The sequence below is a fragment of the Streptomyces sp. NPDC020422 genome, assembly GCF_044386705.1.
Classification (GTDB): domain Bacteria; phylum Actinomycetota; class Actinomycetes; order Streptomycetales; family Streptomycetaceae; genus Streptomyces.
In genome coordinates, this window is sequence record NZ_JBIRVJ010000012.1 from 115,344 (window position 1) to 173,014 (window position 57,671).

The 57,671-nt window shown below is 73.0% G+C and carries 45 protein-coding genes and 1 riboswitch (2 of these 46 cut by a window edge); of the genes, 12 read left to right on the forward strand and 33 right to left on the reverse strand.

Features of this window, described 5'->3' with window-relative positions:
* Window positions 1-713: the 3' portion of a VOC family protein gene (locus ACH414_RS29395; protein WP_382547280.1), read on the forward strand. Its footprint begins 67 nt before the window's first position; the window shows 713 of its 780 coding nt (coding positions 68-780); its start codon lies off the left edge, out of view; it ends in the stop codon at window positions 711-713.
* A 96-nt stretch (window positions 714-809) separates the two neighbouring features.
* On the opposite strand, the gene ACH414_RS29400 is transcribed toward ACH414_RS29395, so the two are convergent.
* Genes ACH414_RS29400 through ACH414_RS29410 form a run of 3 tightly spaced genes read right to left on the reverse strand, consistent with a single transcriptional unit; the run spans window position 810 to window position 5,888 of the window.
* Entirely contained in the window at window positions 810-2,096 is a 1,287-nt protein-coding gene (locus ACH414_RS29400; protein ID WP_398944072.1) for a polysialyltransferase family glycosyltransferase, read from the reverse strand.
* Window positions 2,097-2,098: 2 nt separating this feature from the next.
* On the reverse strand, window positions 2,099-3,064 hold the full coding sequence (locus tag ACH414_RS29405) for a glycosyltransferase family 2 protein (protein WP_386568716.1): 966 nt from the start codon (window positions 3,062-3,064) through the stop codon (window positions 2,099-2,101).
* A 40-nt stretch (window positions 3,065-3,104) separates the two neighbouring features.
* Window positions 3,105-5,888, reverse strand: a complete 2,784-nt coding sequence (locus tag ACH414_RS29410; RefSeq protein WP_398944075.1) for a YfhO family protein — start codon at window positions 5,886-5,888, stop codon at window positions 3,105-3,107.
* Window positions 5,889-6,150: 262 nt separating this feature from the next.
* Between ACH414_RS29410 and ACH414_RS29415 the strand changes: the two genes are divergently transcribed.
* A complete protein-coding gene (locus ACH414_RS29415) occupies window positions 6,151-7,146 on the forward strand; it encodes a GlxA family transcriptional regulator (protein WP_398944077.1) in 996 nt (331 codons plus the stop codon).
* Between the two features lie 16 nt (window positions 7,147-7,162).
* Here ACH414_RS29415 and ACH414_RS29420 read toward each other — a convergent pair whose 3' ends face one another.
* From ACH414_RS29420 to ACH414_RS29435, 4 genes are all read right to left on the reverse strand, one after another.
* Window positions 7,163-7,810: a thymidine kinase gene (locus ACH414_RS29420; protein WP_382547294.1), complete on the reverse strand. Its 648-nt coding sequence runs from the start codon at window positions 7,808-7,810 to the stop codon at window positions 7,163-7,165.
* Window positions 7,811-7,917: 107 nt separating this feature from the next.
* Window positions 7,918-9,123, reverse strand: a complete 1,206-nt coding sequence (locus ACH414_RS29425) for an alkaline phosphatase family protein (RefSeq protein WP_398944079.1) — start codon at window positions 9,121-9,123, stop codon at window positions 7,918-7,920.
* Window positions 9,123-9,716, reverse strand: a complete 594-nt coding sequence (locus ACH414_RS29430; protein ID WP_382547299.1) for a DUF5998 family protein — start codon at window positions 9,714-9,716, stop codon at window positions 9,123-9,125. Before ACH414_RS29430 ends, ACH414_RS29425 begins: the two co-directional genes overlap by 1 nt.
* Window positions 9,717-9,791: 75 nt before the next feature.
* Entirely contained in the window at window positions 9,792-12,806 is a 3,015-nt protein-coding gene (locus ACH414_RS29435) for a GNAT family N-acetyltransferase (protein ID WP_398944081.1), read from the reverse strand.
* A 186-nt stretch (window positions 12,807-12,992) separates the two neighbouring features.
* Here ACH414_RS29435 and ACH414_RS29440 point away from each other — a divergent pair, with 186 nt between their 5' ends.
* Window positions 12,993-13,274, forward strand: coding sequence for an HPr family phosphocarrier protein (locus tag ACH414_RS29440; RefSeq protein ID WP_128976898.1), 282 nt, complete (start codon window positions 12,993-12,995; stop codon window positions 13,272-13,274).
* 193 nt (window positions 13,275-13,467) lie between these two features.
* Here ACH414_RS29440 and ACH414_RS29445 read toward each other — a convergent pair whose 3' ends face one another.
* From ACH414_RS29445 to ACH414_RS29460, 4 genes are all read right to left on the reverse strand, one after another.
* Complete coding sequence (locus ACH414_RS29445) at window positions 13,468-14,151, reverse strand: GntR family transcriptional regulator (RefSeq protein WP_382547304.1); 684 nt, start codon at window positions 14,149-14,151, stop codon at window positions 13,468-13,470.
* 159 nt (window positions 14,152-14,310) lie between these two features.
* A complete protein-coding gene (locus ACH414_RS29450; RefSeq protein ID WP_382547306.1) occupies window positions 14,311-15,081 on the reverse strand; it encodes a M23 family metallopeptidase in 771 nt (256 codons plus the stop codon).
* 12 nt (window positions 15,082-15,093) lie between these two features.
* A riboswitch (cyclic di-AMP (ydaO/yuaA leader) is annotated at window positions 15,094-15,257 on the reverse strand.
* A 201-nt stretch (window positions 15,258-15,458) separates the two neighbouring features.
* Window positions 15,459-16,826 (reverse strand): M16 family metallopeptidase, encoded by a 1,368-nt coding sequence (locus ACH414_RS29455; protein ID WP_382547539.1) that lies wholly within the window; start codon window positions 16,824-16,826, stop codon window positions 15,459-15,461.
* A gap of 26 nt (window positions 16,827-16,852) precedes the next feature.
* Window positions 16,853-18,190, reverse strand: coding sequence for a M16 family metallopeptidase (locus ACH414_RS29460; protein ID WP_398944083.1), 1,338 nt, complete (start codon window positions 18,188-18,190; stop codon window positions 16,853-16,855).
* A gap of 227 nt (window positions 18,191-18,417) precedes the next feature.
* Between ACH414_RS29460 and ACH414_RS29465 the strand changes: the two genes are divergently transcribed.
* Window positions 18,418-20,877: a DNA topoisomerase (ATP-hydrolyzing) subunit A gene (locus tag ACH414_RS29465; protein WP_382547312.1), complete on the forward strand. Its 2,460-nt coding sequence runs from the start codon at window positions 18,418-18,420 to the stop codon at window positions 20,875-20,877.
* 76 nt (window positions 20,878-20,953) lie between these two features.
* Here ACH414_RS29465 and ACH414_RS29470 read toward each other — a convergent pair whose 3' ends face one another.
* Window positions 20,954-21,625, reverse strand: coding sequence for a TetR/AcrR family transcriptional regulator C-terminal domain-containing protein (locus tag ACH414_RS29470; protein ID WP_382547314.1), 672 nt, complete (start codon window positions 21,623-21,625; stop codon window positions 20,954-20,956).
* A 117-nt stretch (window positions 21,626-21,742) separates the two neighbouring features.
* Here ACH414_RS29470 and ACH414_RS29475 point away from each other — a divergent pair, with 117 nt between their 5' ends.
* Window positions 21,743-23,209, forward strand: a complete 1,467-nt coding sequence (locus tag ACH414_RS29475) for an FAD-dependent monooxygenase (protein ID WP_398944085.1) — start codon at window positions 21,743-21,745, stop codon at window positions 23,207-23,209.
* A 34-nt stretch (window positions 23,210-23,243) separates the two neighbouring features.
* On the opposite strand, the gene ACH414_RS29480 is transcribed toward ACH414_RS29475, so the two are convergent.
* Complete coding sequence (locus tag ACH414_RS29480; RefSeq protein WP_382547319.1) at window positions 23,244-24,308, reverse strand: CobW family GTP-binding protein; 1,065 nt, start codon at window positions 24,306-24,308, stop codon at window positions 23,244-23,246.
* Between the two features lie 139 nt (window positions 24,309-24,447).
* On the opposite strand from ACH414_RS29480, the gene ACH414_RS29485 reads away from it, so the two are divergent.
* On the forward strand, window positions 24,448-26,112 hold the full coding sequence (locus tag ACH414_RS29485) for an ATP-binding protein (protein WP_382547322.1): 1,665 nt from the start codon (window positions 24,448-24,450) through the stop codon (window positions 26,110-26,112).
* Entirely contained in the window at window positions 26,109-26,801 is a 693-nt protein-coding gene (locus ACH414_RS29490) for a response regulator (RefSeq protein ID WP_382547325.1), read from the forward strand. Before ACH414_RS29485 ends, ACH414_RS29490 begins: the two co-directional genes overlap by 4 nt.
* A gap of 16 nt (window positions 26,802-26,817) precedes the next feature.
* Here ACH414_RS29490 and ACH414_RS29495 read toward each other — a convergent pair whose 3' ends face one another.
* The 3 genes from ACH414_RS29495 to ACH414_RS29505 all read right to left on the reverse strand — a co-directional run bounded on the left by ACH414_RS29495 (window position 26,818) and on the right by ACH414_RS29505 (window position 31,192).
* On the reverse strand, window positions 26,818-28,410 hold the full coding sequence (locus tag ACH414_RS29495; RefSeq protein ID WP_382547328.1) for a cation acetate symporter: 1,593 nt from the start codon (window positions 28,408-28,410) through the stop codon (window positions 26,818-26,820).
* Window positions 28,407-28,841, reverse strand: a complete 435-nt coding sequence (locus tag ACH414_RS29500; RefSeq protein WP_382547541.1) for a DUF485 domain-containing protein — start codon at window positions 28,839-28,841, stop codon at window positions 28,407-28,409. Before ACH414_RS29500 ends, ACH414_RS29495 begins: the two co-directional genes overlap by 4 nt.
* 233 nt (window positions 28,842-29,074) lie before the next feature.
* A complete protein-coding gene (locus ACH414_RS29505) occupies window positions 29,075-31,192 on the reverse strand; it encodes a type IIA DNA topoisomerase subunit B (RefSeq protein WP_382547330.1) in 2,118 nt (705 codons plus the stop codon).
* 433 nt (window positions 31,193-31,625) lie between these two features.
* On the opposite strand from ACH414_RS29505, the gene ACH414_RS29510 reads away from it, so the two are divergent.
* Window positions 31,626-31,856 (forward strand): hypothetical protein, encoded by a 231-nt coding sequence (locus tag ACH414_RS29510; protein WP_189512043.1) that lies wholly within the window; start codon window positions 31,626-31,628, stop codon window positions 31,854-31,856.
* Between the two features lie 123 nt (window positions 31,857-31,979).
* On the opposite strand, the gene ACH414_RS29515 is transcribed toward ACH414_RS29510, so the two are convergent.
* The 7 genes from ACH414_RS29515 to ACH414_RS29545 all read right to left on the reverse strand — a co-directional run bounded on the left by ACH414_RS29515 (window position 31,980) and on the right by ACH414_RS29545 (window position 42,516).
* Window positions 31,980-32,798, reverse strand: a complete 819-nt coding sequence (locus ACH414_RS29515) for a serine protease (RefSeq protein ID WP_386568739.1) — start codon at window positions 32,796-32,798, stop codon at window positions 31,980-31,982.
* A 130-nt stretch (window positions 32,799-32,928) separates the two neighbouring features.
* Window positions 32,929-34,470, reverse strand: a complete 1,542-nt coding sequence (locus ACH414_RS29520; protein WP_382547336.1) for an RNA polymerase sigma factor — start codon at window positions 34,468-34,470, stop codon at window positions 32,929-32,931.
* A gap of 453 nt (window positions 34,471-34,923) precedes the next feature.
* On the reverse strand, window positions 34,924-35,811 hold the full coding sequence (locus tag ACH414_RS29525; protein WP_382547339.1) for a FadR/GntR family transcriptional regulator: 888 nt from the start codon (window positions 35,809-35,811) through the stop codon (window positions 34,924-34,926).
* A gap of 160 nt (window positions 35,812-35,971) precedes the next feature.
* A complete protein-coding gene (locus ACH414_RS29530) occupies window positions 35,972-37,753 on the reverse strand; it encodes an ATP-binding cassette domain-containing protein (protein WP_386568743.1) in 1,782 nt (593 codons plus the stop codon).
* Window positions 37,754-37,873: 120 nt separating this feature from the next.
* Window positions 37,874-38,644: an NUDIX domain-containing protein gene (locus ACH414_RS29535; protein ID WP_382547344.1), complete on the reverse strand. Its 771-nt coding sequence runs from the start codon at window positions 38,642-38,644 to the stop codon at window positions 37,874-37,876.
* Between the two features lie 172 nt (window positions 38,645-38,816).
* Window positions 38,817-40,853 carry a glycogen debranching N-terminal domain-containing protein gene (locus tag ACH414_RS29540; RefSeq protein WP_398944091.1) on the reverse strand — a complete coding sequence of 679 codons (2,037 nt, stop codon included), beginning with the start codon at window positions 40,851-40,853 and terminating at the stop codon, window positions 38,817-38,819.
* Between the two features lie 169 nt (window positions 40,854-41,022).
* Complete coding sequence (locus ACH414_RS29545; RefSeq protein ID WP_391770214.1) at window positions 41,023-42,516, reverse strand: DUF4192 domain-containing protein; 1,494 nt, start codon at window positions 42,514-42,516, stop codon at window positions 41,023-41,025.
* A 133-nt stretch (window positions 42,517-42,649) separates the two neighbouring features.
* Here ACH414_RS29545 and ACH414_RS29550 point away from each other — a divergent pair, with 133 nt between their 5' ends.
* The gene (locus ACH414_RS29550) at window positions 42,650-44,833 is read left to right on the forward strand and encodes a RecQ family ATP-dependent DNA helicase (protein WP_398944093.1); all 2,184 of its coding nucleotides are present in this window, start codon (window positions 42,650-42,652) and stop codon (window positions 44,831-44,833) included.
* Window positions 44,834-45,051: 218 nt separating this feature from the next.
* Complete coding sequence (locus ACH414_RS29555; protein WP_382547356.1) at window positions 45,052-45,678, forward strand: hypothetical protein; 627 nt, start codon at window positions 45,052-45,054, stop codon at window positions 45,676-45,678.
* A gap of 211 nt (window positions 45,679-45,889) precedes the next feature.
* Here the strand turns inward: ACH414_RS29555 and ACH414_RS29560 are convergent, their stop codons facing one another.
* The 3 genes from ACH414_RS29560 to ACH414_RS29570 all read right to left on the reverse strand — a co-directional run bounded on the left by ACH414_RS29560 (window position 45,890) and on the right by ACH414_RS29570 (window position 48,285).
* The gene (locus tag ACH414_RS29560) at window positions 45,890-46,522 is read right to left on the reverse strand and encodes a hypothetical protein (protein ID WP_382547358.1); all 633 of its coding nucleotides are present in this window, start codon (window positions 46,520-46,522) and stop codon (window positions 45,890-45,892) included.
* 131 nt (window positions 46,523-46,653) lie between these two features.
* A complete protein-coding gene (locus ACH414_RS29565; protein WP_382547361.1) occupies window positions 46,654-47,364 on the reverse strand; it encodes a ribonuclease HII in 711 nt (236 codons plus the stop codon).
* A gap of 303 nt (window positions 47,365-47,667) precedes the next feature.
* A complete protein-coding gene (locus tag ACH414_RS29570) occupies window positions 47,668-48,285 on the reverse strand; it encodes a TetR/AcrR family transcriptional regulator (RefSeq protein ID WP_398944094.1) in 618 nt (205 codons plus the stop codon).
* A gap of 121 nt (window positions 48,286-48,406) precedes the next feature.
* On the opposite strand from ACH414_RS29570, the gene ACH414_RS29575 reads away from it, so the two are divergent.
* A complete protein-coding gene (locus tag ACH414_RS29575) occupies window positions 48,407-49,960 on the forward strand; it encodes an MFS transporter (protein WP_398944096.1) in 1,554 nt (517 codons plus the stop codon).
* 289 nt (window positions 49,961-50,249) lie between these two features.
* Here the strand turns inward: ACH414_RS29575 and ACH414_RS29580 are convergent, their stop codons facing one another.
* From ACH414_RS29580 to ACH414_RS29600, 5 genes are all read right to left on the reverse strand, one after another.
* Window positions 50,250-52,034 (reverse strand): DUF4153 domain-containing protein, encoded by a 1,785-nt coding sequence (locus ACH414_RS29580; protein WP_398944139.1) that lies wholly within the window; start codon window positions 52,032-52,034, stop codon window positions 50,250-50,252.
* Between the two features lie 424 nt (window positions 52,035-52,458).
* The gene (locus tag ACH414_RS29585; RefSeq protein WP_382547370.1) at window positions 52,459-53,370 is read right to left on the reverse strand and encodes an ADP-ribosylglycohydrolase family protein; all 912 of its coding nucleotides are present in this window, start codon (window positions 53,368-53,370) and stop codon (window positions 52,459-52,461) included.
* Between the two features lie 12 nt (window positions 53,371-53,382).
* On the reverse strand, window positions 53,383-54,042 hold the full coding sequence (locus ACH414_RS29590) for a histidine phosphatase family protein (RefSeq protein ID WP_382547373.1): 660 nt from the start codon (window positions 54,040-54,042) through the stop codon (window positions 53,383-53,385).
* Between the two features lie 74 nt (window positions 54,043-54,116).
* Window positions 54,117-54,722, reverse strand: coding sequence for a YdbC family protein (locus ACH414_RS29595; protein ID WP_382547376.1), 606 nt, complete (start codon window positions 54,720-54,722; stop codon window positions 54,117-54,119).
* A 32-nt stretch (window positions 54,723-54,754) separates the two neighbouring features.
* A complete protein-coding gene (locus ACH414_RS29600) occupies window positions 54,755-55,573 on the reverse strand; it encodes an arylamine N-acetyltransferase (protein ID WP_382547378.1) in 819 nt (272 codons plus the stop codon).
* Window positions 55,574-55,660: 87 nt separating this feature from the next.
* On the opposite strand from ACH414_RS29600, the gene ACH414_RS29605 reads away from it, so the two are divergent.
* Window positions 55,661-56,191 (forward strand): TerD family protein, encoded by a 531-nt coding sequence (locus ACH414_RS29605; RefSeq protein WP_382547381.1) that lies wholly within the window; start codon window positions 55,661-55,663, stop codon window positions 56,189-56,191.
* Window positions 56,192-56,282: 91 nt separating this feature from the next.
* Here the strand turns inward: ACH414_RS29605 and ACH414_RS29610 are convergent, their stop codons facing one another.
* Entirely contained in the window at window positions 56,283-56,972 is a 690-nt protein-coding gene (locus tag ACH414_RS29610; RefSeq protein WP_382547384.1) for a DUF6215 domain-containing protein, read from the reverse strand.
* A 130-nt stretch (window positions 56,973-57,102) separates the two neighbouring features.
* Window positions 57,103-57,671, reverse strand: partial view of a vitamin B12-dependent ribonucleotide reductase gene (locus tag ACH414_RS29615; RefSeq protein ID WP_382547387.1) — the 3' end only. It continues 2,326 nt past the right edge of the window; the window shows 569 of its 2,895 coding nt (coding positions 2,327-2,895); its start codon lies beyond the right edge, outside the window; it ends in the stop codon at window positions 57,103-57,105.

Genomic DNA, 57,671 nt, shown 5'->3' on the forward strand with positions numbered 1-57,671 from the left:
ACGCGACGCAGGAGTTCTACGCGGCTCTGTTCGGCTGGGAGTTCGTGCCCGGCCCGCAGCAGCTCGGGCCCTACGTCCGCGCGCTGCTCGACGGCCGGGAGGTGGCCGGGATCGGCCAGCTGCCCCCGGACCGGCATCTGCCGGTCGCCTGGACCACGTATCTGGCCACCGACGACGCCGACGAAACGGCGGAGACCATCCGCTGTTGCGGCGGCACGGTCGCGGTCGGCCCGCTGGAGGCGGGCGAGGCCGGCCGCCTGGTGATCTGCTCCGACCCGGCGGGCGCCGTCTTCGGCGTCTGGCAGGCCGAGGCCCATCACGGGACGGCCACGGCCGGACCGCCCGGGACACCCGTCTGGAACGAGCTCCTGACGTACGAGACGGCCTCGGTCGGCAAGTTCTACCGGTCGATCTTCGGGTACGAGGTCGAGCCGGTCGTCTCGGCCGACTTCGACTACCTCACCCTGCACCTCGACGGCCGCCCGGTCGCCTCCCTGCACGGCGTGGGCACCGCGCTGCCCCGCGACCGGGGCGCTCACTGGATGACGTACTTCGAGGTCGACGACGTGGACGCGGCGGCCCGTCTCGTCGCCGAACTGGGCGGCCAGGTCCTGCGCCCGCCCCGCGAGGGCACCGCGGGACGCCTCGCCCTGGTCACGGACCCGGAGGGGGCGGTGTTCACGCTGGTGCGGTCGGCGGAGCGGAACGCCTAGTCCCCGCGCTGCCGGGCCGGGGCGGACGCCTAGGCCCCGCGCTCCCGGGCCGGGGACGGACGCCTAGGGCCCCCGCTGCCGGGCCGGGGCGGACGCCTAGGGCCGCACCGGCATCCGCACGTCCAACTCCACCAGGCGCTCCGGCGGGAAGTGGAGCGCGCCGGCCCCGCTCCCTTCGTGCTCCGACAGATAGCGGACCGCTTCCTCCCGGAGCCCGGGGTGGGCGGCGGGCCGCATGCAGTAGCCGACCGCGCGGACCAGCGGGGCGAGGTCCTCGGGTGCCGCCCCGGGAACGCGCGGTGCGGCACAGGTCTCCAGGTCGGGCAGGAGGTGGTGGACGACGGCCAGCGGGATGCGGTTGCTGTTCGGGTACGGGGTGAGGCGGGCGAGGACCGTCTCCGTGCCGACGCGGGCGACGGGCACGCCGTAGTAGACGGCCGCGGTCAACAGAGCGGTGGAGAAACACCCCACGACGAGGTTTGGCCGGCAGCGCTCGTAGAAGGTCTCGGCCAGCAGCGGGCCGTCCAGGACGGTGAGCGTGACTCCCGCGCGGGCGGCCTCTTCGTGCAGGGCCCGCGAGTAGCGCGCGGGGGCGGTCGGGTGCGGCTTGAAGACGATGCTGCGGTGCCCCGCGGCGGCGGCTCCGCGCAGCATCCGTCCGTGCAGCTCCTCCTCCTCGTCGGCGGTGAGGATGCCGAGGACGGCGAGGTACTGGCCGAGGATCAGGGCGGTGGGCTCGGCGGCGGCCGCGGCGGCGAGTCCGGCGTCGTCCTCCGCCGCCTCCGCGATCTCCCGCAGCACCGCCCGGAAGGCTCCGTCGGGGACGAGTTCGGAGCCGACCCCGTACTCGGTGAGCAGCAGCGGGCGCAGTCCCGGCACCAGGTCGAGGTGGAGGACGCGGTGGATGCGGCAGGCGAGGGACTGGGGCAGGTCGTCGCGGGTGGGGCCGTAGCTCATGAGCCCGTCGGCGTAGACCTGGAGGGTGCTCTCGGCGAAGACGGCGGCGAGCGCCTTGGCGGGGTTGACCTGGATCGACTCGACGACGACCTCGACGGTGGCGGTGCCGAGCCCCCAGGCGGTGCGGAGGACCCGCTGCCACAGGGGGGTCTCCTCGGGGCGGGGCGACCAGGTACCGGGGTGGTGCGGGTGGATGGTCTCGTTCCAGTCGGCGATCCGGTCGAAGCGGGCGGCGATCCGCTCGTAGCCGGTCATGGCGTCGAGGCGGAGGGCGGTCTCGGGGATCTCGGCGTTGTTCGAGACGAGCAGCAGGCGCCGCGCGTCGCCGGGGGCGCCGAACTGTCCGGCGTCGATCGCGGCGGCCACCGTGGCGGCCCCGTAGAGCGTCGACACCTGGAAGATCTGGACGCGGTCGGTGGTCGGCATGGTCAGGCGGGCCTTCCGGTGTCGCGCAGGCTCCTGAGGAGGGTGCTGCGGGGCGTGTCCATCGTCGCGAGGGTGTCGTCGAGGACCTGCTGGGGCATCCTGCGCAGGGCGTCGGTCACATCGCGTCGGAGCCGTTTGCCCACGGCCGACTCGTACTGGTCGGACTTCGCCATGTGGAAGGCGATCATCGCGCAGTAGGTGCGGACGGCCTTGGGCAGGAAGCGGTCGGCGTCGCGGTCGCGGGAGACCTCTTCGAGCAGCAGGTCGTAGGAGGGGATGAAGTCCAGTTGCCGGTTGTCGGTGATCTGCGTGAGCGAGGTCGTGACGCCGCGGCGGTAGAAGACCCCGTGCAGGGAAAGCGCCGCATAGGTACGGGCGTTGAGGTGGAGCCGCCAGATCCAGAGCCGGTCCTCCGCGGTGCGCAGTTTCGTCTCGAATCGCGAGGCGCCGTTCTGGAAGAGACGTGCGCTGTAGATGCCGAAGGGGACGAACGGGTAATCGACCATCGTCACCATGCTGGCGGGCGCGATTCCGTCCCTGGGGTCCATCACGGCGTCGCGCGTCTTCGCCGGCGCGTAGCGGATCTCGCGTTTCGCCGCGGTCGACAGGACGTGGTCGGTACGGGCGAAGTCGCAGCCCAGACGGTGGATCCCGGCCGTCATGGCGGCCAGGTGGCCGGGGGCGTACCAGTCGTCGCCGTCGAGGAAGGTGAGGTAGTCGCCGGTGGCCGCGTCGATTCCGGTGTTGCGCGCCTGGGCGACGCCGAGATTCGTCTCGTGGCGGATGACCCTGGCCTGCGGAATGCGGTCCTTCCAACGGTCGAGGAGATCGGGCGTCTCGTCCGTGGAATGGTCGTCGACCAGCAGGAACTCCGTGTCTGCGTCCGCATTGTCCGCGAGGCTGCGCAGGGTGTCGGAGGCGTAGGGCCCGACATTGTGGAAGGGCACGACGACGGACAGTTTCGGCACTCGGGGATCCCCAACTCGCTCATCGGTACTGGCGGGCAGATTAGACAGCGCTCTTCTCGGCTGAACGAGCCGGGCGTGCACGGGCGGTGAACTCTTGCCGTCCTGCGGGTGCCCGGCCGCGACGCCGATGGAGCCAGGCGGTGGCCAGGAGCGCGGCGAGGGCCGTCGCGCCGACGGCGCCGCCCAGCTTGATGCCGGGCGGCCGGAAGGAGCAGGTCACCGAGGTGGCCCGGCCGTCGAGGGGGACGGCGACGAGACCGAGGCGGCTGCGGGCGGGTGCCAGGGGCGCGTCGCCGGCGGCGCAGCGCCAGCCGGAGACGCGGGGCACGGCGAGGACGGCGGTGCCGGTGCTGCCGGGCGGCAGCTCGGCGGTGAGGGTGTGGCCGGTGGTGCGGACGGCGGTCGCACCGGTGGCGGTGAGCTGCCGTACGGCGGCGGTGAGGCGTTCCTGGACCAGGCAGCCGACGGGATGCTCGGGCAGCTTGAGACGCGGCCTGGCGCCGGCTTGGGGGCCCGCCTTGGGGCTTGCCGTGGAGCTTGCCTTGGAGCTCGCCTTCGGGCTCGCCTCGGAGCTCGCCTTGGGGCTTGCCTCGGAGCTCGCCGTGGGGCTCGCCTTGGGGCTTGCCTCGGAGCTCACCTTGGGGCTTGCCTTGGGTTGCACGGCGATCCGTAGCGTGCCGGTGTCCGGAACGGTGCCGAGCGGCTGCATGGGGGCGAGCACGGAGGGCAGCTTGCCCGCGAACTCGACGGGCGGGCGCCCTTCGAGGGCGGCGCTGCCCTGGAACTCGGGCGCCCAGAACCAGACCTGCGAGCCGGCGGGGCAGCGCGCGGTGAGCGTGGCGCCGTCCAGCGGCGCGTCCGGGACGTCGTACACGCGATGCCCGAGCAGCCGTTCCTGGCGCCCGAAGGCGGAGTCGGCGCCGTCGTTCTTCGGCGGCGTCTCGGGGTGGACGGTGACGAGCGGCGGCACGGGGCTGTCGGTGACGGTGATCGCGGCCCGGGGCTGCCGGTCGACGGCGAGGGGGGCCTCGGGGGTGGAGCGCATCCGGGTGCCGATGGAGAAGATCGCGTCGGTGACCGGGTTGTCGAGGCTGACGGGGTGCCGGCCCTTGGCGTAGTAGCCGAAGCCGAGGCCCGCGAGGGTGCGGGAGTAGGTGTCGGCGGTGAGGCTGCTGTAGTAGTCGGCGCCCTCGCCGCCCACGAGGAGGACGTCGTTGCCTCCGGGGACCTCGCCCGGATCGGTGCGGTGCCGCGGCCAGGCGTCCTTCTCCGCGACGGCGCGGGTCATGTCGGTGTGCCAGGGGCCGATCCGGGGCGCCCAGGAGACCTTGGCGAGCTGCTGTTCCTCGATGCGCTTGCCGGTGACGAGGGTCTCCCCCGCCTGGGCGGCGAGGAGCAGCACCACGGCGAGGACGGGGAGCGCCCTTCCGGTGCGGTGGCGGCCGGCGAGCAGGGCGGCGACGGCGGCGAGCACGGCCAGGGCGGCGGCCGCGGCGACGGCGGGGTAGGTCCAGCGGTCGATGTCCGCGCTGCCGCGGGCCGCCCAGGCGGCGCCCGCGAGCAGCGCACCACCGCCGAGGAGCGCCGCCGGCCGTGGCAGCCCCTGGGCCGTGGACAGCCAGGCGGCGATGAGGAGCAGCCCGCAGAGGACGAAGGTCTGGCGGTACGGGATGCCGTTGGGGGAGGCGCCTGCGTGCCAGAGCAGATGGGTCGGCTCCCACTGCAGGGACAGCGCGACCAGCACGATCGCCGCGGTCCACCCGGTCCGTACGCGGGCCCCGACGGCACGGTTGAAGGGCAGCGTGAGGGCGAGCGCCAGGGCGGGCGTGCCGATGAAGAGCGCCGGGGTGGCGACGCTCGCCGTGGCAGGCAGGAGGCGGGCGAGGACGTCGGTCCAGGCGGCGGGGGTGAAGGCGGTGGGCGGAGTCGGGTCCGCCGTCCGGGTCGCGAGGAAGATGACGAGAACGAGCGGGGCGGCGAGCCCGATGCCGATGAGGACGCTGCGGGCTGCTCTCAGCAGGGCGGCGAGCCGGGGACGGCGGGCGCTGCCGGTGCCCCCGGTGGTCCTGAGGGCGGTCCCGGCGGGGTCGGTGGTCCCGGCGGGGTCGGTGGTGGCGGCGGGGTCGGTGGTCCCGGCGGGGTCGGTGGTCAGGAGGCGGACGGCGAGGACGACGGCGGCGCCGATGGTCGCCATGTAGGCGGTGTAGAAGTTGGCGAACCAGGCGAGGGCGACGACCAGCGGACCGAGGACCGGTCGGCGCCCGTCGCGGGCCCACTCCCCCACGAGGCAGAGCAGCGGGAAGGCGACCAGGCCGTCCAGCCACATCGGCACGGTGGCGCCGTAGTTGAACGTCCAGCCGGAGAGGGCGTAGGCGGTGCCGAGGACCGTCGCCACCGGCCAGGGCCCGCGGCGCAGGATCAGCAGCAGGGCGGCCATCGCCGCCGCCGCGGTGGCGATCTTGGCGGCGGTGATGACGTACAGGGCGAGTTCGGGCCGGTCGGCCGGGAAGAGGACGACGAGCAGATCGAAGGGACTGCTCAGGTAGGTGCCGAAGTCGCCGAGGAAGTTGGAACCGAAACCCGATGTCCAATTGAGGAAGAGGTCACCGTGGGTCTGACCCACGATCAGCTTCCTCCAGTACGCGTGGAACGGCAGGTACTGCTGGCCCAGGTCCACGATGTTGCGGGTCCTGGATCCGAACGGGTAGCTGCCGGCGAGCGCTCCGGCCAGGCAGAAGAGCAGACCGGTGAGCAGGCCCGCACCCGCCGCAGCCCGCAGCCTCAGCCGGGACGGGGAGGACACGGTCTCGGCAGCGGGTGGCACACGTCCTCCAGGAGCGGTTCGGCCGGCGATCACGGCAGTCACGGCGATCACGGCAGTCACAGCGGTCACGGCGGTCACGGCGGTCACGGCGGTCTGATCGTCGTAGAAGGGCATTACCGCCGAGTCTTGCGACCCCAGCCCGAGCGGGAGGAGGTCCCCGGGCGCACCTCAGGTGAACAGCCCGTGCGAGGTGTCGTTCACGTCCCCTAACATGCAGATCCGGACATCACCCTGCATGTGCGCACCCCGGGGCGGAGAACTCATGAGCGGCACCGTCGGACGCCTCGTCGTCATCGTCCTCTTCGAGGGCGTCGACCTGCTCGACGTGACCGGTCCGCCGGAGGTCTTCGCCCTCCTGCGGCGCGAGACGGACGAGGCGACGGGCTATCAGGTGCTGCTCGCCGCCGGGACGATGGACCCCGTGACCACCTCGGCGGGGGTGCGGGTCCTCCCGGACGTCACCTTCGAGGAGGTGGCCGAGCGCCCCATCGACACCCTCCTGGTGCCGGGAGCCGTCGAGGTGGACGACCGGCGCCGGGTCCACGCCCTGGTCGACCCCGAGGTCGTCGGATGGGTGCGCAAGCTCGCCGAGCGCACCCGGCGGGTGACCTCGGTCTGCGTCGGGGCGCACATCCTCGCGGCGGCCGGGCTCCTCGACGGCAGGCGCGCCACCACCCACTGGTCGACCGCGCAGCAGCTGGCCGCCGACCATCCCGCGGTCGAGGTCGACGCCGACCCGATCTTCATCCGCGACGGCGACGTGTGGACGGGGGCGGGCATCAGCTCCTGCCTCGACCTGGCGCTGGCCCTGGTCGCCGACGACTTCGGCGAGACGACGGCGCTGCGGGTCGCCCGCCAGCTCGTGATGTACCTCAAGCGGCCCAGCGGGCAGAGCCAGTTCAGCGTGCCCCTCGAACCCGTCTCCACCACCCGCCGGATCGAGGACCTGAGGCACTACATCACCCGCAACATCAGCGGGCCGCTCACCCTCGCGGAGCTCGCCGCGAGCGCCCACATCAGCGAGCGGCAGCTGACCCGGATCTTCAAGGCCGAGCTCGGCATGACCCCGAGCGCCTACATCGAGTCGGCGCGCGTCGAGCGGGCGCGCAACCAGCTGGAGTCCACCGACGCGACCCTCGAACGGATCACGACCCTCTGCGGGTTCGGCACGACGGACACCCTGATCCGGGCGTTCCGCCGGCGCCTCGACACGACGCCCATGGAGTACCGACGCCGCTTCCGGGCCGTCCCCGACTGACTCCCGTGCGGGCGGTTCAGCTCTGCGGGACCGGCAGGACGTCCGGGGAGAGGGCGGCCGCGCGGGCGGAGGCGGCCGTCATCCGGCGCCGGTGGTGGCGGCGGCACAGCACCTCGTAGCCGACCTCGTCCCCCGCGTTCACATCGCCGACCACGACCTGGGCGCCCTCGACGACCATCTCGCCGCCGACGGTGCGGGCGTTGTGGGTGGCGCGGGCGCCGCACCAGCACAGGGCCTCGACCTGGAGCACCTCGACCCGGTCGGCGAGCTCGACGAGCCGCTGCGAGCCGGGGAAGAGCTTCGACCGGAAGTCGGTGGTGATGCCGAAGGCGAAGACGTCGAGTTCGAGGTCGTCGACGACCCGGGCGAGCTGGTCGATCTGCTCCGGCGCGAGGAACTGCGCCTCGTCGGCGATGACGTAGTCACAGCGCCCGCCCTTCGACAGATGGGCGACCAGATACGCGTAGAAGTCGAAGCCCTCCGCGGCCTCGACGGCGTCGGTGACGAGACCGAGCCGGGAGGAGAGCTTGCCCGCGCCCGCTCGGTCGTCCCGGGTGAAGATCATGCCCTGGAGTCCGCGGGCGGACCGGTTGTGCTCGATCTGAAGAGCGAGGGTGCTCTTTCCGCAGTCCATCGTTCCGGAGAAGAACACCAGCTCGGGCATGGGAGGTCGGGGACCTTTCGGGTCGGAGGGAAACGGCGGGGACGGAAGGGGACGGCGGGGGCGGCGGGGACGCGGGACACGGTGCCCGGGGGGCTGCGCCCGACGACTCAGGAGCGTACTTCGAGCAGCGGCACGAGTTGCTCCGCCGCGGTCATCGACCCGTGCATGCCCACCATGGCGGACTCGTTCGGCTCGTTGACGGAGGCCGTGATGGCGAGGTCGTCCTGGGCGGCGGCGACCACGTCGCCGATGCGCCCGTACACCCGCTCGTCGACCCGGTCGCCGAACCAGCCGAGCGCGATGGCCTCGTCCCGGCTCGCCACCCAGAACCGGTCGCCGAGGACCTCGCTCCAGCAGGTGAGGACGTCCGACGCGGCGCCGGGGACGGCGTAGACGTGCCGGGCGCGGCCCTCGCCGCCGAGGAGGGCGACGCCTGCGCGCAGCTCCCAGTCCTCGTCGAAGTCGATCCGGTGGTCCTCGTCGAAGGGGATGTCGACCATGCCGTGGTCGGCGGTGACGTACAGCGCCGAGCGGGGCGGGAGCTGCTCGGCGAGGCGCTGGACCAGCCGGTCGACGAACATCAGCTGGCCGCGCCAGGCGTCGGAGGCGATGCCGAAGCGGTGTCCGGCGCCGTCGAGCTCGCTGTAGTACGTGTAGACGAGCGAGCGGTCGCCGGCGGCCAGCTGCTCGGCGGCGAAGTCCATCCGCTCCTCGCCCGAGAGCCTGCCGTGAAACGTTCCGCCGCTCAGTGCGATCTTGGTGAGCGGGGTGTCCTGGAATATCGGCGAGGAGACCTGGGCGGTGTGGATGCCGGCGTCGTGGGCGAGCTGGAAGACCGTGGGGTACGGCTGCCAGGCGCGCGGCGGGGTCCAGGGCTTCCAGCGGAGCTGGTTCATCAGCTCGCCGGTCTCGGGGTTGCGCACCGTGTAGCCGGGCAGGCCGTGGGCGCCGGGGAACCGGCCGGTGCCGACCGAGGCGAGCGAGGTCGCCGTGGTGGCCGGGAAGCCCGCGGTGAGCGGGCGGCCGGTGCCGCCGCGGGAGCTCGCCAGCAGGGAGGTCAGATAGGGGGCCTCGTCGGGGTGGGCCTTGATCTGCTCCCAGCCGAGCCCGTCGATGAGGAAGACGCAGTTGCGGTCGGCGGGGGCGAGCTCGGCGATCCGGGCGTCGCAGTCGGTGACGCCCTGTCCGGCGACGAGCGTCGGGAGCAGGTCGCCGAGGGAGCCGCTGCCGTATTCGGGGAGCGGTGCGGTGGCGGGGTCCAGCGGGACGGGTTCGTCCGGCCACCCCTGGGCGACGGCGGCGGGCTGGACCATCAGCGGGTGACCGCGGTGGCCGCGGTGGCTTCGGAGAGCGCCTGGGCGAAGGCGAGGGTCTGGCGGACGGTGTCCGGGCCGTCGCCGGCGTCGCTCACCCTGAGGCTGAGGTCGTCGGCGGTGGCGTTGCCCGTGTAGCCGTGGTCGGCGTCACAGTTGGGGTCGCCGCAGGCGGCGGGTTCCAGGTCGATGCGGGAGACGGCGCCCCAGCCGATGGTGAGGACGACCTCGCGGGGCAGCGTGCCCGGGGTGTACGACTCCGGGTTGGCGACGACGCGGCTGACGACGATCGAGGAGATCCGGTCGAGCTTCACGGACTCGGTGGAGGTCGTGGCGTACGGCGTCGGCGAGCTGGTGTCGGCGGCCTGCTCGTCGGTGTGGCTGACGATGAAGCGGTTGGCCGTCAGGACCAGGACGGTGACGTGGCGACGGACCTCGTTGGCGTCGAAGGTGGTCTCCTGGTGCACCACGTACGACGAGACGGCCTCGCCGCCTACGGCGGACTCCACCGCCTCGGCCACGAGGGCCGGGTAGTAGCCGCTGCGCTCGATCGCCGCGCGCAGCCCCTGGGTCGTCGTACCGGTCTTTGCCATGGACTCCATCCTACGGGGCTGCGGGCCCCCCTCCCGCCCTCCCGCGGGGCTCGTCGGCTCGGTCATCGGGCGCTCCTAGTAGCTCGGGAGGCGGCGCGGGCCGAGGTCCGTGCGGGGCGGGGGCGGCGCGAGGCGGACGGTCGCGCCGAGGACGGAGAGTCCGCGGGGGGCGACGACGACGGGTTCGAGGGAGATGGCGACCACCTCGGGGTGGTCGTCGACCAACCGGGAGACCCTCAGCAGCAGCTCTTCGAGGGCCGGGGTGTCGACGGGGGCGGAGCCGCGCCAGCCGAACAGGAGCGGCGCGGTGCGGATGGAGCGGACGAGCTCGGCGGCGTCCCGGTCGGTGGCGGGGACGAGCCGGTGGGACATGTCGCCGAGGAGCTCGGAGGCGGCCCCGGCCAGGCCGAAGGAGAGGACTGCGCCGACGGCGGGGTCGATGGCGGAGCGCACGACGGTGTCGACCCCGCGCGGGACCATGGCCTGGACGACCGGCTGGAGCTCCTCGGGCTTGCCGAGGGTCTCGGTGAGCTCGGCGTACGCGGTGCGGAGCTGCTGCTCGGTCGCCAGGTCGAGCCGTACGCCGCCGAGGTCGGGGCGGTGGCGCAGGTGCGGTGCCGTGGTCTTGAGGGCGACGGGGAAGCCGAGCCGGGCGGCGGCGCGGACGGCCTCGTCGGGGGTGGGGGCGGGGAGCGTCGGCAGGACGTCGATCCCGTACCGGCCGAGCAGCCCGAGGGTGTCCTCGACGCCGAGGGTCACTCCGCGCGTGTCGGCGCCCTCCTGGCCGAGTGCCCGCTCGATGAGGGCGGCGGCCCCGTTCTCGTCGATGGTGTCGAACTCCGGCACCCGTCCCGGGTCGGCGGCGGCCTGCCGGCGCCACTGCGCGTAGCGCACGGACTCGGCGAGGGCCCGCACGGCCCGTTCGGCGGCGGGGTAGGCGGGGATGGCGCCGCCCGTGAACGGCTCCCCGGGCTCCCCCGGCTCCCCCGGTCCTCCCTGCTCCCCCGGTCCTCCTGGCTCCCTCGGCTCTCCCTCGGCGTGAGTCGCGGGGGCGGGCGGGGCCAGGGGCGCGGATACGGACGGGGACGCGGATACGGGTGGGGGCGCGGATACGGGTGGGGGCGCGGATACGGGTGTGGATCCAGGTGCGGACGCGGGCTTCGCCTCGGGCTCCCGGACCGTCTGCGTGGTCCGGCCCGGCGGCCGCGTGCGGGTGGCCTCCGCGAGGGCGTCGGCCAGGGCGCCCATCTCCACGTGGACGACGACCACCGGCTTGGCCGGGCCGGGGGCGGTCGCGACGGCGGAGCGGAGGGCGGCGGCCAGGACCTCGCCGTCGCCGGACTCGGTGGCGCCGTTCTCGCCGACCCAGGGAATGGCGGTGACGACCACGGCGTCGCAGGCGTCGTCCGCGAGGGCGGCAGCGAGCGCGCCGCGGAAGTCGGCGGGGGTGGCGGCGGTCGTCAGGTCGAGGGGGCGCAGCGGGCGCAGGCCCTCGGTGAGACAGGCGTCGTAGGTGAGCAGCCCGAGGGACTCGGAGTTGCCGAGGATCGCGACGCGGGGTCCGGCCGGCAGGGGCTGGTCCGCGAGGAGGATGCCTGCGTCGACGAGTTCGGTCACGGTGTCGACGCGGATGACACCGGCCTGCCGCAGCAGGGCCGAGACCGTGGCGTGCGGGATGCGGGTGACCGGGACGCGGTGGCCGGGCGGGGCGCTGCCGCTGTGCCGGGCGCCCTTGACGACCACGACGGGCTTCACGGCGGCGGTGCGGCGGGCGAGCCGGGTGAACTTCCGCGGGTTTCCGATCGACTCCAGGTAGAGCAGGACGACGTCGGTCGCGGGGTCGTCGTACCAGTGCTGGAGGAGGTCGTTGCCGGAGACGTCGGCCCGGTTGCCCGCGGAGAGGAAGGAGGAGAGCCCGGCGCCGCGCCGGTGCAGCCCGGCGAGCAGGGCGATGCCGATGGCGCCGGACTGGGTGAAGAGCCCGATGCGGCCGGCGGCCGGCATCTGCGGGGCCAGCGAGGCGTTCAGCCGGACGGACTCGGCCGTATTGATGATCCCGAAGGCGTTCGGCCCGATGATCCTCATGCCGTACGAGCGGGCCTGGCGCACCAGCGCGCGCTGGCGCTCGCGCCCCTCCGCCCCGCTCTCCGCGTATCCGGCGGAGAGGACCACCAGGCCGCGCACGCCGTGCTCGCCGCAGTCGGCGACGGCCTCCGGGACGCGCTCGGCGGGGACGGCGACGACGGCGAGGTCGACCGCCTCGCCGATGCCGGCGACGCTGCGGAAGGCGGGGACGCCCTCCAGTTCGTGCCGCCCCTCCCCCAGGGCGCTGTTCACGGCGTGGACGCGGCCGGTGTACCCGGCGTCGAGGAGGTTGCGCAGGACGGTCCTGCCGACGCCGCCGGGGGCGCGGCCCACGCCGATCACGGCGACGGAGCCGGGGGCGAGGAGGCGCTGCACGGACCGGGCCTCGGCGCGCTGCTCGCGGGCGCGCTGGACGGCCAGCGAGCGGTCGGTGGGCTCGAGGTCGAGGTGGAGGCGGACGGATCCGTCCTCGAAGCTGCGCTTCTGGGTGTAGCCGGCGTCCGTGAAGACCTTGATCATCTTGGTGTTGGCGGGCAGCACCTCGGCGACGAACCGCCGGATGCCGCGCTCCCGCGCGACCGCCGCGATGTGCTCCAGGAGGGCGGAGGCGACGCCGCGTCCCTGGTGGGCGTCCTGGACGAGGAAGGCGACCTCGGCCTCGTCGGCCGGGGCCGAGGCGGGGCGGCCCTGGGCGTTGATCCGGTCGTAGCGCACGGTGGCGATGAACTCCCCGCCCACCGTGGCCGCGAGTCCCACCCGGTCCACGAAGTCGTGGTGGGTGAAGCGGTGCACGTCCTTGGCGGACAGGCGCGGGTAGGGCGCGAAGAAGCGGTAGTACTTCGACTCGTCCGAGACCTGCTCGTAGAAGCTGACCAGGCGCTCGGCGTCGGCGGCGGTGATGGGCCGGATGCGCGCGGTGCCGCCGTCACGGAGCACCACGTCCGCTTCCCAGTGATCGGGATACGCGTGCTCCGGCTGCTCCGACTGTTCCGACGCGCTCTGCATGGGGCAAGACTACGGCCGGGGTCCGACAGTGGCACCGGTCGCGCGGCGGGTGCCCGCCGGGCAAGGTAGGGAGCACCTCAGGGCGGGCCTTACGGCCGTGCGACTGGGGCCGAAGGTCGGCACGAGCATCTCGCGACCCGTGAGAGACTGGTCTAGACAACCGCTGAAAGTTGAAGGGCAACCACCATGGCTGAGCGCCGCGTCAACGTCGGCTGGGCCGAGGGCCTGCACGCCCGCCCCGCCTCCATCTTCGTCCGTGCCGCCACGGCCGCCGGCGTCCCCGTGACGATCGCCAAGGCCGAAGGCAACCCGGTCAACGCCGCGTCCATGCTCGCGGTGCTCGGCCTGGGCGCCCAGGGCGGCGAGGAGATCGTGCTCGCTTCGGACGCCGATGGCGCCGAGGCCGCGCTCGACCGCCTCGCGAAGCTGGTGGCCGAGGGTCTCGAGGAGCTCCCCGAGACCGTCTGACCCGTCTCCTCCCCGACGACGGATCACACGAAGGGCCGTATCCGCCGGAATTCCGGTGGGTGCGGCTCTTTGCATTTCCCGGCCGATACGGGCGCGCACCGGCGCGCCACGGAAGGGGAACCGAGGGAACGTCGAATTCGAGCAGCGCGAATTGCGCCTCCCCATTACCTTCCTCTTGTATACGGTGCCGGCGTTAATTCCGCGGACCCGCGGTGTTTACGACATGTTGCGAAACCCTCACACGCGCGCGCTCGGGCCGTTTCGGCCGGTACAGCGGCAGGGCGCGCTCGACGTGCAGCGCGGTCAGCGCGCGGGCCCGCTCGGCGTCGCCGCGCGCGACGGCGTCGACGATCGCGCCGCGCTCGGCCCAGGCCTCCACGGGCTTGCCGTCGGGCTCGACCGCGTACATCCAGGCGATCTTGTGCCGCAGCTGGGTGAGGAGCGCGGTGAGCGGCGGGCTGCCGGAGGCCTGGGCCAGGGTCTCGTGGAACCAGGCGCCCAGCGAGCGCAGATCCTCGCCCTGGCCGCTCCTGGCCCGCTCCTGCCCCAGCCTGACCAGGCCGCGCAGCACCTTGAGGTGGGCCTCGGTGCGGCGCTGGGCGGCCCGTGCGGCGCCCAGCGGCTCCAGCAGGGTCCGCACGTCGAGCAGGTCGGCCGCCTCCTGCTCGGTGGGCTCGGCGACATGGGCGCCGGCATGGCGGCGGGTGACCACGAAGCCCTCGGACTCCAGGGTGCGCAGGGCCTCGCGGACCGGGACGCGGGAGACCCCGTACCGACGGGCTAGCTGCTCCTCCGTCAGCCGGGCACCGCGTGGGAAGACCCCGGAGACGATGTCGTCCCGGATCGCCGTGCATACCGAGTGCGCGGGAACACGCATGTCCGACCTCCGTATTAATCCGCGCGAAACCCCGTCGAGTGGCGCCTGTTCGGCGACTCTATTGCAGGACGCCGGAATTTCCGATGCCGCCCGGTAATACAGGCATAAAAAAGAAGTCCCGGCTCGTTCGAGCCGGGACTTCTTCACAGGATTCACACGTCAGACGTTGACGCCCCGCGCGCGGAGGTAGCTGATCGGGTTGATGTCCGATCCGTACTCGGGGCTAGTGCGCGCCTCGAAGTGGAGGTGCGGGCCGGTGGAGTTGCCGGAGGAGCCGGAGACGCCGATCTGCTCGCCCGGGGTCACGTGCTGACCGACGTAGACGCCGATCGAGGAGAGGTGGCCGTACTGGGTGTACGTGCCGTCGTTCATCTTGATGACGATGTTGTTGCCGTACGCACCGCCCCAGCCGGCCTCGACGACGGTGCCGGAACCGACGGCGACGACGGTGCTGCCGTAGGCGGCGTGGAAGTCGATGCCGGAGTGGCTGCCGGAGGACCAGAGCGAGCCGCCGGTCTTGTAGCCGGTGGTCACGTACGAGCCGGCCACGGGGAGCTGGAAGGAGGCCAGGCGCTTGCGCTCGGCCTCGCGGGCGGCGCGCTCCTTGGCGGCACGGATCTCCTTGGCGCGGGCCTCGGCCTTGCGCTTCGCCTCGGCGGCTGCCTTGACCCGGGCGGCGGCCTCGACGGCCTCCTTCTCCTGGGCGGCGGCCTGGGCGTCGACCCGGTCGGCGAGGGACTCGGCGGTGACGACCTGCGTGAGGCCGGTGTCCTCGGGGGACGCGGGCTCCGTGTCGGCGGCGAGCGCCGGGGAGGCGAGGGTTCCGATGACGCCGGTGGTCGCCAGGGTCGCCACACCGGCGATACCCACGCCGCGACGCGCCAGTCGGCTCGGTCCACGATGCTTCCCGGTGGCACGGGTGAACGCCATGAAGTGGCTGATCCTTTCCTTCCCTCTCGCCTACCGGGTTAGCTGACGGGTTCGGAGCAGGAAGGTCTCCTACGGACCCCTCCGCACTGGCGAAGGCGTCCGATTCACCCCAGGGACTTCATATGGGTCCCCGGCTCCCCAGGCTCGCGCCTTCGGGGACTCGGCGATGACTGTCCGTTGCCGCGGATGCGGCGTAGTACAACGGGCGGACAGCCGGACCGACGCTAGGCCGATCTTCAGTCAATCGCCAAACAGACACGCGCGTTTGTAAGACATGCCACAGGGCATTAGGTATTAGTTATCGGCAATACGGACAAAAAGGAGAACCCCGACGAACCAGGTCGTCGGGGCCCCTCATTGGCGTGACAGCGGCTCAATCAGCCGGTCACGACCGTCACTTCACCGATGCCGAGGGCCCGCACGGGCTCCTCGATCTGCGACGCGTCACCGACGAGCACGGTCACGAGCCGGTCCACCGGGAAGGCGTTGACCACGGCCGCGGTCGCCTCCACGGTGCCCGTCTCGGCGAGCCGCGCGTACAACTGCGCCTGGTAGTCGTCCGGGAGATGCTGCTCGACCTGGTCGGCGAGGGTGCCCGCAACGGAGGCGGCCGTCTCGTACTTGAGCGGCGCGACCCCCACCAGGTTCTGCACGGCGACATCGCGCTCGGCGTCCGTGAGGCCCTCGGCGGCGAGGGTGCGCAGCACCTTCCACAGGTCGTCAAGTGCCGGACCGGTGTTGGGGGTGTCGACCGAGCCGCTGATGGCGAGCATCGACGCGCCGTTGCCCTGGCCGTCGGAGCGCAGCACCTGGCCGAAGGCCCGCACGCCGTAGGTGTAGCCCTTCTCCTCGCGCAGGACGCGGTCCAGCCGGGAGGTGAGGGTGCCGCCCAGGCAGTACGTGCCGAGCACCTGGGCCGGCCACACGCGGTCGTGCCGGTCGGCGCCCACGCGACCGATGAGCAGCTGCGTCTGGACGGCGCCCGGGCGGTCGACGATGACGACCCGGCCGGTGTCGTCGGCCGTGATGGGCTGCATCGGCCGCGGCTGTGCCGGGGTGCCGGTCCAGGCGCCCAGCGTCTCGGCGAGCACCTTGTCGAGGTCGACGTCGGTGAGGTCGCCGACGACCACGGCGGTGGCCGTGGAGGGCCGGACGTGCGCCTCGTAGAAGGCGCGGACCGCGGCGGCGTCGATCGCGGCGACGGTCTCCTCGGTGCCCTGGCGCGGCCGGGACATGCGCACGGACGCCGGGAACAGCTCCTTGGAGAACTGCTTGGCCGCGCGGCGGGCCGGGTTGGCCGTCTCGTGCGGGATCTCGTCGAGCCGGTTGCGCACCAGGCGCTCGACCTCGGACTCCTCGAACGCGGGGGCGATCAGGGCCTCGGCGAGCAGACCGAGAGCCTTGGGCAGCCGGGAGACCGGGACCTCGAGGGAGACCCGGACGCCCGGGTGGTCGGCGGCCGCGTCGAGGGTGGCGCCGCACCGCTCGAGCTCGGCGGCGAACTCCTCGGCGGTGTGCTGGTCGGTGCCCTCGGACAGCGCCCTCGCCATGATCGTGGCGACGCCGTCCAGGCCCTCGGGCTCGGCGTCCAGCGGGGCGTCGAGGGAGATCTCGACGGCCACCACCTGCTGGCCGGGGCGGTGGCAGCGCAGCACGGTCAGGCCGTTGTCCAGCGCGCCGCGCTCCGGGGCCGGGAAGGCCCAGGGCTTGGCCTGGCCCGGCCGGGGCTGCGGGTGGAAGGTCATGCTCGTCAAAGACGCGGCAGCGTCGGTCACTGGTCCGTTCCCTCTTCCTCGTCGCTGTCGGCGCTCACCGGCTCGTAGACCAGGACCGCGCGGTTGTCCGGGCGCAGCTTGGCCTTGGCGACCTCCTGCACCTCCTCGGCGCTGATGTCGAGGACCCGGTGCACGGCGGTCAGCGCCAGCTGGGGGTCGCCGAACAGCACCGCGTAACGGCACAGTTCGTCCGCGCGGCCGGCGACCGTGCCGAGCCGGTCGAGCCACTCGCGCTCCAACTGCGCCTGCGCGCGCTCCATCTCCTCGGGCGTCGGGCCCTCGGCGGCGAAGCGGGCCAGCTCGTCGTCGACGGCCGACTCGATCTGCGGCACCTCGACACCGCCGGAGGTCTTGACGTCCAGCCAGCCCAGCGAGGGCGCGCCGGCCAGCCGGAGCAGGCCGAAGCCGGCGGCGACGGCGGTGCGGTCGCGGCGGACCAGGCGGTTGTGGAGGCGGGAGGACTCGCCGCCGCCGAGGATCGTCAGGGCCAGGTCGGCGGCGTCGCACGCGCGGGTGCCGTCGTGCGGCAGCCGGTAGGCGGCCATCAGCGCGCGGGCCGGCACCTCCTCCTCGACGACCTCGCGCAGCTGCCCGCCGATGACCTCGGGCAGCTCGCCGGGACGCGGCTCGGGCTTGCCGTCGTGGCCGGGGATGGAGCCGAAGTACTTCTCCACCCAGGCGAGGGTCTGCGCCGGGTCGATGTCGCCGACGACCGAGAGGACCGCGTTGTTCGGCGCGTAGTACGTGCGGAAGAAGTTCCGCGCGTCCTCCAGGGTGGCGGCGTCCAGGTCGGCCATGGAGCCGATCGGGGTGTGGTGGTACGGGTGGCCCTCGGGGTACGCGAGGGCGGTCAGGCGCTCGAACGCGGTGCCGTAGGGCACGTTGTCGTAGCGCTGGCGGCGCTCGTTCTTGACGACGTCCCGCTGGTTCTCCATGGACTCGTCGTCCAGGGCCGCGAGCAGCGAGCCCATGCGGTCGGCCTCCAGCCAGAGGGCGAGCTCCAGCTGGTGCGCGGGCATGGTCTCGAAGTAGTTGGTGCGCTCGAAGCTGGTGGTGCCGTTGAGCGAGCCGCCGGCGCCCTGCACCAGCTCGAAGTGGCCGTTGCCGTGGACCTGCTTCGAGCCCTGGAACATCAGGTGCTCGAAGAGGTGGGCGAGACCCGTGCGGCCGGCGACCTCGTGGCGCGAGCCGACGTCGTACCAGAGGCAGACCGCGGCGACCGGGGTCAGGTGGTCCTCGGAGAGCACCACGCGCAGGCCGTTGGCCAGCCGGTGCTCGGTCGCTGTCAGGCCGCCGGAGCCGGCCTCGGCCGTGGCCGTGTGACCCATGGGCATGTACGTCCCTTCGATCGCGATGTGGAAAAGTCCTGCCACTGTATGCAAGCGCGCCGACACCTGGCGAAGTTCCCGTGTCCGCCCGACGTCCCTCTTCCGGGTCGCGATCGGGGCGCGCTCGTGACCGCGCCCGCGCTCAGGCCCGGGTCGCGGTCCACGTTGTCAGTGGGACGGTCCACAATGGTCCGCGTCAGATCAACCTTGTTGGTGAAGGAGCCGCAGCCGCGATGGCCCGCCGCAGCACGAAGACACCGCCGCCGGACGACGCGTTCGAGGAGCGAATCCTCGACATCGACGTCGTCGACGAGATGCAGGGCTCCTTCCTCGAGTACGCGTACTCGGTGATCTACTCGCGCGCGCTGCCCGACGCCCGCGACGGCATGAAGCCCGTGCAGCGCCGCATCGTCTACCAGATGGGCGAGATGGGCCTGCGGCCCGAGCGCGGCTTCGTCAAGTGCGCCCGTGTCGTCGGCGAGGTCATGGGCAAGCTGCACCCGCACGGTGACGCGTCGATCTACGACGCCATGGTGCGCATGGCGCAGCCCTTCTCGATGCGCCTCCCGCTGGTCGACGGCCACGGCAACTTCGGCTCCCTCGGCAACGACGACCCGCCGGCCGCCATGCGGTACACGGAGTCGCGGATGGCCCCGGCCGCGCTGCTCATGACCGAGTCCATCGACGAGGACACGGTCGACTTCGCGCCGAACTACGACGGCCAGGAGCAGGAGCCGGTCGCGCTCCCCGCTGCCTATCCGAACCTGCTGGTGAACGGCGCCTCGGGCATCGCGGTCGGCATGGCGACCAACATGCCCCCGCACAACCTGGGCGAGGTCATCGCGGCCGCCCGCCACCTGATCCGGTACCCGAACGCGGACCTGGAGGCGCTGATGCGCTTCGTGCCGGGTCCCGACCTGCCGACGGGCGGGCGGATCGTCGGCCTGTCCGGCATCAAGGACGCCTACGAGACGGGCCGCGGCACCTTCAAGATCCGCGCGACGGCGACGGTGGAGACGGTGACGGCCCGCCGCAAGGGCATCATCGTGACCGAACTGCCCTTCACGGTCGGTCCGGAGAAGGTGATCTCCAAGATCAAGGACCTGGTCGGCTCCAAGAAGCTCCAGGGCATCGCCGACGTCAAGGACCTCACCGACCGCAACCACGGCCTGCGCCTGGTCATCGAGGTGAAGAACGGCTTCGTGCCGGAGGCGGTCCTGGAGCAGCTGTACAAGCTGACGCCGATGGAGGAGTCCTTCGGCATCAACAACGTGGCCCTGGTCGACGGCCAGCCGCTGACGCTCGGCCTCAAGGAGCTCCTGGAGGTCTATCTCGACCACCGCTTCGACGTGGTCCGGCGCCGCTCCGAGTTCCGCCGCGGCAAGAAGCGCGACCGGCTGCACCTGGTCGAGGGCCTGCTCGTCGCGCTCCTCGACATCGACGAGGTCATCCGGCTGATCCGGGAGAGCGAGAACTCGGCGCAGGCCAAGGAGCGCCTGATGGAGCGCTTCTCCCTGAGCGAGGTCCAGACGCAGTACATCCTGGACACCCCGCTGCGCCGGCTCACCAAGTTCGACCGACTGGAGCTGGAGACCGAGCGCGACCGGCTCACCGGCGAGATCGACGAGCTGACCGGGATCCTGGAGTCCGACGCCGAGCTGCGCAAGCTGGTCTCGGCGGAGCTGGCCGCGGTCGCGAAGAAGTTCGCCACCGACCGGCGCACGGTCCTGCTGGAGTCGGCGGGCGCCCCGGTCGCGGCCGCGTCCCTCGAGGTCGCGGACGACCCCTGCCGGGTGCTGCTGTCCTCCACGGGTCTGCTCGCCCGTACGGCGACGGCGGAGGTGCCGCCCGCGGACCCGGAGGCCAAGCGCGTCAAGCACGACGCGATCGTCTCCTCGGTGGCGGCCACCCAGCGCGGCGACGTCGGTGTGGTGACCTCGGCCGGCCGCCTGCTGCGGATCGCCGTGATCGACCTCCCGCAGCTCCCCGACACGGCGGCCGCGCCGAACCTGTCGGGCGGGGCGCCGCTGTCCGAGTTCCTCTCCCTGGAGGCGGACGAGACGGTGGTCTGTCTGACCACGCTGGCCGAGACCTCGCCGGGCCTCGCGATCGGCACGCTGCAGGGCGTGGTCAAGCGCGTGGTGCCGGACTACCCGGCCAACAAGGACGAGCTGGAGGTCATCGGCCTCAAGGACGGCGACCGGATCGTCGGTGCGACGGAGCTGCGGACCGGCGAGGAGGATCTGGTCTTCATCACCTCCGACGCCCAGTTGCTGCGCTACCCGGCCTCTCAGGTGCGCCCGCAGGGCCGGCCCGCGGGCGGCATGGCGGGCATCAAGCTGGCGGCGGGCGCCGAGGTCATCTCGTTCACCGCGGTGGACCCGGCGGCGGACGCCGTGGTGTTCACGGTCGCCGGTTCCACCGGCACGCTGGACGCCTCGGCCGGCACGTCGGCGAAGCTGACCCCGTTCGACCAGTACCCGCGCAAGGGCCGCGCCACGGGTGGTGTGCGCTGCCAGCGCTTCCTGAAGGGCGAGGACGTGCTCGTCCTGGCCTGGGCGGGTGCCGTCCCGGCCCACGCCGCCCAGAAGAACGGCATGCCTTCCGAGCTTCCGGACCCGGACCCGCGCCGCGACGGCTCGGGCACGCCCCTGGCGAAGCCGGTGGACGTCGTGGCCGGCCCGATCGGCTAGCCCTACCTCGGACGAAGGCCCCCTGTCCCGCGCGGTCGCGCGGGACAGGGGGCCTTCGTGCCGGGTCGCGTCCGGATCAGGCGGGGCGGGCGCCGGTGGGGGCGTAGACGGCCTCGATCCCCGCGATGATCAGGCGCAGCCCCTCCTCGAAGCCGTTGTCGTAGTCGGAGAAGAGCGCGGGCCCGGCGGCCGCCGCGAGCGGGTAGTCCGCGAGCCGCTCGGCGCGCCGCTCGACGTCGAAGCCCTCGCGCGGCTGGCCCGGCACCGGCTCGCTGCCCTGCTCCTCGGTGACGAAGCCGAGGGTGAACATGTACGCCGTGGTGCTGGCGCGCACCGCCTGGTGCAGTGAGAAGCCCGCGTCGACGAGCGAGCCCAGCTGAAGCTCCATGTCCGCGGCGAAGTCGGTCCCGGTGAAGCGGGCGCCGCTGTAGACCTTGGCGCCGTCGCGGTAGCGGAGCAGTCCGGCGCGCAGGCCGCGGTTGACCGCGAGGATCCGCTCCTGCCAGGTGAGGTCGCCGGGCGGCCGGGCCTCGGGGTCCTCGACCATCCGCCGGTACATCACGGTCGCCATCTCGTCGAGCAGCGCCTGCTTGTTCTTGAAGTGCCAGTAGAGCGCGGGTGCCTGGACGTTCAGCTCCTGGGCGATCGCGCGCAGCGTCAGCCCCTCCAGGCCCCGCTCGTTCAGCAGGCTCAGGGCCGTCTCCGCCACTGATGCGGGGTCCAGCCGGTTCGTCTTCTTGGTCGCCACCTCGTCACGGTATCCCCTTGACAACTTAACAGCGTTAAAGAGATCCTCGGGAGGTCGGAATTTAACGTCGTTAAGGACTGGGCAGCGCCCAGGGGCGCGGACACGGGAGGCAACGCCATGGAGACCAGCAAGACCGCGGAGACGGACGTCGTCATCGTCGGAGCGGGGCCCACCGGGCTCGTGCTCGCGATCGACCTGGCCCGCCGGGGCGTGCGCGCCCTGCTCGTCGAGAAGGCGGACCGGCTCTTCCCCGGCTCGCGCGGCAAGGGGATCCAGCCGCGCAGCCAGGAGGTGCTCGACGACCTCGGCGCGCTGCCCGGGATCCTGGCGGCGGGCTCGCTCTACCCGCGGATGCGGGCCTGGGACGGCGCCGAGCGGCAGGGCGAGTGGGACATGATGGCGCGCTCCGAGCCGACCGAGCAGGTGCCGTACGCCAACATCCTGCTGATCCCGCAGTCCCGCACCCAGGAAGTGCTGTACGCACGCCTGCGGGAGCTCGGGGGCGACGTCCGGTTCGGCGCCGCGCTCACCGGGTTCCGCCAGTCCGAGGACTCGGTCGAGGCGGAGCTCTCCACCGGGGAGACGGTGCGGGCCTCCTACCTCGTGGCGGCCGACGGCGGACGCTCGACCGTCCGCAAGGCGCTCGGCATCGGCATGACGGGCGAGACCGTCGACCCCCGCCCGATGCTCGTCGCGGACGTCCGCCTCGCCCCCGGTGCGGTCGTGGACCGCGCCAACTGGCACGTCTGGCCGCAGGCGCCGGGCGGCGGAGTGGCGCTGTGCCCGCTGCCCGGGGCCGACCACTTCCAGCTCGTCGTCACCTTCGACGACGAGTCGGCCGCCGTGGACACCGCCCCCGACGCGGTGCGCCGGCTCCTCGCCGAGCGCACACCGCTCGCCGAGTCGGACGTCGCCGACGTGCTGTGGGCCTCCGACTTCCGTGCCCGCGCGGCGATGGCGGACCGGTTCCGCGACGGGAGGGTGTTCCTCGCGGGGGACGCTGCCCATGTGCACTCCCCCGCGGGCGGCCAGGGCCTGAACACCGGCATCCAGGACGCCTACAACCTCGGCTGGAAGCTCGGCCAGGTGCTGCGGCGGGGCGCCCCGGAGGCGCTGCTCGACTCCTACGAGGCCGAGCGGCTTCCCGTCGCCGCCCAGGTCCTCGGCATCACCACGCGTCTCCACCGGGCGAGCTCCGAGGGAGAAGGCACCCAGCGCGGCGAGGAGGTCCAGCAGCTCGCCCTCGGGTACCGGGACTCGGCCCTCGCCGTGGAGACCCGGACCGGGCTCGCCGACGACGCGCTGCGCGCGGGCGACCGCGCCCCGGACGGCCCGTGCGGCGACGGCCGGCTCTTCGACCTCTTCCGGGGCCCGCACTTCACGCTGCTCGCGGTCGGCGTCCCGCTCCCCGTCCCGGCGGGCGACCTGGTGCGCACGGCCCGCCTGGACGCGTACGAGGCTTACGGCACGGGCCTGTTCCTGATCCGCCCGGACGGGTACGTGGGCTGGGCCGGCGCCGACGCCGAGGGCCTGGACGGCTACCTCGCCGCGGTGGGCGCCGCCCCCGTCGGGGCACGGGGCTAGGAGAGGGGCGGGAAGCGCGGGGCCGGAAGGGGGCCTAGAAGAGGGTGTCCTCCGGCTCCTCCTCGTTGCCGGGCACATACCGCAGGACGCCCCACATGGCGTGCTCGTCGGGGACGTCCCCCGGGCCGTTCTGCTCGCAGCCCGCGAGCTCCTTGCGCAGGGCCTCCGCGTCGATGCCGGTCCCGATGAGGACCAGCTGGGTCAGCCGCTCCTCGCCCTCGGGCCAGGGTTCGGGGCGGAAGCGCAGAAAGCGCCCGACCGCATGGACGACGTAGCGGTTGGCCGCGTCGGCGGCGCCGAAGTCGACGAAGCCCTTGAGCCGGTAGAGACCCTCGGGGCGCCCGTCGAGGAAGGCCATCAGCCGACGCGGGTCCAGCGGCGTCGCCGTGCTCAGGGAGACGGTGTCGTAGGCGGCGTGCGGGTGGGCGTGCCCGGCCTCCGCGCCGTCCTCCCCGTAGAGGATGTCCTCGATGGACATCTGTCCCTCGATCTCGTCCTCCGGCACGACCCGGTCGAAGAGCAGCTCCGGGTCGATCCGCCCGTGCGCCGCCTCGACCACCGCCGCCCGCGGGGCGAGTCCGACGACCGTCTCCCGCACGGTGCCCAGCTCCTCGGCCGGCACCCGGTCGGCCTTGTTGACGACGACCAGGTCGGCCGCGGCGAGATGCCGGTCGGTCTCCGGGTGCCGGGCGCGGGTGGCGGAGAACTCGGCGGCGTCGACCACCTCGACCAGACCTCCGTACACGATCCGCTCGTTCTCGCTGGCCAGCAGCATGCGCACCAGCTCCTGCGGCTCCGCGAGACCGCTGGCCTCGATCACGATCACGTCCAGGCGGAGCTCGGGCCGGGTCAGCACCTCCAGGTACTCGTCGAGTTCGCTCGCGTCGACCGCGCAGCACAGACAGCCGTTGCCGAGGGAGACGGTGGAGCCGACCTGGCCGGCGACGGTCATGGCGTCGATGCCGATGTCGCCGAAGTCGTTGACCATGACCCCGATCCGCGTTCCGCGCGCGCTGCGCAGCAGATGGTTGAGCAGGGTCGTCTTCCCCGCCCCGAGAAACCCGGCCAGGACGACGACGGGGATCTGCTGGGTGGTCAAGGGTCTTTCCTCCAGGCAGTCGGTCCTGCGCGAGCCGTCGGTGCCCGCGCGCGCGAAGCCCCCAGGATAGGCAGGCCGCCCCAGGGATCCGGGCAGCGGCATTTCCGGTCGGCGCCCTCGTCCCCGTACGGTTTCCGGCATGAGTCCCGCCGTCACCAGCCCCGCGCGGCCTCCCGTCCGCCGGCGCAGGTTCGGGTGGCCGCGGCGGATGTTCTCGCAGGTCCTGCTGATGCAGCTGGCCATCGCCGCCGGTGTGACCGTGCTGGCGACCGGCCTCTTCCTGGCGCCGCTGAGCGCCCAGCTCGACGACCAGGCGATGCGCCGGGCCCTCGCGATCGCCCACACCACGGCCTCCCCGAGGCTCGCCGCCGACCTGGTGTCGACCCCGCCGACGTCCCGGGGGCCGGTGCAGGCGGAGGCGGAGCGGATCCGGCGGTCGACGGGCGCCGAGTACGTGGTGGTGATGGACACCCGCGGGATCCGCTGGTCCCACACCGACCCGGCACAGATCGGCCGGACCGTCTCCACCGACCCGAGCGAGGTGCTCGCCGGCCACGAGGTGATGGAGATCGACAGCGGCACCCTGGGGCGCTCCGCACGCGGCAAGGCGCCGCTGCGGGACAGCAGGGGCGAGATCGTCGGGGCGGTGTCCGTCGGCATCGAGTACGACAGCGTCCGCGACCGGCTCCTGGCCGCGATCCCCGGCCTCCTCGCGTACGCCGGCGGCGCCCTGGCGGCGGGCGCGCTCGCCGCCTACCTGATCTCCCGCAGGCTCCAGCGGCAGACCCACGACCTGGCCTTCTCCGATATCTCGGCGCTGCTCGCCGAGCGCGAGGCGATGCTGCACGGCATCCGCGAGGGCGTGGTGGCCCTCGACCGCTCCGGCAGGATCCGGCTGATGAACGACGAGGCCCAGCGGCTGCTCGGGCTCGGCCCCGAGGCGACCGGGCGCCCGCTGGACGAGGTCCTGGGCTCCGGCCGTACCGCGGACGTGCTCGCCGGCCGCGCCACCGGCGAGGACCTGGTCACGGTCCGCGGCAGCCGGGTGCTGATCGCCAACCGGATGCCCACCCACGACGGGGGCGCCGTCGCCACCCTGCGCGACCGCACCGAGCTGGAGCGGCTGGGCCGCGAGCTGGACTCGACGCGCGGTCTGATCGACGCCCTGCGCGCCCAGGACCACGAACACGCCAACCGGATGCACACCCTGCTCGGCCTGCTCGAACTGGAGATGTACGAGGAGGCCGCCGAATTCATCGACGAGGTGGTCGGGGTGCACCGCACCACCGCCGAACAGGTCACCGAGAAGATCCGTGATCCGCTGCTCGCCGCGCTGCTCGTCGGCAAGGCGACCGTGGCCGCCGAGCGGGGCGTCTCGCTGCGCATCGCCCCCGGCTCGCTGCTGCCGGACCGCCTGGTCGATCCGCGTGAGCTGGTCACGGTCGTCGGCAACCTCGTCGACAACGCCCTGGACGCCGCCTCCGGCACTCTCGACGCACGCGTCGAGGTGGAGCTGGTGGCCGAGGGACGCACGGTCGTCCTGCGGGTCGCGGACAGCGGCCCGGGCGTGCCGGCCGAGCGGCGCGAGCTGATCTTCACCGAGGGCTGGACGACCAAGGAGCCTCCGGCGCACGGCAAGCGCGGCCTGGGCCTGGCCTTCGTGCGCCGGCTCGCGGAGCGCCGGGGCGGCAGTGCCCGGGTCGGTGCGGGCGCGGACGGGGGCGCGGAGTTCACCGTCGTCCTGCCCGAGGCGCTGAACGAGGCCGAGCCGCTGCTGCCCGCCCCGTCCGGGGAGGCGCCGTGATCCGCGTCCTGGTCGTCGACGACGACGTCCGTGTGGCCCGGATCAACGCCGCGTACGTGGCCAAGGTGCCGGGCTTCGAGGTGGCGGCCGTCGCCCACTCGGCGGCGGAGGCCCTGGCGCGGCTCGCCGAGGCCGAGACCCCGGTGGACCTGCTCCTGCTCGACCACTACCTCCCCGACGGCAACGGCCTCGCGGTGGTGCGCGAGCTGCGCGCCCTCGGGCACCCCAGCGACGTGATCATGGTGACGGCGGCCCGCGACGTGGCGACGGTCCAGGCGGCGATGCGCCATGGAGCGCTGCAGTACCTGGTCAAGCCGTTCACCTTCGCGGGGCTGCGGGCCAAGCTGGAGGCGTACGCGGCGCTGCGGCGGACCCTGGAGGGCGGCGGGGAGGCCGAACAGGCCGAGGTCGACCGGATCTTCGGGGCGCTCGCGGCGGGCGCCGTGGCGCCCGAGCTGCCGAAGGGACACTCCCCCACGACGGCCGAGCTGGTGCGGCAGGTGCTGCTCGCCGCGGAGGGCGCGCTGTCGACACAGGAGATCGCCGAGCGGGCCGGGGTGAGCCGGCAGACCGCCCAGCGCTATCTGAAGCTCCTGGAGCGGACCGGCCGGGTCCGCCTCTCCCTGAAGTACGGCGAGACGGGCCGCCCCGAGCACCGCTACGAGTGGGCGGCCTCGGCGAGCCGCTGAGGCGGGCGCCGGGGTCTCAGACCGCCCCCGCGCCCGTGAGGGCCCGTACCTCCGTCTCGGCGTGCCGGGCCTGGTCGGGCGGCTCCGGAGAGGTGACCGTGCCCAGCCAGCCCGCGAGGAAGCCGAGCGGGATGGAGACCACGCCGGGGTTCTGCAGCGGGAACAGCTGGAAGTCGACGCCGGGGAACAGGGATTCCGGGCTTCCGGAGACGACCGGCGACACCAGCACGAGCAGGACGGCGGGGATCAGCCCGCCGTACACCGCCCAGACCGCGCCTCGGGTGGTGAAGCGGCGCCAGAACAGCGAGTAGAGCAGCACCGGGAGGTTCGCGGAGGCGGCGACCGCGAAGGCCAGTCCGACGAGGAAGGCCACGTTGAGGTCGCGGGCGAGCAGACCGAGGCCGATCGCGGCGACTCCGATCCCGGCGGCGGCGCAGCGCGCGACGGCCACCTCGCTGTACTGCTTGGCGTGGCGGCGGCGCAGCGAGGCGTAGAGGTCGTGGGCGACGGAGGCCGAGGAGGCGAGCGTGATCCCGGCGACGACGGCGAGGATCGTGGCGAAGGCGACGGCGGCGACCACGGCGAAGAGGACGGTGCCGCCGGTGGAGCCCGCACCGCCGCCCAGGTCGAGGGCGAGGAGAGGTACGGCGGTGTTGCCGGCGCTGTTGGAGGCCCGGACGGTGTCGGGGCCGACCAGGGCGGCCGCGCCGAAGCCGAGGACGATCGTCATCAGGTAGAAGCAGCCGATGAGGCCGATGGACCAGACGACGGAGCGCCGGGCGGCCCGCGCGGTGGGCACGGTGTAGAAGCGGGACAGGATGTGGGGCAGGCCGGCGGTGCCCAGGACGAGCGCGAGGCCGAGGCTGACGAAGTCCACCCGGGCCGTCCAGTCGCCGCCGTAACGGAGCCCGGGGGCGAGGAAGGCCCGGCCGTGGCCGCTGCGGTCGGCGGCGGTGGTCAGCAGCTCGTCGAAGTCCCCGTGGAAGCGGAGCAGCACGAGCACGGTGAGGGTGATCGTGCCGGCCATCAGGAGCACGGCCTTGACGATCTGGATCCAGGTGGTGGCCCGCATGCCGCCGAGCGACACGTACACGACCATCAGCGCGCCGACGCCGATCACGGTCCAGGAGCGGGCGGCATCGCTGGTGCCGCCGAGCAGCAGGGCGACGAGGCTTCCGGCGCCGACCATCTGCGCCACGAGGTAGAGCACCGAGACGGTGACGGAGGAGGTTCCGGCGGCGATGCGGACGGGGCGCTCCGACATCCGGGCGGCGACCACGTCGGCGAGGGTGAACCGGCCGCAGTTGCGGACCAGTTCGGCGACGAGCAGGAGCACGACCAGCCAGGCGACGAGGAAGCCGACGGAGTACAGCATGCCGTCGTAGCCGAAGAGGGCGATCAGCCCGGAGATGCCGAGGAAGGAGGCGGCGGACATGTAGTCGCCGGCGATGGCGAATCCGTTCTCCATGGGCGAGAAGAGCCGGCCTCCGGCGTAGAACTCCTCGGCCGAGCCCTGCCGGTTGCGGCCGACCCAGGTGGTGATGCCGAGGGTGACCGCGATGAAGACGCTGAACAGCAGCAGCGCCAGGGTCTGGTGGTCTCGGGTCACTGGTGCACCCCTCTGGTCATCTCCTGGGTGTCCCAGCGCAGTTCGAGGGCGGCGCGGTCCCGGCGCAACCGGGCGTGCCGGGCGTACGCCCAGGTCAGCAGGAAGGTGGTGGCGAACTGGCCGAGTCCGGCGACCATCGCCACGTTCACCGCTCCGGCGACCGGCCGGGCCATGAGGCCGGGGGCGACGGTCGCGGCGACGACGTAGGCGAGGTACCAGAGGATGAACGCGGCGGCGGCCGGGAAGACGAATCTGCGGTAGCGGCTGCGCACCTCCTGGAAGGCGGGGCTGCGCTGGACCTCCAGATAGATCTCGGCCGCGCTGCGGGCCTGCTGGCGGGGGAGGCCGCCGGGCGCTCCCCCGGCGCGTGCCTCGGCCTCTCCGTGCTCGCCCCAGCCGGCGGCCAGCGCGTCGTACCAGGGGTCGTCCATCCGCACCGGAGCGGGGTCGCGCCCTTCCTGCTTCTCCACCGGTCAACATCTCCTTGTCAGCGGACCGTTTCGGCCGCGTGCCCAAGGATGGACAGAGCGGGAAGATCCCGGACTCTTCTCCCGCCGCTCTTCACCCCATTAGGTGACGGATGCCCCGATGCGCCTGACCGGCTCGTCCGATAGGCATATCGGGCGGGCCGGTCAGGGGCGGTGCCGGAGGCGGCGAAGAGGCGTCAGGCGTCGATGCGCGAGCGGTCCAGGGTCGCCGCGGAGCCGGTGATGAACTCCTTGCGGGGCGCCACGTCGTTGCCCATGAGGAGGTCGAAGACGCCCTCGGCCGCGTCCAGGTCGCCGATGTTGATCCGGCGCAGGGTGCGGTGGCGCGGGTCCATCGTGGTCTCCGCCAGCTGGTCGGCGTCCATCTCGCCGAGGCCCTTGTAGCGCTGGATGGAGTCCTTGAAACGGACGCCCTTGCGCTGGAACTCGAGCAGGGTCTGGCGCAGCTCGCCGTCCGAGTACGTGTAGACGTACTTGTCCTGGCCCTTCTTGGGCTGGATCAGCTCGATGCGGTGCAGCGGCGGCACGGCGGCGAAGACCCGGCCGGCCTCGACCATGGGGCGCATATAGCGCTGGAAGAGGGTCAGCAGCAGGCAGCGGATGTGGGCGCCGTCGACGTCGGCGTCGACGAGGAGCACGATCTTGCCGTACCGCGCGGCGTCGATGTCGAAGGTGCGGCCCGAGCCCGCTCCTATGACCTGGATGATCGCTCCGCACTCGGCGTTCTTGAGCATGTCGGAGACGGAGGACTTCTGGACGTTGAGGATCTTGCCGCGGATCGGGAGCAGGGCCTGGAACTCGCTGTTGCGGGCGAGCTTGGCGGTGCCGAGCGCGGAGTCTCCCTCGACGATGAAGAGCTCGCTGCGCTCGACGTCGTCGCTGCGGCAGTCGGCGAGCTTGGCCGGCAGCGAGGAGGACTCCAGGGCGGTCTTCCTGCGCTGCGCCTCCTTGTGCTGGCGGGCCGCGATGCGGGTGCGGGCGGCGGCGACGGCCTTCTCCAGGACGGCACGGGCCTGGGCCTTGGCGTCGCGCTTGGTGGAGGTCAGGAAGGCCTTGAGCTCCTTGGCCACCACGTTGGCCACGATCCGGCGGGCCGCGGAGGTGCCGAGCACCTCCTTGGTCTGGCCCTCGAACTGCGGCTCGGCCAGGCGGACCGTGACGACGGCGGTGAGGCCCTCCAGGGCGTCGTCCTTGACGATGTCGTCCTCGGCGACGCGCAGCATCTTGGCGGAGCGCAGCGCCTCGTTCACCGTCTTGGTGATCGCCTGCTCGAAGCCGGAGACGTGGGTGCCGCCCTTGGGGGTGGCGATGATGTTGACGAAGGACCTGACCGTGGTGTCGTAGCCGGTGCCCCAGCGCAGGGCGACGTCGACGCCGAGCTCGCGGGTGACCTCGGTGGGGGTCATGTGGCCGCGGTCGTCGAGGACCGGGACGGTCTCCTTGAAGGTGCCCTGGCCGGTGAGGCGGAGCACGTCGCAGACGGCCTTGTCCTGGGCGAGGAACTCGCAGAACTCGCTGATGCCGCCGTCGAAGCGGAACGTCTCCTCGCTCTTGCCCACGCCTTCGAGGTCGCGCTCGTCGCGGACGACGATGGTGAGGCCGGGGACGAGGAAGGCGGTCTGGCGGGCGCGCTGGTGCAGCGTCTCCAGGGAGAGCTTGGCGTCCTTGAGGAAGATCTGCCGGTCCGCCCAGTAGCGGATGCGGGTACCGGTGCGGGTCTTGGGGACGCGCTTGCCCTTGCGCAGGCCGCTGGACGGGTCGAAGGGGCTGTCGGGGCCCTGCTCGGTGAAGATCCCGGGGACGCCGCGACGGAAGGAGATCATGTGCGTCGCGCTGTTCCGGTCGACCTCGACGTCGAGGCGGGCCGACAGGGCGTTCACCACGGAGGCGCCGACGCCGTGCAGACCGCCCGAGGCCGCGTACGAGCCGCCGCCGAACTTTCCGCCGGCGTGCAGCTTGGTCATGACGACCTCGACGCCCGAGAGCCCGGTCTTCGGCTCGACGTCGACCGGGATGCCGCGGCCGTTGTCCTGGACCTCGACGGAGCCGTCGTCGTGGAGGATGACCTCGATGTGGTCGCAGTAGCCGCCGAGGGCCTCGTCGACCGAGTTGTCGATGATCTCCCAGATGCAGTGCATCAGGCCGCGGCTGTCGGTGGACCCGATGTACATACCGGGTCGCTTGCGGACGGCTTCGAGCCCCTCCAGGACGAGCAGGTGCCGCGCGGTGTAGTTGGAACCGTCACGGTCTGCGGTCAGCAGCGCACTGGACGGCACGGACGTCTCGGCGGTCACGCGGTTCGCTCCTCGCTGAATTTGAAAACTGGCCCGGTGGGGTAAGGCCCGGCCTCGGTCACCGGTCAGAGGGTACCGATGCCTGGTAGAGCCGTTGTAACGCCACCCACCCTGTTTCCTCATGCTAGTCCAGCGTCGCATGGATGTTCGATCCCTCGATGGGGTGACGCGAACATCACGTTCCCTTCCAGGCATGAACCATTTAGGGTTCGGGCACGTCCTCATGAACAACCGGCAACCCGCCGGGAGGATGCGACCACACACAGCAATGCGAAACCCGTAGAGCGAAGCAATACGGCTCATTCGCCGCCAACCGGCAGCAGACAGCCACCTTGGGAAGAAGTTTCGAGGAAAAGCCACGAGCGGGAACGTTTTCGGCCTGGTTGGATGTTGACCCTGGTACGACAGCTCGTCGAGCTAGAGAAGAGGCGACGTGACTACTGTTCTGACCCCCGCGAGCCCCCTGACGGCCGCTGACCGCTGCGACCGTTGCGGCGCCCAGGCATACCTGCGCGTCGTTCTGACGAGCGGCGGTGACTTGCTCTTCTGCGCCCACCACGGCCGCAAGTTCGAGCCGGAACTCAAGAAGATCGCCGCAGAGATACAGGACGAGACGGACCGGCTCACCGACGTGCCGGCCCGCACGATGGGCGACGACCACTGACGCTTCTCATCCGCGACGAGCCAGGAGCCGGTTCCTGACGACCGGCCGACGGGCGGTCACCCCCGCGGTACAAGGGGGGTGACCGCCCGTTCTCACACCGTCACCACGACGGCTCCCACACCGTCAGAAACGCCGCGGCAGCACCGCGGACACCCGGGTGTAGACCCCTGGGTTCTCCGCCTGCCCGCAGCCGCTCCCCCAGGACACCAGGCCGATCAGCCGGCCCTTGGCCACCAGCGGGCCGCCGCTGTCGCCCTGGCAGGCGTCCCTGCCCCCTTGGGGATCTCCCGCGCACAGCATCGTGTCACCGCGGTACGAGACGCCGACACCGCCCGGGTACGCGCGCTCGCAGGCCGCGTCCGGGAGCACCTGTACCCGCGCCGAGCGCAGTGACATCGCGTACGTGCCGCTCCCGGTCGTGTCGCCCCAGCCGTACACGTCCGCCGCCGTCCCCGGCTCCTGCGCCGGGTCACCGGGCGTCGCCACCGCGATCACATACGAGTCCGGCAGCGCCTTCTCCAGGGTGAGGATGCCGAGGTCGCCCGAGTTGGTCGACGAGTCGTAGTCGGGGTTCACCCAGGTTCCGGAGACGCGCACCTCCTGCCCGCCGTGCCCGCGCAGCGAGGTGCGGCCCGCGATCACCTTCAGGTCCGGCACCTGCCAGGGCTCGCCTCCGAGGGCCTCACGGCCCAGGCAGTGGGCCGCCGTGAGGACCTTGGTCGGCGCCACGACCACCCCGCCGCAGAACTGCCCCGCCCGGGTACCCCCGAACCGGTCACGGCTGGACAGCGCCACGACCCATGGGGCGTCGGCGATCCGGGCCGGCTGCCCGCCGACGACGACGCTGTCGGCGGCCGCGGGCACGGCGGCGGCCAGCGGCGGCCCCGCCGCCGCGATCAGGCCCAGGACACCGGTCATTGCTCGGGCGATGGGACGACGCATGAAGCCTCCTGACTCTCCGGTGATGTCGGTTCACCCAGAGTCGTCCACGGCCGCGTTCCCCGCACGCGCACGACGAAGGGCCCGGCCCCCCTCACGGGGAGCCGGGCCCTTCACACCTCGTCGGCGAGGATCAGTCGAGGTAGTCGCGCAGGACCTGCGAACGCGACGGGTGACGCAGCTTCGACATGGTCTTCGACTCGATCTGACGGATCCGCTCACGGGTCACGCCGTAGACCTTGCCGATCTCGTCGAGCGTCTTCGGCTGCCCGTCGGTGAGACCGAAGCGCATGGAGACGACGCCGGCCTCACGCTCGGAGAGCGTGTCGAGAACGGAGTGCAGCTGCTCCTGCAGCAGCGTGAAGCTGACCGCGTCGGCCGGGACGACCGCCTCGGAGTCCTCGATGAGGTCACCGAACTCGCTGTCGCCGTCCTCGCCCAGCGGGGTGTGCAGCGAGATCGGCTCACGGCCGTACTTCTGGACCTCGATGACCTTCTCCGGGGTCATGTCGAGCTCCTTGGCCAGCTCCTCCGGGGTGGGCTCGCGGCCCAGGTCCTGGAGCATCTGGCGCTGCACACGGGCGAGCTTGTTGATGACCTCGACCATGTGCACCGGGATACGGATGGTGCGGGCCTGGTCGGCCATCGCGCGGGTGATCGCCTGACGGATCCACCAGGTGGCGTACGTGGAGAACTTGTAGCCCTTGGTGTAGTCGAACTTCTCGACGGCGCGGATCAGACCGAGGTTGCCCTCCTGGATCAGGTCCAGGAAGAGCATGCCGCGACCGGTGTAGCGCTTGGCCAGGGAGACCACCAGACGGAGGTTGGCCTCCAGGAGGTGGTTCTTGGCGCGGCGGCCGTCCTCGGCGATGATCTCCAGCTCGCGCTTGAGCTTGGGGGCCAGCTTGTCGGAGTTCGCCAGCTTGTCCTCGGCGAACAGACCGGCCTCGATGCGCTTGGCGAGCTCGACCTCCTGCTCGGCGTTGAGCAGCGGGACCTTGCCGATCTGCTTGAGGTAGTCCTTCACCGGGTCCGCGGTGGCACCGGCGACGGCGACCTGCTGCGCCGGCGCGTCGTCCTCGTCCTCGTCGGACAGGACGAAGCCCTTGCTCTCGCCCTCGGCCTCTTCCTCGTCCTTGCCGGGCGCGACGTCCTCGAGCAGCTCCTCGCCCTCGAGCAGCTCTTCGTCGTCCTTCTTGGACGTCTTCTTGGCGGCCGTCTTCTTGGCGACGGCCTTCTTGGCCACCGCCTTCTTGGCGACGGTCTTCTTGGCGGCGGCCTTCTTGGCGGGCGAGCCGGCCTCGTCGGACGGGTCAGCGCTCTCGGCCGCCGGGGCCGTGGTGGCGGCCGCGACGGTCTTCGTCACGGTCGTCCTGGCGGTGACGGTCTTGGTGGCGGTGCGCTTGGCCGGGCTCTTCGCGGCGACGCTCTTGCGGGCGCGCTTCGGCGACTCCGCTGCACTGACCATCAGCGTCACACCCTCTTCCTCGAGGATCTGATTGAGGCTGCGCAGAACATTCTTCCACTGGGTTGGCGGAATCTGGTCAGCCTCGAAGGCCCGACGCACGTCATCGCCGGCGATCTGCCCATCAGCCTTTCCCCGCTCGATGAGCGCCATCACAGACTCGGACTCGGCGATCTCCGGCGGGAGCGTACGGGATGTGCTGGCCGACACGAACAACCTCTCGGAACGATGGAAAACGGCTTCCGGCCCAGCCCTGGATCAGGCTGGAGCCGACGACCGTCGGCCGGAAATGTGCCGACGGCGCGGGCTGGACCGGGGAACTGCACAGCGCCCTGAGCGGCGTCTGTATTCCTTCCTCGGCTGTCACCTCTTAGGTCATCGCGCGGCTTCGAGGAGTGTTACGCCCAATCCGCGTGGCCCGAGTCACACCCCATTTACGCCCATTATTGAACGAAACGGTCGGAAGGTGACTCGATCTGCCCGATCAGCCGGATCTACGTGATCATCCTGAGTCGACGCGATCGGCCCGTTCGCCACGATCCGCCCCGCGCGCCCCTCCGTGCCGCCAGAGCCTGGCGCAGCCGGGAGCAGCTGCCCGCTCCGGTCTCCGCTCGGGTCCGGCGGCACGCGACAGGGCGTCCCGGCGGCGCCACGGCGCGCGGGTCAGTGCTCGCGGGGGGCCGGGACGACACGCTCCACCTCGGGGTGGACGGTCAGCAGCTGGCGCATGGCCGTCTCGGCACCGTGGGCGTCACCGGCGGCGAGCGCGTCGACGATCCGGGCGTGGTGCGCGAGGCAGGCCTCGCCCGGGCGGTCGCAGGCCGTGGCCGGGGCGCCGGACACCTGGAGCGCGGCGGCGACGATGCCGGAGAGGTGCTCCAGCATCCGGTTGCCCGCGAGCTGGATCAGCAGGGCGTGGAACTCGGCGTCGGCGCGGGAGAAGGTGATGCCGTCGCCCTGGGCGTAGGCGTGCCCCATGATCTCGACCATGTCGGCGAGGCGCTGCTGGACGTCCTCACGACCGTGACCGGCGGCGAGCCGCGCGGCGAGGGGCTCGATGGTCCAGCGCAGCTCGTTCAGCTCACGGCGCTGGTCGTCGCGCTGCGGGCCGAAGGCGCGCCACTCGATGATGTCGGGGTCGAGGAGGTTCCAGTCGCTGACCGGCCGGACCCGGGTGCCGACGTTGGGGCGGGCGCTGACCAGGCCCTTGGCCTCCAGCACGCGCAGCGACTCGCGGACGACGGTGCGTGAGACCTCGAAGCGCTGGCCGATCTCCTCGGGTACGAGGGGGCGGTCGGCGCCGAGGTCGCCCGAGACGATCATCTGGCCGAGCTGCTGGACGAGCTGTCCGTGCAGTCCGCGGCCGCGGCTGCCGGCGGTCCTGCGGCCGACGCGGCCGAGGTCGGACTCGGCCCCCTCCCAGGAGGGCGGGCCGACGCGGTCGGCTCCGGGAGCCTCCGCGTAGGGGTAGCGGTCGAGATCGCCCGGGGCGCCGAGGCCGGAGTCGACGGAGCGGGCGGCGGTCATCATCGTGTGCGCAAGGGTACTCACGCATCCTTTGTCGGCGTGCCTCTCGTGACCCTTGAGGTCTTTGGTGAAAAGCACACGAAAGGGTGATCGGCACCCCCTACACAATTGACGATTAATCGGACATAACGGGCTCTTTTTAAGGGAGTTGACGGTAAAGCGGAAGCTTTCCATCCGGTTGTGATCACCAACGAGCCCTACTGCGAAGGCCGGTGAACACATAGGCGCAGAGCAGGACCGTCAACGTCAGCGCGAGCGCCACCCCTACGGGCTGCCCGACCACCCGCAGCGCCCCCAGGAGCCAGCGGTCGGCGGCCGAGGACCACTCGATGCGCGCGAACTCGCGCAGCCGGGCCGGAAGTCCCGCGACCGACCGGCCGGACGCGCCCGCGAGGACCCTCTGCAGCGGCGGGGCGAAGACCACCGGCACGGCGAGCACGGCGGCGACGCCCGCCGCGGCGGCCCGGAAGACACCGGCGCCGAGCACCCCGGCCCATGCGCAGCCGGCCACGAGCCCGAACCAATTCGCGCACAGGCTCGCCCAGTTCTTCGGCACGGGGATCAACTCGCCGCCGTAGACGAGGCGCAGGGCCTCCAGATCGGCCACCACGACCAGGACGGCCAGAACCGCCCCGACGCCCGCCGCGACGGCGAGTTTGGCGAGCAGCAGGCCGAGGCGGCGCGGGACCGTGCCGCGCCCGGTGGTGAGCACCGGGTAGCGGTACTCCTCGCCGAAGGAGAAGGCGCCGAGCAGCCCGGCCCCGAGGGCGGCGGGCGGCAGCGGGGAGATCCCGGGCCAGCCGGCGAGGACGGCGGGCAGCGGGGTGCGTCCGCTGCGGGCGAGCAGTACGGAGAGGGCGACCGAGACGAACAGGACGCCCGCGACGACGAGAGGCGTGGAGGGCACGCCGAGAAGGCGCCGGAGCTCGTAGCGCAGGGGGCGCAGCGGCGAGCGGCGCGGGGCGCGGCGCGGACGCCGGGTGGAGCCCTCGGCCGACGGCTTCTCGGATGCGGGGGCGGGGGCGGGGGCGGGGCCGGGGGCGACGGCGCGAGGAGGAGCGGGGGCCTCGGGACCGGGGCTGTCGGCGAGCGGGCGGGCGTCGCCGGTCTCGTCGGCGAGTTGATGGATGAGCACCCCGTTGCGGAAGGCGCTCTCGCCGACGGTCGCGCAGTCGCTGCCGTAGACGGAGAGGCGGTTGCCGCCTTCCGCGACCACCTCGACGGGGCGGCGGGCGGAGCGGGACTCCTGGGTGAGCACGGCGGCGAGCCGGGCCGCGTGGGGGGTGCGGACGGCGACCCGGGGGCGGAGCCGGGTGCGGGCGAAGTCGGCCGCGTCCTGGTCGGCGGCGAGCCGTCCGCCGTCGAGGGCGATGACCCGGTCGGCGTTGCGGGCGGCGTCCTTGGGGTCCGTCGTGGTGTAGAGGACGGTGCCGCCCTCGTCGGCGTGGGAGCGCAGCAGTTCGTACAGCCAGGCGCTCTCGCGTACGGAGAGTCCGGCGGCGGGTTCGTCGAGCAGCAGCGTGTGCGGGTCGCCCAACAGGGCCGAGGCGAGGCCGAGTCGGCGGTCCATGGCGCGCGGCAGGGTGCCGATCCGCTGGTCGTGGACGCCGGTGAGGCCCACCACCTGGAGCATGTCGTCGGCCCGGCCGCCCGGCACCCCGGCGGCGGCGCAGAGCATCCGCAGCTGACTGCGCAGGGTGCGCGAGGGATGCCCGGGGACGTCGCCGAGCAGGACGCCGACCTCGCGGGCCGGGTGCGCGACGCGGTGCAGCGGACGGCCCCGGAAGTAGGTGACGCCACGGCCCGGTTCGAGCTGGAGCATGAGGCGCAGGGCGGTGGTCTTGCCGGCGCCGGCCGGCCCGAGCAAGGCGGTGACGGTGCCCGGCCGGGCCTCGAAGGTGAGATCGTCCACGGCGGGCGGGAGATCCCGGCGGGGGGTGCTGGTGAGTCCGATGGCCTGGAGCATCGCTTCTCTCGCGGGTAGGTGAGACCGCTCCGCGGCAGGGCGGCTATCCCAGCAAGATAACGCCCTATTTCGGACTTTTGGCGCAGGGTTGGTGGCTCGGGGCGGCCGGGGAACCGCCCGTCAGACCTCCGGGCGGAGCATCGGCGGGTTCAGCAGGGTGGCCCCACCAGCGCGGAACAACTGCGCGGGGCGGCCGCCCTGACGGGTCGTGGTGCCGCCGGCCGGCACCAGGAAGCCGGGCGTGCCGGTCACCTTCCGGTGGAAGTTGCGCGGGTCGAGCGCCACTCCCCACACGGCCTCGTAGACCCGGCGCAGCTCGCCGACGGTGAACTCGGGCGGGCAGAACGCCGTGGCCAGCGAGGAGTACTCGATCTTGGAGCGGGCGCGCTCCACTCCGTCGGCCAGGATCCGGGCATGGTCGAAGGCGAGCGGCTCCGCCGGCTCGTGCCCGTGCGCACCGGCCCCGTCCTGCCCCAGCAGCTCCTCCACCGGCGCCCAGCGCGCGCTGTTGGCGTCGCCTCCCGCGCGCGGGGCCGGGAGGTCGGGGGCCAGCGCCAGATGGGCCACGCTGACGACACGCATGCGCGGATCCCGGTCGGGCGCCCCGTAGGTCGCCAGCTGCTCCAGGTGCGCTCCGGTGCCGGGCACGGGTCCGGGGGCGCCCGGGTCGTGCACGCACAGCCCGGTCTCCTCCACCAGCTCGCGCGCCGCGGCGCCGTCGAGGTCCTCGTCGGCCCGGACGAACCCGCCTGGCAGCGCCCAGCGTCCCTGGAACGGCGGCTCTCCGCGTTTCACGACCAGTGCGCACAGGGCGTGACGCCGTACGGTGAGCACGACCAGATCGACGGTGACGGCGAAGGGCGGAAAGGCCGACGGGTCGTAGGGAGGCATGCGGCGATCATAGTCGTCTCCCTGACGATAAACACGCCCGTGGGAAGGATCGCCCCCCACTTCTTCCCGGTCACCCCCGTCTCCGCCGCCCCAGCTGTCCCCGCCGTCCGGCGTCCCGTACGGCACCGCCCCGCCCGGCCCCGGCGCCACCCGCCCGGCCGACCGCACCGCCTCACACCCCGAGCTGGAGGCCCGGCGCGGCCTCCTCGACCATGCCGAGCCCGAGCCTGCCGACCCGCGCCGCGAAGGGCTCGCCCGCGACCCGCAGTCCCGAGAGCCGGACCTCGCCCAGCGGAGCCGATCGGAGCGGATGCAGGGCGACCGTCCGACCGGGCGCGTCCGGCCGGACGCCGACCAGCACGGTCAGCAGCTGGACCCCGGCCGCCGCCGCCACGGCCGCGGGCCGGCAGGCGGCCGGGTGCGGCACGGGCAGGGAACCGGAGGTCCGCCGCTCCCCCGCGTACATCTCGGGCAGCCGGTGCCCGAAGGCCGCCGCCGCGTCGAGCACCCCGCGCAGCAACGCGGCCGCCTCCGTCTCGTACCCCGCGGCGGCGAGCCCTGCGACGGCGACCGAGGTCTCGTGCACCCGCACCGCCCCGGAGCGGTGGCCGAACGGGTTGTACCCCGGCTCCTTCGCGCCGAGGCCGCGCAGCCCCCAGCCGGAGTCCAGCGCGGGAGCCGCCAGCAGCCGCGCGAGCCGTTCGGTCTGACTCTTGTCGAGCAGCCCCGGCGCGTGCCGGCCCGCCGCCGTGAGCCCGGTGTCCAGGAGGTGTCCCGCCCAGCCGCCCAGGTACGGCAGGAGGCGTCCGTCGGGCGTACGGGCGAGCGCGGGGCGCCCCCCTGAAGGGTCGTCGAGCCAGAACCGGCGGCGGAACCGCTCCCGCAACGCCCGCGCCCACTCGCGCCAGGCGTCCGCGCCCGGCCGCCCGCAGGCGTCGAGGAGGTCCGCGCCGAGCTCGGCGGCCCGGTGCGCATGGGCCTGGGTCTCCGCCCGCGCCGGGCCGGCGGGCCCCGACTCCTGGACGAAGCCGTTGTCGTCGAGGGCCCCGCGGAGCCACTCCAGGCACCGCTCCGCGGTGGGGAGCAGCTCGGCGAGATCCTGCTCGGGCAGACCCCAGCGCCTGGCCTCGGCGAGCACGGCGGGAAAGGCCAGCGTGGCCTCGACCCCGGTGCAGCGGGGCGGAAGGTGCGGGCCCGCGTCCCTGCGGGGCCCCGGGATGCGGCCCGATTCGGCGCCGGTTCCCCGGAGTTGGGTCCGGGCGAGGGCGTGCAGGGTGGTGGCGGCGAGCCGGGTGCCGAGCGGGAGGGCCATCCGGGCCGCCCAGAGTGCTTCGGCGGTGACGGGTCCGCAGCGCCAGGGCACCCCGGCCGCGAGATGCACGCCGGCGGGATGGGCCGGGTCGCGCTGGAGCAGGGCACGCAGATCGTCGATCGAGGCCCGCAGCAACTCCCCGAGGCGGGGGTCGTCCCCTTCGGCGACGGCGTCGGCGACGATGTGCCCGCCGGGCCTGCCGCCGGCCGCGCCCGGATGCCGGGCGGTCCGTTCGGCGCGGACCCGGAGGGTGAGGACGAAACTGCCCGCGGGGGCGATGTCCACCTCCCAGCGGAGCAGCCCGGCCGCCGCGAGGGCGTCGCTGGGCGGGGGATCCGCCGTGACCGCCGTGGCGCTTCCGTCGGGGCCGGTCCACCGGAGTCCGGTGCCGTGGACGCTCGCGGAGAGCTCGGGGCCCGACCGCCCGGCCGCCACCGCTCCCAGGTCCGCGAGATCCGTCCCCAGAGCGATCTCCACGGGGAGCCGGACCGTACGGGCCGCGGAGCTGCGCAGGGTGATCCGCTCGGTCCCGTCCGCCTCCCGTGAACGCTCCACGGTGAGCCCGGGGTCGGGCCCGGTGTCGGCGGGCGTGCGCACGACGCCGAGGAACTCGGCCCGGTCCGCCCCGGTCGACCGGCCCTGGAGGGGGACGGGTTCGCGGCCGGCGACGCGCAGGACGCAGCGGGAGAGGAGCCGGCGGCCGGAGAGATAGACGCCTTCGAGACCGGCACCCGTGAGCTGACCGTGCCGGGCACTGACGGCGAGGGCGGGCAGGGCGACGCCGACCAGGGCGTCGTGCACGGCGGGCAGTTCGCCCGGGCGGCCCGCCCCGGTGGCTCCGGAGGCGGTCGGAGGTCCGGTGGGGGGTCCGGGGGCCTGGGCGGAGCTGGGGGCCATGAGGGGTGCGTGGCGCTCTCTGTGCGGTCCGGGCGGATCGGCCGGTCCGGGCGGCGGGTGCGCTCGGAGCCGCTCGTCCGCTCCGGGGTTCCGGCGACGGGGCGGCGGCCCGGCTCGTGCGGAACCGCCACACAGGTGAACGCCGCCGCGGCCCGCGGGGTCACGGGCCTCACCCGCCGCTCCTCGTCCCGCGCCGCCCGGTCCGCCGGACCGCCGCGCTCCGCGGCGCCGTGGCCCCGCGCCGCACCGCCCCGGCGGCCCCCGCGGTCCCACGTCCCGCTCCCGGCCGCCGCTGGGCGCGCAACGCGGCCCCCCGAGGCCGCGGCGCGGCAGCCCGACAGGGGACCCGCCCTCCCGGACCCCCGGCGGACCGCTGCCCGCCCTGGCCGGGCACCCGGCCGTCCGGCTGCTCCGCCCCCTGGTCCGGATCCGCGGCCGCCGAGGCCCGCGCGTCCCGCTCCCTCCGCAGGCAGCTGCGCAGCGACTCCGGGTCGAGGCCCTCGTTGCACGCCTGGTGCAGCAGCCGGGCGAAGAGGTACTCGGGGTCCGCCTCCAGGGCGAGGCTGAGGGCGACCCGGGCGGAGGGCTCGTCGCCGCTGGACCAGGAGACCCAGCCGGCCAGGGCCAGCGGGGCCGCCGCGTACTCCTGGTACGGGGCGACGCACCGCCGGGACAGCGCCCGCCACAGGCGCAGGGCGCCGTCGGCCTCGGGGCCCTCCATCCATTCGGCGGCCTGGTCGCGGGTGTCACGGTCCTGCAGCCCGAGGATGAGCGCGGCGGCCTCCTCGGGGGTGAGGCGTGCGTCGTCCGCGGCGTCGGCCGACGCATAGCCCCGGCCGGCCGCGAGACCCGCCCGGCCCGTCAGCATCTCGCCGAGGCCGTCCGCACCCTGCGGCGCCGGGTTCTCCGGCGGTCGCGAGAAGCGCTCGATCAGCGCCTGGGCGAGCTCGATCGTGGTCGTCCGGACCTCCTGCCGCCCCTGGCCCGCGGGGGTGTCGAGGATCTTGGGCACGAGGACGGCGGCCGCCTCGCCCAGCGCCGAGCGCTGGGCGCGGTGCCCGGCCCCGTCGTCGGCGGACTCCCGCGGCTTGAGCCGGGCCTCCATGTCCTTGAGGGAGCCGCGCACCTGGATTCCCGCGTAGGCGGCGGACGCCGCCATCACCGACGTACCGGACAGGGCGAGGGGCGTGCCGTCCGGCGGGCAGCAGCGGGCGTCGGGGCAGCAGTAGGAGAAGTACAGGCCGTCGGAGATGCAGAGGGCCTCGCGGACGGGGACGTCCAGCTCGCCGCACGCGATGCGCAGGCGCTGGGCGAAGGGGCGCAGCCGCTCCATGACCCGGCGTGCCGTCTCGCCGGGCGCGGGGTCCTGGCAGAGGAAGACGACGATGGAGTCGGGCCGGTCCTCGTGCCGGGTGGAGCCCTCGACGAGGCATTCGGCCAGGTGCTCCGCGGTCTCGGGCCATTCCTGCGGGGCGCGCGGAATGCCGAGCCTGACCCGGCCGCCGAAGCGCCCGTTCTCCCCGTGCAGCGCGACGAGCACGACGGAGTCGCTGGGGTGGAAGCCGAGCATGAACGGCAGCGCGTCGGCCAGCTCGGCGGGGCCACGCAGGGTGATCTGCGGGGGCGTGGAAGGGCCGTGGGATTCGTGGTGGTTCGTGTTCATGGTCAGGACGGTCCCGCGAACACGGTCGATCGCGAAACCCCTGTGGATAACTCACGGTGACGACCGCGGCGAGTTGTCCACAGGCAGGGCGGCTCGTTCGCGAATTGTCCGACCCATCGGGTTGCATGGGGGCATGACCCACGCAGACCGCCCCGAAGACCGCGCCGCCCTCCGCGCCGCCGCCGACGCCGTGCTCGCCCGTCTCGTCTCCGACCCGACGGGCACGGCGAGACTGCGCGAGGACCAGTGGCGGGCCATCGAGGCGCTCGTCGCGGACAGACGCCGGGCGCTGGTCGTGCAGCGGACCGGCTGGGGCAAGTCGGCGGTGTACTTCGTGGCGACCTCGCTGCTGCGCGAGCGTGGCGCGGGTCCGACCGTGATCGTGTCGCCGCTGCTCGCGCTGATGCGCAACCAGGTCGAGGCGGCGGCCCGGGCGGGGATCCGCGCCCGCACGATCAACTCGTCGAACACGGAGGAGTGGGAGACGGTCCAGGCGGAGGTCGCGGCCGGCGAGGTGGACGTGCTGCTCGTGAGCCCCGAGCGCCTCAACAACCCCGACTTCCGCGATCAGGTGCTGCCGCGGCTCGCGGCGGCCACCGGGCTGCTCGTGGTCGACGAGGCGCACTGCATCTCCGACTGGGGCCACGACTTCCGGCCCGACTACCGGCGGCTGCGCACGATGCTCGCGGAGCTGCCGGCGGGGGTGCCGGTGCTCGCGACCACGGCGACGGCCAACGCACGGGTGACCGCGGACGTCGCCGAGCAGCTGGGGACCGGCGGGGACACCGACGCGCTGGTGCTGCGCGGGCCGCTGGACCGCGAGAGCCTGAGCCTCGGCGTGGTCCGGCTGCCGGACGCGGCCCACCGGCTGGCCTGGCTGGCAGACCACCTCCACGAGCTGCCCGGCTCCGGGATCATCTACACGCTGACGGTCGCCGCCGCCGAGGAGGTCACGGCCCATCTGCGCCAGTGCGGGCACACGGTCTCCTCGTACACGGGGCGGACGGAGAACGCCGACCGGCAGCAGGCGGAGGACGACCTGCAGGCGAACAGGGTGAAGGCCCTGGTCGCGACCTCGGCGCTCGGCATGGGATTCGACAAGCCGGACCTGGGGTTCGTGGTGCACCTCGGCTCGCCCTCCTCACCCATCGCCTACTACCAGCAGGTGGGCCGTGCGGGCCGTGGTGTGGAGCACGCGGAGGTGCTGCTGCTGCCGGGCAAGGAGGACGAGGCGATCTGGCAGTACTTCGCGTCGGTCGCCTTCCCGCCCGAGGAGCAGGTGCGCCGCACCCTGGACGTGCTCGCCCAGGCGGGCAGGCCGCTGTCCCTGCCCGCGCTCGAGCCCCTGGTCGAGCTGCGCAGGACCCGGCTGGAGACGATGCTGAAGGTCCTCGACGTGGACGGGGCCGTCAAGCGGGTGAAGGGCGGCTGGGAGAGCACCGGGCAGCCCTGGGTGTACGACACCGAGCGGTACGCGTGGGTGGCCCGGCAGCGGGAGGCCGAGCAGCAGGCCATGCGGGAGTACGCGGCGACGTCCGGCTGCCGGATGGAGTTCCTGCGGCGTCAGCTGGACGACGAGGCGGCGGCGCCGTGCGGTCGCTGTGACAACTGCGCGGGCGTCAGGTTCGACGCGAAGGTCTCCGACGCGGCGCTCGACACGGCGAAGGGGGAGCTGCGCCGGGCGGGTGTCGAGGTGGAGCCGCGCAAGATGTGGCCGACCGGACTCGCCGCCGTCGGGGTGGATCTGAAGGGCCGTATCCCGGCCGGCGAGCAGTCGTACGCGGGCCGCGCGCTCGGCCGCCTCTCGGACATCGGCTGGGGCAACCGGCTCCGCCCCCTGCTCGCCGACGGGGCGCCGGACGGCGAGGTGCCGGACGACGTGGTGCAGGCGGTGGTGCGGGTGCTCGCCGACTGGGCGAAGGGGCCGGGTGGTTGGGCCTCGGGCGAGCCGGACGCGCCGCCCCGGCCGGCCGGTGTCGTGCTCGTCGCCTCGCATCGCAAGCCCCGGCTGGTGGGGTCGCTCGGCCGGCGGATCTCCGAGATCGGGCGGATGCCGCTGCTCGGCACGGTGGAGTACGCACCGGAGGCGGAGGACCTGCGGATCTCCCGGACCAACAGCGCGCAGCGGGTGGTCGGACTGCAGCGGGCGCTGGTCGTTCCGGGCGATCTCGCGGAGCGCCTGGCCTCGGCGGGCGGGCCGGTCCTGCTCGTGGACGATCTCGCCGACAGTGGCTGGACGTTGGCGGTGGCCGCGCGACTGCTGCGCCGGGCGGGAGCGGAGGGAGTGTTCCCGTTGGTGCTCGCCGTCCAGGGGTGAAACGGGGAGTGAACAATGGGCAACTGGGCAGGGATATGAGTGTCATACCGGCGCATTCCAGTCAGCGGCCTCAATTGCTCGTTGCCGCTCGCGCACGGGCCAGGAAGAATTGGGAATCCGCCCCGCACGGCTCGTACGCGGTCCTGTCGGACCGTGCCGTGGTGCGCTCTCACCACCCGATTCCGCCCGTGCGCGGGCGTGTATCCGAAGGGAGGATCGTGACCCTCGGATTCGCTCCGTCCTCAGCCGCTTCGATCAGCTCGTCGTCCGGGTCGGCCAGCCGCCTCGCTCGGATGCTCGAACCGGCGGAGTGGGCCGCGGCCGGCATCCCGCTGCTGCGCAACCCCCGTGAGGTCGTCAGCGGCCTGCACTCCCGGCATCTGCCCACTCCCACGACCGCGGTGGTGGCCGTCCTCGACCACGAGGAGCGGCTCGCCGCCAGCGCCTCGTTCATCCGCAGGTCCGCCCCGGCGGACGGCTGGGAGTTCCGCAACGCGCTCCTCGCGCACCTGCGCCGGGTGATCCCGCACGACCTGCGCCGGCGCGCTCCGGTGCGCACGGCCGTCCTGCTCTACTGCCGCGAGGGCGACGAGCGCTGGACGGAGGAGGACGGGGCCTGGATGTGGGGGCTGCGGGACGCCTGCACGCTCCACGGGCTGCGCTGCGGGGCGTACATCACGCTGACCCGAGGGGGTTGGCAGGTGCTCGGCGAGGGCCGTGGCGGCCGCCGGCCGAGTTCGGACTCTCCCCCGATGCCGCTGGGCGAGGAGTCCGGCTTCGAACGGCTCGTGCCGCGCATCGCGAGCGGAGCCCCGGAGCCACTGCGCCGCGCCGCCGCACGCTGAAGCACGACGGCCGCGGCGGACCCACCGGTCGACCGACCGGCACCCGGGCGGCCCAGGCGCCCGGAAGCCGCACGCCGGAGGGAACGCCTGCCGTACGAAGACGGGCGCACGGCCAGGGGCACGCGGCTTCCGGCCGCACGGGGCCCGCAAGGTGACGCGCGCCCGCCCGGCCGCCCGCGGAGGGGCAGCCGGGTGCCGGGTGGGGCGTCGGTCAGACGCCGGCGCCGAGCGCGGCGTTGACGCGCTCCGGGTCGCCGCAGACGACCAGCAGCGCGGTGGCACGGTTGAGCGCCTCGGGCAGCGCGCGCGAGACGGACTCGTCGGAACCGCCGTTGACCGCCACGACCACCACGGGACGGGCCGCGGCCCGCTCCACGGCGGTGGCGTCCGCGAAGAACACGTCCTCGCGGGCGTCCTGCTGCGCCCAGTAGGCGGCCTCACCGAAGGACAGCTCGTGCGCCGTCCAGGGGTGCTGCTCACCGGTCGTGAGCACCAGCACGTCGCCGGGGGCGCGGCCGGATTCGAGCAGCAGGTCCAAGGCCTCCTCGGCGGCGTCCAGAGCGCCGTCGGCAGACGCGGGGATCAGCTGGATCTGGGCGCCGGACCGCTGGTCGGAACGATTCTCCTGGCGCGCGGCGGGAGTCGGTCCCGCAGCGGGCTGCGGGCGCGGCACCGGCGGTGCGGGCCTGGCCGGACCGGGGCCCGGAACTCCGGGTCGCGGGGTGGCCGCGGTACGCGGGCCGGGTACGGGTCGGGGGGTCGGCACGGGGCGGCCGGCGGCCGCAGTCGCGCGGGGACCCTGGGCACTCTCGTGAATCTGAGGCTCCTCGGGGATGAGAGGCATGAGTGGATGTCTATCAAACGCCGTCGCGGGACGCTCCGGCGGGTGGGCGCACAGGTGCGCCCCGGCCACGGAAGGGGCTCTGCCGACGGGACCCGGCAAGGCGTCCCTCCGGAGAATTCGGCGGCCGGAAGTCAGAAGTCGAAGCCGAGTTGGCCCCCGCTTTCCAGCGCGGCCGCCTCGGCGGAGAGACGGACCTTCTTCAGATGCCGCCAGCGGGGCATCGCGTCCAGGTACGACCAGGAGAGCCGGTGGTACGGGGTGGGCCCCAGCTCCTCGAGCGCCGCCTTGTGCATGGGCGAGGGGTAGCCCGCGTTGGCTCCGAAGGCGTACGCCGCGTACTCCTCGGCCTCCGCCTCGAGCTCCGCCATCAGCGCGTCGCGCCGGACCTTGGCGAGCACGGAGGCGGCGGCGACGGCGATGCAGGACTGGTCGCCCTTGATCACCGTACGGACCTGCCAGGGACTGCCGAGATAGTCGTGCTTGCCGTCGAGGATCACCGCGTCGGGGCGGACCGGCAGGCCTTCCAGGGCGCGGACGGCGGCCAGCCGGAGCGCCGCGGTCATCCCGAGCTCGTCGATCTCCGCGGGCGAGGCGTCGCCGAGCGCGTACGCCGTGACCCACCCCTGGAGCTCGACGGCGAGCGCGGTGCGCCGCTTGGGGGTGATCAGCTTGGAGTCGGTGAGTCCGGCGGGGGCCCGGCGCAGGCCGGTGACGGCGGCGCACACGGTCACGGGACCGGCCCATGCCCCGCGTCCGACCTCGTCGACCCCGGCGATGATCTTGGCGCCGGTGGTGGCTCGGATCGATCGCTCGACACTGTGGGTGGGTGGTTCGTACGGCATGGCGCCAGACAGGTTACGCCGACGGATACGTCCGCCGGTACCCGGATTCCACGTGGTGATCCACACCCGACCGAATCGCGGTCGGGTTCCGGCCAGGTTCCGGCCCGTTTCAGGCCGGTACCTGGACCGACTCCCCCGTCAGGGGCCGGCTCGCTTCCCGGTGAGGGCCCGGACCGCCCGTCGAGCGGGGCCCGCGCCTGCCGGAAGCCGGACACGGGCCCCGCCCAAGGCGGACCGATGCGGCCCGACGCGGACCGATGCGGCCCGATGCAGACCGATGCGGACCGATGCGGCCCGAGACGGCTAGCGGCGCAGCAGCGGCACCATCACCCGGTCGACCATCTCGGCGATCTCGGCGTCGCCCCATTCGCTCCCGCACACCTTCGCGCGGTACATCATGATCGCCGGGATGACGTCGTAGACCAGGTCACCCGGTGCGTCGGGGCGGACCTCGCCCCGCGCGATCCCGCGCTGGATGACCTCCTCCAGCAGCCGCTTCGAGGGGTCGGTGACACCGGTGACGATCAGCGCCTGGAAGCGCTCGGAGGTCTCGCTGTCGCATTCGTGAATGACGGCGCGCAGCGCGAAGCCGGGCTTCGAGTACATCGCCGCCCGCACCCTCCGGCACAGCTGGTAGAGGTCCTCGCGGACGCTCCCGTGATCGGGCGCCTCGCCCAGGGCCGGGAGCGCGGCCCGGAGGGCCTCGGCGACCAGGTCCTCCTTGGAGGGCCAGCGCCGGTACACCGCGGCCTTGCCCGTCTGCGCACCGGCCGCGACACCCTCCATGGTCAGACCGTTCCAGCCGACCGTGCTCAGCTGGTCGAGGGCCGCCTCCAGGATGGCGCGTTCCAGCACCGGACCGCGCCGCCGTGACACCACCCCTTGTGGCCGAGCGGCAGCCACGGAGTGCGAAGTAACCATCAGAGCCTCTCTGTTGGGACCGGCAGTGCGCAGTGAACGGTTGCGTTCTCTGAGGGGGAATCACTACCGTGGACGACAGTGAACGAGTGCGTTCACTGGATTCTTCCGTGGGGGATACACAGTGACAACGTCTCCGGTGGACACCCGGACCGGTCCAGGAACCGCCAGGTACCCGAATCGGCCGGGAATCGCTCTCACCGTCATCGCCGCCTGCCAGTTGATGGTCGTCCTCGACGCCACGATCGTGAACATCGCGCTTCCGCACATCCAGGAGGCGCTCTCCTTCTCCACCACCGACCTGTCGTGGGTGCTGAGCGCCTACACCCTCACCTTCGGCGGCCTGCTGCTGCTCGGCGGCCGGGCCGGCGACATCCTCGGGCGCCGCCGGGTGTTCATGACCGGCATCCTGCTCTTCACCCTCGCCTCCCTGCTCGGCGGCTTCGCCCAGGAACCCTGGCAGCTGCTGGCCGCGCGCGCCCTCCAGGGGGTCGGCGGCGCGATCGCCTCGCCCACCTCCCTCGCCCTGATCACCACGACGTTCCCCGAAGGCCCCGAGCGGAACAGGGCGTTCGGCGTCTTCGCCGCCGTCTCGGCCGGCGGCGGCGCGATCGGCCTGCTCGCCGGAGGCATGCTCACCGAGTGGCTCGACTGGCGCTGGGTGCTCTTCGTGAACGTGCCGATCGGCCTGGTCATCGCCTTTCTGACGCCCCGTTTCATCAACGAGTCCGAGCGGCACCCGGGCCGCTTCGACCTGGCGGGCGCACTCTCCTCGACCCTCGGCATGACCGCGCTCGTGTACGGCTTCATCCGCGCGTCGGAGGAGGGGTGGACGGACCGGCTGACCATCGCGGCGTTCGTCACCGCGGGTGTCCTGCTCGGCGTCTTCGCCCTCGTCGAGTCGCGGGCGCGCGAGCCCATCACGCCGTTGCGGATGTTCGCCGACCGCAACCGCTCGGGCACCTACGTGATCATGCTCAGTCTGGCCGCCGCCATGCTCGGCATGTTCTTCTTCATCGTCCTGTTCGTGCAGAACGTGCTCGGCTACAGCCCCATCCGCGCCGGCCTCGCCTTCCTCCCGGTCACGCTCGCCATCGCGCTGGGCGCCGGACTCGCCCAGCGGCTGCTGCCGCTCCTCGGTCCGAAGCCGTTCATGATGACCGGTGCGGCAGCCACCGCGGCGGGGCTGTTCTGGCTGAGTCTCATCTCCTCCGACAGCTCCTACGCGAGCGGCGTGCTCGGCCCGATGCTCGTCTTCGGCTTCGGCATGGGCCTCAACTTCGTCACCCTCACCCTGACCGCGGTCTCCGGGGTGGCCCCGCACGAGGCCGGGGCAGCGTCGGGGCTGCTCAACGCGACCCAGCAGGTGGGTGGTTCGCTGGGCCTGTCGATCCTGGTCACGGTCTTCGGCACCGCCAGCCGCGAGGAGGGCGAGCGGCTGGCACCGCAGTTCATGGCCCAGGCGACTCCCGAGCAGCAGGCTCGGTTCGCCCGGACCCACGAGCTGCCGGCGCCCTGGTCCCATGACGTGCTGACCGCCGGCATCTCGGCCGCGTTCACCGCCGCGGTCGTCATGGCGCTGATCGCGTTCGTCACGGCGGTGGCCGTGATCCGGGTGCGCAAGAGCGACCTGGAGGCGCTCAGCGGCACGGCGGAGGCGGCGGGCCCGGCCGCCTGACCGGCACGGTCGCAGTGCCCACATGGTCGCAGTGCCCACACGGTCGCAGTGCCCACACGGTCGCCGTGTCGGACAGGCCGCCGCGCCCGGAACATGCCGAGGGGCGTGTCCCCTTCCCGTACGGGGAGGAGGACACGCCCCACGCCCGGTGGGGAGGACGGGTCCGCGGTCCGGACCGCAGTCCGCAGTCCGCAATCCGCAGTCCGCAGTCCGCAGTCCGCAGTCCGCAGTCCGCAGTCCGCAGTCCGCAGTGTCTCGGGCTACGGCGGTACGGGGTACGGCGTACGGGTCAGGGGGCGCCGTACGGGTCGTTCTCGGGGTCGTACTCCTCCTCGCGGCTCGGCTCGCCGCACTCCGAGGCCGTGGCGGTGACCGGGCGTGCGTCCAGGATCGCCCGGGCCCTGGCCTCGGCCAGGCTGGTGGCGTACCAGCCGCCCTCGTCGTCGCGGAGCCGCTCGTCGATGTCGAGGAGCGAGCAGGAGCGCAGCGGCTCCGGGAGTCGGTCCAGGGCCGGGACGGCGTCGGCCGAGAGCCCTTCGAGGTAGTTCACGTCGATCTTGCCGAGCCGCTCGTGGCGGTCGACGTTCTGCTGGGCGATGACGGCGTCCGGCTGGATCAGCCCGAAGACCAGGACGAAGCCGGCCGCGCTGGCGGCGAGCGCGCGCGGCAGCAGGCGTGCGCCCCAGATCCCGGCGGCCATGATGAGCACGATGGCGAAGCCCAGCCAGAGCTCCATGGTGGTGACGGAGATCCGTAGCCTGGTCAGGCCGTACGCGTCCACGTACAGGTCCATCCTGCGCAGGGCGGAGGCCACCACGACCAGGGTGAGGACGCAGAGGGTGCCGAGCACGACCCGTACGAGCCGCCGGTCCCCCGCCCCGGTACGGGGTGCCCAGCGCAGCGCCAGGCCGATGACGACCAGGGTGAGCAGCGTGGCCATGAGCAGCTGCCAGAAGCCCTGGCGCGCGTACTCGGCGTAGGTCAGGCCGGTCTCGCTGAGCACCTTGTCGTAGCCGCCGAAGAGCACGGCGAGCTGGATCGCGTTGAAGGCGGCGAACAGCAGGTTCAGGACGACCAGCGGAAGTGCCCACTCCAGCCGGTTGCGGGCCTTGCCCGCACCGAGGGAGAGCCGGTCCCAGCGCAGCGGGGCCGCGGCCGTCCGGGCCACGGCGATGGCGCCGAACAGGCCGACGATGAAGCACAGGATGCGCCAGGGCGCCTGGACGAGCGAGATGTCGGGCATCAGCGCGCCCAGCAGATCGGCGAAGGCCGCGTCCGCGCCGGCGAACAGGGCGCCGAAGACGACGAGCAGGCCGAGGGCGATCAGGACGGTGCGCAGGAGGGGCCACCAGCGGCCGCGCGAGCCGTCCGCGCGCTGCCTGACCCCTTGCCAGACCCAGGTCAGACCGTTGCCCAGGGAGTCGAAGAGGCCGACGGGCCCGAGCAGCATGCTGGGCCAGCCACGGCCGCCGTGCAGGGCGAAGCCGGTGAGGCCGATGGCGGCGACGACCGCGAGGAAGGTCGGCCAGCCCGCGTCGCTGAGCGCGGGCACGGCGAGCAGGGCCGCGCCGCCGAGCGCCCAGACGAGCGTCCAGGCACGGAGCCGCCGCCCGGCGGCACGCGCGGCGAAGGCCCCCGCGAGGGTGGCGGGCACGGCCACGAGCAGCAGGTTCACCCCGGCGCCGCCGTCGAGCAGGAGCGCGGCGAGCAGCGCGGTGGCCAGGATCGCCCAGAGCGTCGCCGCGGTCGTCTGCGCCGGCGCCTTGGGCCGCAGCCTGCTCACCGTGCTCGGCTTCCTGGGCGGCGCCCAGGGGTGGTACGGCGGGTAGGGCCCTTGCCCGTACGGCGTGCCCGGAGCCCCCGGCGGTCCGACGCGGGGCGGGCCACCGGCCGGCGCACCCGCGAAGGCCCTCGCGGGTGCGGCGTGGGCGTGGCCCGCGGCGGGACCAGCGGCGGTAGGACCTACGGAAGCACCCGCAGGAACACCCGCGGCAGCGCCTGCGGAAGCACCAGCGGGAGCTCCCGCGGCGGGCCCCGTAGAAGCACCCGCGGCGGGCCCCGCGCCCTCTCCCACGGGCGGTTGCGGCCCGGACGCCTGCCCCTTCGGCAGCGCGTCCTGCGGCGCGCCGCCCGTCGGGCCGCTGTCCTGCGGTGGCTGGGCGGACGGTGTGTCGGTCACGGGACCCCCTCCCGGCCCGGTCCGCGCGGGCGCTGCCCTGCGGCGGCGCTCGGTGGTCCGGGTGTCTCGTCGTCGCGCTCTTGTCATGATCAGCGCTGCGGAGTGGCCGACTCTAACCGCGCGGCGCCCCGGCGAACCGTCCCGGAGGCGCCTGTGGCAGGACCGTGACACTCCGCCTGCCGAAGAGCCGCCCCCGACGGCTTCACCGACCGGCTTCACCAGACGGCTTCACCGAACGGCTTCACCAGACGGCTCCAGGAAACTGCTGCACGCGACGGCTCCCGGAAGCTGCTCCGAGACGCCTTACGACGACGAACCCCTAAGAACGCACCCCGGTCGGCACCCACCCGGGCAGCTCCTCGGTCTGCTCCAGCCACTCCGCCGGCGGCGTCCCGGCGGAAGTGGAGGCGACGACCCCGCCCGCGATGGCGCAGGTGGTGTCGACGTCGCCGCCGACGGCCGCGGTGGTCCAGAACATGCGCTCGAAGTCACCGAGGGACCTGGCCGCCGACCAGAGCGCGAACGGCACGGTGTCGTGCGCGCTGGTGCGCCGGCCGCTGCCGAGCACCGCGGCGACCGTGGCCGCGTCCCCGTAGTCGAGCATGTCGCGGGCCCGGCGCAGGCCCGCTCCCACGGCGCTGCGCGGGATCAGGGCGATGACGCCGTCGAGCAGCGCCTCGGGTCCGGGCGGTCCCGCTGGGTCCGCGGCGAGGGCGGCCGCGGCGGCGACGGCCATCGCGCCGACCACGGCCTCGCGGTGCTGGTGGGTGGTGTAGGCGGAGATCTCGGCCTGATGGGTCGCCTGCTCGGGGTCGTCCGCGTACCAGGCCCCGAGGGGGGCGATCCGCATGGCGGCGCCGTTGCCCCACGACCCCTGCCCCTTGAACAGGGCGGCGGCGAGCTCCCGCCAGTCGCCGCCCTCCCGGATGAGCCGGAGCATCCGGTTGACGGCGGGGCCGTAGCCGCGGTCGAAGTCGTGGTGGTGGGCGAAGGAGGCGGCGAGTGCGTCCTGGTCGATCCGGTCGTGGCCGACGAGCACGGCGAGGACGGAGCAGGCCATCTCGGTGTCGTCGGTCCACTGCCAGGGACCGGCGGGCGGCTCGTGCCGCTTCAGCAGGGGATAGTTGGCGGGGACGAAGTACTGGGAGCCCAGTGCGTCCCCCACGGACAGCCCGCGCAGGCTGGCCAGGGCGCGGTCGAAGCGCCGGTCGGGAGAGGAGTCAGCGGTCATCGCTCTGCCACTCTATCCGGTGGGGCCGTACGGTTCCGGGGTACGCCAGCGTTCGAAGGGCCGGTCGAGCCGGTACTTCCCGTCCTCGCCGAGCAGCAGCATCCTGGTCTCCGCGTTTCCCGGGTTGGACAGCGACTCGAAGTCGGCGACCGTCCAGTGGAACCAGCGCATGCAGAAGAGGCGCATGGTCAGTCCGTGGGTGACGAGCAGGACGTTCGGCGGATGGTCCGGGGCCTCGAAGCTGCGGTAGAGGCTCTCCAGGAACGCCCCGACCCGGTCGTACACATCGGCGCCCGACTCGCCCTGGGCGAAGCGGTAGAAGAAGTGGCCGTAGGCGTCCCGATAGGCCTTCTGGAGGCGCACGTCCTCCCGGTCCTGCCAGTTGCCCCAGTCCTGCTCGCGCAGCCGCGGCTCCTCCCTGACCCGCACCCGCCCCGGATCGAAGCGGAAGGCGCGCAGGGTCTCATGCGTCCGCCGGTAGGGCGAGACGTAGACGCTGACCCGCTCCTCCCCGAACAGCTCCCTCAGCCGTCCCCCCGTCTCCTCCGCCTGCCGCCACCCGGTCGCGGTGAGTCGCAGCGCGTGGTCGGGCTCCCTCTCGTACACCGTGTCATCGGCATTGCCCTCGGACTCTCCGTGCCGTACGAGGACTATGCGCCGCGGTCGTGCCATGGGACGACCCTAGATCGCCCGGCGCCGCCGGGCTCAGTCGAGCAGGTGTCCGGACTCCATCCGGGGGAACGGGGTCACACCGCCCAGGCCTGTTCGAGCTGCACGACGTCGCCCGTCAGGGCCGCCACGTCGGCCGCGGTCTGGGCCCGCAGTCCGAGCCGCTCCACCCGCTCGACGCGGTACTTGCCGTGCTCGGCGGCCGAGTTCCACATGGAGAGCACCAGGAACTCGTGCCCCGGGGCCTCGCCGAAGAGCCCGCGGAGCATGCCCGGGGACCCGGCCATCGCCGGGTTCCACACCTTCTCCTGCATCAGGGCGAAGTGCTCGACGCGGTCCTCGTGGACCCGGCTGTGCGCCACCCGGGCCACATCGGCGTCGGAGAACTTCGGCTCGAAGCCGGTCTTCACGTCGAAGCGGTGGTCGAAGAGCTTGACCTGGGCGTCCTTGTAGGTGCCGGCCTGTGCGGCGGCGAGCCGGTCGTGGGAGCGCGCCATGAACGAGTCGTAGAACGCCCGGCTCTCCCAGAACGCGAAGACATGGGCGACATCCGGCCGTCGCCGGCTCCACCCACCGCCCTGGCCCCGGAATCCCGGCTCTCCGAGCAGCCCCGCCCATTTTCGCTGTCCCCGCTCGAACCCTCGACGGTCCACCACGGTGCAGCGAATCCACTTGACCAGCACCGCGCCATGGTACGGGTCGGAGCGACGCGCCGTCAGATCTCCGCGGAGTGCAGGCGAACCAGACCGGCGGCCTCCTCGGCGTCCAGTTCGATACCGAAGACCTCGGACAGCGTCCCGATCAACTCCTCCGGCCCGATGCTCCGTTCCTCGACCGTGCCGTCCAGGCGCACCGAGGTGAGCCCGGAGCGGACCAGGGCCCGGCGGACCTCGGAGCCCGGCCGGAGGGCCACGACCTGGCCGACGAAGCGGGACAGGGGGTGGCTGGAGCTGTAGTGGTTCATGAGCTCGAAGTCCACCGGGTACAGGGTGTGCGGGGCGAAGGCGTAGAGGTCGGTCCACCCCTGCGGGCGAAGCGAGCGCAGCACGTGGACGCCCTCGTCCTCCCGCGCGATGCCGAAGGTCCAGCCGTCCTGCTCGACCCGGGCGCCGTCGACCAGCGGCACCGGCTCCAGCGGCCCCTGCCAGCCGAAGCCGGTGTCGGCGAGCCACTGTTCGCCGTCGACGGTCACGACGAGCACGGCGTGGGTCACCGCGGTGAGCGCGTCTCCCCGGGTCCGGTTGCGGGCACCGCGGCCCGCCACGTCGAAGCCGATCCGCTCCAGGGCGGCGGCGAGGAGGGAGTTCTGCTCGTAGCAGTAGCCGCCGCGCCGTCGGCCGACGAGCTTGGCCTGGAGGCTCTTGACGTCGAGCGGGATCCGCCGGCCGAGCGCCACGTCCAGGTTCTCGAACGGGATGGCCGCCACGTGCGCCCGGTGCAGGGCGCGCAGCGTCCTCAGGTCCGGTGCGAGCTCCCCCGTGTAGCCGATCCGCGCCAGATATGCGTCCAGATCCAGCTCTTCCCCGCTCCACATACCGCGCTCCCCCTCGACCGATGACATGTTGATCACATGACACCATGAACGTGCCATCAGAAACCGTGCGGGGAAAGGGGATTCACGATGAGCGGACTCAACAAGGGCGTCGGCAAGGCCGAGGTGGCGCTCAAGTGGGACCCCAGTCCGGTCGGCGCGTCCGCGCACGACCTGGACCTCGTGGCGGGCGTCTACACGGCGGACGCCCCCTATGGGCCGCCGGCCTATCTGGTCCACTTCGACAGCCGCTCCCCCGACGGCACGATCACCCTCCACCGGGACAGCCGTACGGGGCAGGGCTTCGGCTACGACGAGGCGATGACCCTGGAGCTGACCAGGCTCGCCCCGCACTACGCGCGCGTGGTGGTGGGCGTGGCCATACAGCAGGGCGGCGGCCGGCTCACCTTCGGCCAGGTCGCCCACACGGGCGTCCGGGTGCGCGAGGGGCACACCGACCTGCTGGCCGACGACCTGGCGTCGGTGGCGGACGCGACCGCGGCGACGGTCGTCGAGTTCGTCCGCGGCGGGTCCGATGGCTGGACCCTCCGTCCGCACCTCCACGGCTTCGACACGGATCCGAGCGAGTTCGGCGGCCTGATGGGCGCTCGGCAGGAATGAGCCCGAGCGGGCCTTGGCGGGAATGACTGCCGAGGGGGACCCGGCAGGAATGAGTTCGGAGGGGGCCCGCCCCCAGGGCGGCCCCCCTCCGTCACTTCCCGGACCAGCCGGGGAGCGTCGGCAGCACCCGCTCGGCGACCCTCAGCAGGGCCGCGTCGTCGGGAATCGCCTCGTCCTGGCGCCAGATGACCAGCTCGTACGAACCGCCGCCGTCCTTCGCGTCCTTGGCGACGAGGAGATGCCGGGCGATGCCGCCGGTGCCGGACTCGGCCTTGCCGCCGCCGAGCGGGATCTTCAGCGCCAGGGTCCGGTCCGAGTAGAGGACCGCCGGGCGCCCGAGGAGCCTCGTCGGCTCCGCCGTGTTCCCGAGAAGCCGGCCGAGACCGGCGACCGGAAGGCGGTCGTAGGAGACCGAGAGCTTCACGGAGTACGTCCCGAGTCCGACGTTTCCCTCGGGCGAGGCGATCCTGGTGCCCCCGCCGAGCTTGACCCACCCGTCGCTCCCCCAGGCGTTCCGCGCCTGCTCGCCGGGGGTGCCGAGCAGCGTCGGCAGGTCCGGCCGGTTCAGCGCCTGGCACAGACGGGTGCCCGAGACGTACTGCGGCGGCAGCGAGCCGCTCGATGCCGTGCAGACGGCCGGCTTCTGGGCAGCGGCGCTCTCCATATCGGCCTTGGCCATGTACCAGAAGCCACCCGCGAGCACGGCCCCGAGGGCCAGCGCGGCGGCCACCTGCGCCCCCACGTTCGGGCCGTTCGCCGATCCGGCCACGTCGTCCGCCATGTTCCCGTTCCCCCCTGTCGTCCGCGCGCGAGGCGCGGCGGAGAGCGTAACCGGTGGGTAGCTTGAAGGGGTACGAGAAAAGGGTGCCGACCCGTGGCCGGCACCCTTTCTCAGTCGCTACTCAGGACGGTCAGCTGCAACCGCTGGTCGAGCCGCAGCCCTCGCAGATGTAGCAGGAGCCGGCGCGCTGCATCTTCGTGCCGCAGGAGAAGCAGAGCGGGGCGTCCGCGCTGATGCCCAGCTGCATCTCGACGAGCTCCGCGGAGGTGTGGGCCTGCTTCGGGGCCGGGACCTCGACCGGCGCCGGGGTGGCGACGGCCTTCAGCTCCTGGGCGCGGGGGGCCGACTGGGCCAGACCCTCGACGTCGACCTCGACGTCGTCGACGGACTGCTCGTACGAGCCGGTCTCCAGGTGGCGCTGGCGCTCCTCGGCGGAGTGGATGCCGAGCGCGGAGCGGGTCTCGAAGGGCAGGAAGTCCAGCGCCAGGCGACGGAAGATGTAGTCGACGATCGACTGCGCCATCCGCACGTCCGGGTCGTCCGTCATGCCGGCCGGCTCGAAGCGCATGTTGGTGAACTTCGAGACGTACGTCTCCAGCGGGACGCCGTACTGCAGGCCGACGGAGACGGCGATGGAGAAGGCGTCCATCATGCCGGCGAGCGTCGAGCCCTGCTTGGACATCTTCAGGAAGACCTCGC

Excerpts from the sequence above, each read along its gene's own strand:
- ACH414_RS29400 (WP_398944072.1), bottom strand. The coding sequence starts at position 2,096 with ATGCCGACCACCGACCGCGTCCAGATCTTCCAGGTGTCGACGCTCTAC.
- ACH414_RS29415 (WP_398944077.1), top strand. The coding sequence starts at position 6,151 with ATGAGCGGCACCGTCGGACGCCTCGTCGTCATCGTCCTCTTCGAGGGC.
- ACH414_RS29420 (WP_382547294.1), bottom strand. The coding sequence starts at position 7,810 with ATGCCCGAGCTGGTGTTCTTCTCCGGAACGATGGACTGCGGAAAGAGC.
- ACH414_RS29425 (WP_398944079.1), bottom strand. The coding sequence starts at position 9,123 with ATGGTCCAGCCCGCCGCCGTCGCCCAGGGGTGGCCGGACGAACCCGTC.
- ACH414_RS29430 (WP_382547299.1), bottom strand. The coding sequence starts at position 9,716 with ATGGCAAAGACCGGTACGACGACCCAGGGGCTGCGCGCGGCGATCGAG.
- ACH414_RS29435 (WP_398944081.1), bottom strand. The coding sequence starts at position 12,806 with ATGCAGAGCGCGTCGGAACAGTCGGAGCAGCCGGAGCACGCGTATCCC.
- ACH414_RS29440 (WP_128976898.1), top strand. The coding sequence starts at position 12,993 with ATGGCTGAGCGCCGCGTCAACGTCGGCTGGGCCGAGGGCCTGCACGCC.
- ACH414_RS29445 (WP_382547304.1), bottom strand. The coding sequence starts at position 14,151 with ATGCGTGTTCCCGCGCACTCGGTATGCACGGCGATCCGGGACGACATC.
- ACH414_RS29450 (WP_382547306.1), bottom strand. The coding sequence starts at position 15,081 with ATGGCGTTCACCCGTGCCACCGGGAAGCATCGTGGACCGAGCCGACTG.
- ACH414_RS29455 (WP_382547539.1), bottom strand. The coding sequence starts at position 16,826 with ATGACCTTCCACCCGCAGCCCCGGCCGGGCCAGGCCAAGCCCTGGGCC.
- ACH414_RS29460 (WP_398944083.1), bottom strand. The coding sequence starts at position 18,190 with ATGCCCATGGGTCACACGGCCACGGCCGAGGCCGGCTCCGGCGGCCTG.
- ACH414_RS29465 (WP_382547312.1), top strand. The coding sequence starts at position 18,418 with ATGGCCCGCCGCAGCACGAAGACACCGCCGCCGGACGACGCGTTCGAG.
- ACH414_RS29475 (WP_398944085.1), top strand. The coding sequence starts at position 21,743 with ATGGAGACCAGCAAGACCGCGGAGACGGACGTCGTCATCGTCGGAGCG.
- ACH414_RS29485 (WP_382547322.1), top strand. The coding sequence starts at position 24,448 with ATGAGTCCCGCCGTCACCAGCCCCGCGCGGCCTCCCGTCCGCCGGCGC.
- ACH414_RS29500 (WP_382547541.1), bottom strand. The coding sequence starts at position 28,841 with ATGGACGACCCCTGGTACGACGCGCTGGCCGCCGGCTGGGGCGAGCAC.
- ACH414_RS29515 (WP_386568739.1), bottom strand. The coding sequence starts at position 32,798 with ATGCGTCGTCCCATCGCCCGAGCAATGACCGGTGTCCTGGGCCTGATC.
- ACH414_RS29530 (WP_386568743.1), bottom strand. The coding sequence starts at position 37,753 with ATGCTCCAGGCCATCGGACTCACCAGCACCCCCCGCCGGGATCTCCCG.
- ACH414_RS29535 (WP_382547344.1), bottom strand. The coding sequence starts at position 38,644 with ATGCCTCCCTACGACCCGTCGGCCTTTCCGCCCTTCGCCGTCACCGTC.
- ACH414_RS29540 (WP_398944091.1), bottom strand. The coding sequence starts at position 40,853 with ATGGCCCCCAGCTCCGCCCAGGCCCCCGGACCCCCCACCGGACCTCCG.
- ACH414_RS29545 (WP_391770214.1), bottom strand. The coding sequence starts at position 42,516 with ATGAACACGAACCACCACGAATCCCACGGCCCTTCCACGCCCCCGCAG.
- ACH414_RS29550 (WP_398944093.1), top strand. The coding sequence starts at position 42,650 with ATGACCCACGCAGACCGCCCCGAAGACCGCGCCGCCCTCCGCGCCGCC.
- ACH414_RS29560 (WP_382547358.1), bottom strand. The coding sequence starts at position 46,522 with ATGCCTCTCATCCCCGAGGAGCCTCAGATTCACGAGAGTGCCCAGGGT.
- ACH414_RS29565 (WP_382547361.1), bottom strand. The coding sequence starts at position 47,364 with ATGCCGTACGAACCACCCACCCACAGTGTCGAGCGATCGATCCGAGCC.
- ACH414_RS29570 (WP_398944094.1), bottom strand. The coding sequence starts at position 48,285 with ATGGTTACTTCGCACTCCGTGGCTGCCGCTCGGCCACAAGGGGTGGTG.
- ACH414_RS29585 (WP_382547370.1), bottom strand. The coding sequence starts at position 53,370 with ATGACCGCTGACTCCTCTCCCGACCGGCGCTTCGACCGCGCCCTGGCC.
- ACH414_RS29590 (WP_382547373.1), bottom strand. The coding sequence starts at position 54,042 with ATGGCACGACCGCGGCGCATAGTCCTCGTACGGCACGGAGAGTCCGAG.
- ACH414_RS29600 (WP_382547378.1), bottom strand. The coding sequence starts at position 55,573 with ATGTGGAGCGGGGAAGAGCTGGATCTGGACGCATATCTGGCGCGGATC.
- ACH414_RS29605 (WP_382547381.1), top strand. The coding sequence starts at position 55,661 with ATGAGCGGACTCAACAAGGGCGTCGGCAAGGCCGAGGTGGCGCTCAAG.
- ACH414_RS29610 (WP_382547384.1), bottom strand. The coding sequence starts at position 56,972 with ATGGCGGACGACGTGGCCGGATCGGCGAACGGCCCGAACGTGGGGGCG.